This is a genomic window from Cellulosimicrobium sp. 4261 (assembly GCF_040546915.1).
Taxonomy (GTDB): Bacteria; Actinomycetota; Actinomycetes; order Actinomycetales; family Cellulomonadaceae; genus Cellulosimicrobium; species Cellulosimicrobium cinnabarinum.
Genome location: NZ_JBEPOQ010000001.1, coordinates 1 through 56219, shown reverse-complemented (window position 1 = coordinate 56219; position 56219 = coordinate 1). Strand labels below are relative to the sequence as shown.

The 56219-nt window shown below is 75.6% G+C and carries 47 protein-coding genes and 1 tRNA gene; 24 read left to right on the top strand and 24 right to left on the bottom strand.

Annotated features, from left to right (window positions below):
- Nucleotides 1-61: 61 nt before the first annotated feature.
- The 4 genes from ABIE39_RS00240 (at nt 62) to ABIE39_RS00225 (ending at nt 5025) form a co-directional block, all read left to right on the top strand.
- Entirely contained in the window at nt 62-589 is a 528-nt protein-coding gene (locus tag ABIE39_RS00240; RefSeq protein ID WP_354049901.1) for a hypothetical protein, read from the top strand.
- A gap of 119 nt (nt 590-708) precedes the next feature.
- Nucleotides 709-2397 carry a DUF7059 domain-containing protein gene (locus tag ABIE39_RS00235; RefSeq protein WP_354049899.1) on the top strand — a complete coding sequence of 563 codons (1689 nt, stop codon included), beginning with the start codon at nt 709-711 and terminating at the stop codon, nt 2395-2397.
- Nucleotides 2398-2439: 42 nt separating this feature from the next.
- Nucleotides 2440-3411, top strand: coding sequence for a LysR family transcriptional regulator (locus ABIE39_RS00230; protein WP_354049897.1), 972 nt, complete (start codon nt 2440-2442; stop codon nt 3409-3411).
- Between the two features lie 117 nt (nt 3412-3528).
- Nucleotides 3529-5025 carry a S1 family peptidase gene (locus ABIE39_RS00225; protein WP_354049895.1) on the top strand — a complete coding sequence of 499 codons (1497 nt, stop codon included), beginning with the start codon at nt 3529-3531 and terminating at the stop codon, nt 5023-5025.
- 84 nt (nt 5026-5109) lie between these two features.
- On the opposite strand, the gene ABIE39_RS00220 is transcribed toward ABIE39_RS00225, so the two are convergent.
- Nucleotides 5110-5808 carry a vitamin K epoxide reductase family protein gene (locus ABIE39_RS00220; protein ID WP_255436951.1) on the bottom strand — a complete coding sequence of 233 codons (699 nt, stop codon included), beginning with the start codon at nt 5806-5808 and terminating at the stop codon, nt 5110-5112.
- Nucleotides 5809-6146: 338 nt separating this feature from the next.
- Here ABIE39_RS00220 and ABIE39_RS00215 point away from each other — a divergent pair, with 338 nt between their 5' ends.
- From ABIE39_RS00215 to ABIE39_RS00205, 3 genes are read left to right on the top strand one after another with little or no spacing between them, the layout of a single operon-like run.
- Nucleotides 6147-7823, top strand: coding sequence for a DUF3375 domain-containing protein (locus ABIE39_RS00215; protein ID WP_354049893.1), 1677 nt, complete (start codon nt 6147-6149; stop codon nt 7821-7823).
- On the top strand, nt 7820-8572 hold the full coding sequence (locus tag ABIE39_RS00210; protein ID WP_209828346.1) for a DUF4194 domain-containing protein: 753 nt from the start codon (nt 7820-7822) through the stop codon (nt 8570-8572). The genes ABIE39_RS00215 and ABIE39_RS00210 overlap by 4 nt, the downstream gene beginning before the upstream one ends.
- Nucleotides 8572-12195 carry an ATP-binding protein gene (locus ABIE39_RS00205; protein ID WP_354049891.1) on the top strand — a complete coding sequence of 1208 codons (3624 nt, stop codon included), beginning with the start codon at nt 8572-8574 and terminating at the stop codon, nt 12193-12195. Before ABIE39_RS00210 ends, ABIE39_RS00205 begins: the two co-directional genes overlap by 1 nt.
- A gap of 4 nt (nt 12196-12199) precedes the next feature.
- Here the strand turns inward: ABIE39_RS00205 and ABIE39_RS00200 are convergent, their stop codons facing one another.
- Nucleotides 12200-12928, bottom strand: a complete 729-nt coding sequence (locus ABIE39_RS00200) for a TetR/AcrR family transcriptional regulator (RefSeq protein WP_209828348.1) — start codon at nt 12926-12928, stop codon at nt 12200-12202.
- A 162-nt stretch (nt 12929-13090) separates the two neighbouring features.
- Here ABIE39_RS00200 and ABIE39_RS00195 point away from each other — a divergent pair, with 162 nt between their 5' ends.
- Both ABIE39_RS00195 and topA read left to right on the top strand, forming a co-directional pair.
- A complete protein-coding gene (locus tag ABIE39_RS00195; protein ID WP_255436952.1) occupies nt 13091-14185 on the top strand; it encodes a phosphatase PAP2 family protein in 1095 nt (364 codons plus the stop codon).
- Nucleotides 14186-14340: 155 nt separating this feature from the next.
- The gene (gene topA / locus ABIE39_RS00190; RefSeq protein ID WP_074810313.1) at nt 14341-17118 is read left to right on the top strand and encodes a type I DNA topoisomerase; all 2778 of its coding nucleotides are present in this window, start codon (nt 14341-14343) and stop codon (nt 17116-17118) included.
- Between the two features lie 135 nt (nt 17119-17253).
- Here the strand turns inward: topA and ABIE39_RS00185 are convergent, their stop codons facing one another.
- From ABIE39_RS00185 to ABIE39_RS00175, 3 genes are all read right to left on the bottom strand, one after another.
- Entirely contained in the window at nt 17254-18399 is a 1146-nt protein-coding gene (locus ABIE39_RS00185; protein ID WP_354049888.1) for a glycerol dehydrogenase, read from the bottom strand.
- A gap of 145 nt (nt 18400-18544) precedes the next feature.
- Nucleotides 18545-19282, bottom strand: coding sequence for a hypothetical protein (locus ABIE39_RS00180; protein WP_354049886.1), 738 nt, complete (start codon nt 19280-19282; stop codon nt 18545-18547).
- The gene (locus tag ABIE39_RS00175) at nt 19279-19695 is read right to left on the bottom strand and encodes a helix-turn-helix transcriptional regulator (RefSeq protein ID WP_175007617.1); all 417 of its coding nucleotides are present in this window, start codon (nt 19693-19695) and stop codon (nt 19279-19281) included. The genes ABIE39_RS00180 and ABIE39_RS00175 overlap by 4 nt, the downstream gene beginning before the upstream one ends.
- A gap of 94 nt (nt 19696-19789) precedes the next feature.
- Between ABIE39_RS00175 and ABIE39_RS00170 the strand changes: the two genes are divergently transcribed.
- A complete protein-coding gene (locus tag ABIE39_RS00170; protein ID WP_175007618.1) occupies nt 19790-20296 on the top strand; it encodes a MarR family transcriptional regulator in 507 nt (168 codons plus the stop codon).
- A 1-nt stretch (nt 20297) separates the two neighbouring features.
- Complete coding sequence (locus tag ABIE39_RS00165) at nt 20298-21581, top strand: MFS transporter (protein WP_175007619.1); 1284 nt, start codon at nt 20298-20300, stop codon at nt 21579-21581.
- Between the two features lie 66 nt (nt 21582-21647).
- Here the strand turns inward: ABIE39_RS00165 and ABIE39_RS00160 are convergent, their stop codons facing one another.
- Together ABIE39_RS00160 and ABIE39_RS00155 are read right to left on the bottom strand one after the other, a co-directional pair.
- The gene (locus tag ABIE39_RS00160) at nt 21648-24308 is read right to left on the bottom strand and encodes an ABC transporter permease (RefSeq protein WP_354049883.1); all 2661 of its coding nucleotides are present in this window, start codon (nt 24306-24308) and stop codon (nt 21648-21650) included.
- The gene (locus ABIE39_RS00155) at nt 24305-25090 is read right to left on the bottom strand and encodes an ABC transporter ATP-binding protein (protein WP_354049881.1); all 786 of its coding nucleotides are present in this window, start codon (nt 25088-25090) and stop codon (nt 24305-24307) included. The genes ABIE39_RS00160 and ABIE39_RS00155 overlap by 4 nt, the downstream gene beginning before the upstream one ends.
- A 160-nt stretch (nt 25091-25250) precedes the next feature.
- Between ABIE39_RS00155 and ABIE39_RS00150 the strand changes: the two genes are divergently transcribed.
- Nucleotides 25251-26345 (top strand): Gfo/Idh/MocA family protein, encoded by a 1095-nt coding sequence (locus ABIE39_RS00150; protein ID WP_354049879.1) that lies wholly within the window; start codon nt 25251-25253, stop codon nt 26343-26345.
- Between the two features lie 21 nt (nt 26346-26366).
- Here the strand turns inward: ABIE39_RS00150 and ABIE39_RS00145 are convergent, their stop codons facing one another.
- Entirely contained in the window at nt 26367-26576 is a 210-nt protein-coding gene (locus ABIE39_RS00145; RefSeq protein WP_021482922.1) for a hypothetical protein, read from the bottom strand.
- Nucleotides 26577-26696: 120 nt separating this feature from the next.
- Here ABIE39_RS00145 and ABIE39_RS00140 point away from each other — a divergent pair, with 120 nt between their 5' ends.
- Nucleotides 26697-27200: a MarR family transcriptional regulator gene (locus tag ABIE39_RS00140; RefSeq protein WP_175007623.1), complete on the top strand. Its 504-nt coding sequence runs from the start codon at nt 26697-26699 to the stop codon at nt 27198-27200.
- Nucleotides 27201-27280: 80 nt separating this feature from the next.
- On the opposite strand, the gene ABIE39_RS00135 is transcribed toward ABIE39_RS00140, so the two are convergent.
- Nucleotides 27281-28009 (bottom strand): HAD-IA family hydrolase, encoded by a 729-nt coding sequence (locus tag ABIE39_RS00135; RefSeq protein ID WP_175007624.1) that lies wholly within the window; start codon nt 28007-28009, stop codon nt 27281-27283.
- A 99-nt stretch (nt 28010-28108) separates the two neighbouring features.
- Here ABIE39_RS00135 and tmk point away from each other — a divergent pair, with 99 nt between their 5' ends.
- Together tmk and ABIE39_RS00125 are read left to right on the top strand one after the other, a co-directional pair.
- Nucleotides 28109-28873 carry a dTMP kinase gene (tmk, locus tag ABIE39_RS00130; protein ID WP_175007625.1) on the top strand — a complete coding sequence of 255 codons (765 nt, stop codon included), beginning with the start codon at nt 28109-28111 and terminating at the stop codon, nt 28871-28873.
- On the top strand, nt 28870-30006 hold the full coding sequence (locus ABIE39_RS00125; protein WP_074810288.1) for a DNA polymerase III subunit delta': 1137 nt from the start codon (nt 28870-28872) through the stop codon (nt 30004-30006). The genes tmk and ABIE39_RS00125 overlap by 4 nt, the downstream gene beginning before the upstream one ends.
- Nucleotides 30007-30012: 6 nt before the next feature.
- Here ABIE39_RS00125 and ABIE39_RS00120 read toward each other — a convergent pair whose 3' ends face one another.
- The 3 genes from ABIE39_RS00120 to ABIE39_RS00110 all read right to left on the bottom strand — a co-directional run bounded on the left by ABIE39_RS00120 (nt 30013) and on the right by ABIE39_RS00110 (nt 32887).
- Nucleotides 30013-31002 (bottom strand): TIGR03557 family F420-dependent LLM class oxidoreductase, encoded by a 990-nt coding sequence (locus tag ABIE39_RS00120; protein WP_209828354.1) that lies wholly within the window; start codon nt 31000-31002, stop codon nt 30013-30015.
- A gap of 70 nt (nt 31003-31072) precedes the next feature.
- Nucleotides 31073-31453: an SHOCT domain-containing protein gene (locus tag ABIE39_RS00115; protein WP_108051002.1), complete on the bottom strand. Its 381-nt coding sequence runs from the start codon at nt 31451-31453 to the stop codon at nt 31073-31075.
- A gap of 108 nt (nt 31454-31561) precedes the next feature.
- The gene (locus ABIE39_RS00110) at nt 31562-32887 is read right to left on the bottom strand and encodes a low temperature requirement protein A (RefSeq protein WP_209828356.1); all 1326 of its coding nucleotides are present in this window, start codon (nt 32885-32887) and stop codon (nt 31562-31564) included.
- A gap of 126 nt (nt 32888-33013) precedes the next feature.
- Between ABIE39_RS00110 and ABIE39_RS00105 the strand changes: the two genes are divergently transcribed.
- From ABIE39_RS00105 to ABIE39_RS00095, 3 genes are all read left to right on the top strand, one after another.
- Entirely contained in the window at nt 33014-33622 is a 609-nt protein-coding gene (locus ABIE39_RS00105; protein ID WP_354049875.1) for a hypothetical protein, read from the top strand.
- 88 nt (nt 33623-33710) lie between these two features.
- The gene (locus ABIE39_RS00100; protein ID WP_354049873.1) at nt 33711-35264 is read left to right on the top strand and encodes an alpha/beta hydrolase; all 1554 of its coding nucleotides are present in this window, start codon (nt 33711-33713) and stop codon (nt 35262-35264) included.
- Nucleotides 35265-35376: 112 nt separating this feature from the next.
- A tRNA-Thr gene (locus ABIE39_RS00095) sits at nt 35377-35452 on the top strand.
- Nucleotides 35453-35549: 97 nt separating this feature from the next.
- On the opposite strand, the gene ABIE39_RS00090 is transcribed toward ABIE39_RS00095, so the two are convergent.
- The 4 genes from ABIE39_RS00090 to ABIE39_RS00075 all read right to left on the bottom strand — a co-directional run bounded on the left by ABIE39_RS00090 (nt 35550) and on the right by ABIE39_RS00075 (nt 40613).
- Nucleotides 35550-36314 carry a hypothetical protein gene (locus tag ABIE39_RS00090; protein ID WP_209828361.1) on the bottom strand — a complete coding sequence of 255 codons (765 nt, stop codon included), beginning with the start codon at nt 36312-36314 and terminating at the stop codon, nt 35550-35552.
- Between the two features lie 92 nt (nt 36315-36406).
- Nucleotides 36407-37006: an alpha/beta hydrolase family protein gene (locus ABIE39_RS00085; RefSeq protein WP_209828363.1), complete on the bottom strand. Its 600-nt coding sequence runs from the start codon at nt 37004-37006 to the stop codon at nt 36407-36409.
- Nucleotides 37007-37157: 151 nt separating this feature from the next.
- On the bottom strand, nt 37158-39461 hold the full coding sequence (locus ABIE39_RS00080; RefSeq protein ID WP_502914818.1) for a heavy metal translocating P-type ATPase: 2304 nt from the start codon (nt 39459-39461) through the stop codon (nt 37158-37160).
- A 114-nt stretch (nt 39462-39575) separates the two neighbouring features.
- A complete protein-coding gene (locus tag ABIE39_RS00075) occupies nt 39576-40613 on the bottom strand; it encodes a LacI family DNA-binding transcriptional regulator (protein WP_354049870.1) in 1038 nt (345 codons plus the stop codon).
- A 105-nt stretch (nt 40614-40718) separates the two neighbouring features.
- On the opposite strand from ABIE39_RS00075, the gene ABIE39_RS00070 reads away from it, so the two are divergent.
- Entirely contained in the window at nt 40719-41210 is a 492-nt protein-coding gene (locus ABIE39_RS00070) for a hypothetical protein (RefSeq protein ID WP_354049868.1), read from the top strand.
- A gap of 55 nt (nt 41211-41265) precedes the next feature.
- Here ABIE39_RS00070 and ABIE39_RS00065 read toward each other — a convergent pair whose 3' ends face one another.
- Together ABIE39_RS00065 and ABIE39_RS00060 are read right to left on the bottom strand one after the other, a co-directional pair.
- Complete coding sequence (locus ABIE39_RS00065) at nt 41266-41964, bottom strand: hypothetical protein (protein WP_354049866.1); 699 nt, start codon at nt 41962-41964, stop codon at nt 41266-41268.
- A gap of 172 nt (nt 41965-42136) precedes the next feature.
- Nucleotides 42137-42469: a cupin domain-containing protein gene (locus ABIE39_RS00060; protein WP_209828365.1), complete on the bottom strand. Its 333-nt coding sequence runs from the start codon at nt 42467-42469 to the stop codon at nt 42137-42139.
- A gap of 164 nt (nt 42470-42633) precedes the next feature.
- Between ABIE39_RS00060 and ABIE39_RS00055 the strand changes: the two genes are divergently transcribed.
- Nucleotides 42634-44700, top strand: coding sequence for an ABC1 kinase family protein (locus tag ABIE39_RS00055; RefSeq protein WP_354049864.1), 2067 nt, complete (start codon nt 42634-42636; stop codon nt 44698-44700).
- A 2-nt stretch (nt 44701-44702) separates the two neighbouring features.
- On the opposite strand, the gene ABIE39_RS00050 is transcribed toward ABIE39_RS00055, so the two are convergent.
- Together ABIE39_RS00050 and ABIE39_RS00045 are read right to left on the bottom strand one after the other, a co-directional pair.
- Complete coding sequence (locus ABIE39_RS00050; protein WP_354049862.1) at nt 44703-45656, bottom strand: universal stress protein; 954 nt, start codon at nt 45654-45656, stop codon at nt 44703-44705.
- Between the two features lie 193 nt (nt 45657-45849).
- The gene (locus ABIE39_RS00045; RefSeq protein WP_255436953.1) at nt 45850-46497 is read right to left on the bottom strand and encodes a hypothetical protein; all 648 of its coding nucleotides are present in this window, start codon (nt 46495-46497) and stop codon (nt 45850-45852) included.
- A gap of 281 nt (nt 46498-46778) precedes the next feature.
- On the opposite strand from ABIE39_RS00045, the gene ABIE39_RS00040 reads away from it, so the two are divergent.
- Together ABIE39_RS00040 and ABIE39_RS00035 are read left to right on the top strand one after the other, a co-directional pair.
- Nucleotides 46779-49346: an AAA family ATPase gene (locus ABIE39_RS00040; protein WP_175007637.1), complete on the top strand. Its 2568-nt coding sequence runs from the start codon at nt 46779-46781 to the stop codon at nt 49344-49346.
- A gap of 244 nt (nt 49347-49590) precedes the next feature.
- Nucleotides 49591-50394 carry a putative protein N(5)-glutamine methyltransferase gene (locus ABIE39_RS00035; RefSeq protein WP_354049860.1) on the top strand — a complete coding sequence of 268 codons (804 nt, stop codon included), beginning with the start codon at nt 49591-49593 and terminating at the stop codon, nt 50392-50394.
- 100 nt (nt 50395-50494) lie between these two features.
- On the opposite strand, the gene ABIE39_RS00030 is transcribed toward ABIE39_RS00035, so the two are convergent.
- Nucleotides 50495-51211: a uridine kinase family protein gene (locus ABIE39_RS00030; RefSeq protein ID WP_354049858.1), complete on the bottom strand. Its 717-nt coding sequence runs from the start codon at nt 51209-51211 to the stop codon at nt 50495-50497.
- Between the two features lie 72 nt (nt 51212-51283).
- Here ABIE39_RS00030 and ABIE39_RS00025 point away from each other — a divergent pair, with 72 nt between their 5' ends.
- A complete protein-coding gene (locus tag ABIE39_RS00025) occupies nt 51284-51979 on the top strand; it encodes an NUDIX hydrolase (RefSeq protein WP_255436955.1) in 696 nt (231 codons plus the stop codon).
- 85 nt (nt 51980-52064) lie between these two features.
- On the opposite strand, the gene ABIE39_RS00020 is transcribed toward ABIE39_RS00025, so the two are convergent.
- From ABIE39_RS00020 to ABIE39_RS00010, 3 genes are read right to left on the bottom strand one after another with little or no spacing between them, the layout of a single operon-like run.
- Nucleotides 52065-52730, bottom strand: coding sequence for an LUD domain-containing protein (locus ABIE39_RS00020; protein WP_175007638.1), 666 nt, complete (start codon nt 52728-52730; stop codon nt 52065-52067).
- Nucleotides 52727-54337 (bottom strand): LutB/LldF family L-lactate oxidation iron-sulfur protein, encoded by a 1611-nt coding sequence (locus ABIE39_RS00015; protein WP_502914817.1) that lies wholly within the window; start codon nt 54335-54337, stop codon nt 52727-52729. Before ABIE39_RS00015 ends, ABIE39_RS00020 begins: the two co-directional genes overlap by 4 nt.
- Nucleotides 54334-55128 carry a (Fe-S)-binding protein gene (locus tag ABIE39_RS00010; RefSeq protein ID WP_354049856.1) on the bottom strand — a complete coding sequence of 265 codons (795 nt, stop codon included), beginning with the start codon at nt 55126-55128 and terminating at the stop codon, nt 54334-54336. The genes ABIE39_RS00015 and ABIE39_RS00010 overlap by 4 nt, the downstream gene beginning before the upstream one ends.
- Before the next feature lie 173 nt (nt 55129-55301).
- Between ABIE39_RS00010 and ABIE39_RS00005 the strand changes: the two genes are divergently transcribed.
- Complete coding sequence (locus tag ABIE39_RS00005) at nt 55302-56006, top strand: FadR/GntR family transcriptional regulator (protein WP_354049854.1); 705 nt, start codon at nt 55302-55304, stop codon at nt 56004-56006.
- The last annotated feature ends 213 nt before the right edge of the window (nt 56007-56219 follow it).

The window sequence follows — 56219 nt, the reverse complement described above, 5'->3', positions numbered from 1 at the left end:
CGGTCCCCACTTCGAGGTTTTGAGGGCGCGCGACGCGCGTCCGTGGGAAACCATGGTCGTCATGCGCACCCGACTGACGATCACCAAGACCACCACCGCCCTCGCGACGAGCGCTCTCCTCGTGCTCGGCCTGGCCGCCTGCGGTGGCTCCAGCGACGACGCGAGCACCGACTCCGACACCACGGCGGCGGAGGAGACCACCCCGGCCGAGGAGGAGACCACCCCGGCCGAGGAGCCCACCGAGGAGGAGTCCGGCGACACCGAGGCGTCGGGCGACTTCTGCACCGCCTACGACGCCCTGCTCGACGCCCAGACGACCCTGAGCTCGATCGACACGAGCGACCCGGCCGCCGCCGTGACGCAGTTCGAGACGTTCACGGCGTCGCTCGAGGCCGCCGAGGCCCCGGCCGAGATCAGCACCGACTGGGACAACGTCACCGGCGTCTTCCGCCAGCTCACCGACACGCTCGAGACCGCGGTCGACGACCCGGCGAACGCCGACATCTCCTCGATCACGTCGCTCATGACGGACGAGACCTTCCAGACCTCGGCGCAGAACGTCGCGGTCTACGGCACGCAGAACTGCTGACCACGCCGTCCCCCCGCGACCCGACGGACCCCCGGCACGCCTCGGCGCGCCGGGGGTCCGTCGCGTCCGGGGCGGCGCGGGCCCTCGGCCGCCGCGCGCGGATCGGTGAGGATGGAGCCATGCCTCCCGCCTCCAGCACCCCGAGCCCGTCGTCGCGCACCGCCGCGGACGGGCCCGGCCCCGTCCCGCCCGGCGCGGGCCTCGCCCCCGCCGACCTCGCGGCCGCGGCAGCGACGCTGCGCGAGGACCTCGCGGCGGCGGACTTCACGGTCGACGGCGTCGAGCGCGCGCTCGGTCCCGTCGCGTCCGCCGCGCTGCACCGCGAGCAGGCCGTCCCGGCGCGGCGCGCGCTGCGCGACCGCGGTCGCGAGGGGGCCGACCCCACGGCCGCTCTCGCCGCCCTCTTCCTCCTCGGCGACGACGTGCCCCGGCGCGCCCTCGACGCGGCGCTCGGGCGCACGGGGGTCGACGGCGCCCGCCGGCTGGGCCTCGTCGAGGCGGCGGGCGCGGGCGACGACGACGCGGTGCGCGCGCTCGTCGACCTGCGGCCGTACGCGGCGACCGACGCCGCGGGCCCCGTCACGTGGTGGCTGTCGTCGGACCTGGGCGAGCTCGCGACGGGTCGCCGGCTCGCCCCGGACCACGTGCTCGGTGCGGGCGGCGCGTCCCTGACGCTCGCCCAGGTGACCGTCCGGACGCCGGTCGGGCGCGTGCTCGACCTCGGGACGGGCTGCGGCATCCAGGCCCTGCACGCCGCGCGGCACGCGCGCGCGGTCGTCGGCACGGACATCTCGCGCCGGGCGCTCGGCTTCGCCGCGTTCAACGCGGCGCTCGACGCGGCGTTCGACGAGGCGTCGGGCCCCGCCGCCGGAGCCGCACCCCACGGCCCGGCGACCGGGCGCGTCGAGCTGCGCGAGGGCTCGATGCTGGAGCCGGTCGCGGGCGAGCGCTTCGACCTCGTCGTGTCGAACCCGCCGTTCGTCATCACGCCGCGCGCCGCCGGGGCCGCGCTCCCGGACTACGAGTACCGCGACGGCGGCCGGTCGGGCGACGACCTCGTGCGCGACCTCGTGACGGGCGTCGGCGCCGTGCTCGAGTCCGGGGGCGTCGCGCAGCTCCTCGGCAACTGGGAGCACCGCCGCGGGATCCCGTGGGACGAGCGCGTGGGCGCGTGGCTCGACGAGGCCGGTCTCGACGGCTGGGTGGTCCAGCGCGAGGTGCTCGACCCCGCGGAGTACGCGGAGACCTGGATCCGCGACGGCGGCACGACCCCCGAGCGCGAGCCCGCGGCATGGGCGGCGGCGTACGGCGCGTGGCTCGACGACTTCGCCGCGCGCGACGTGGAGGCCGTCGGTTTCGGCATCGTCACGCTGCGCCGTCCGCTCGCGGGCGCGCGCCCGACGCTGCGGCGGCTCGAGGAGCACACCGGGTCGGTGCGCCAGCCGCTCGGCGCGCACCTCGCGGCGTCGCTCGCGGCGCACGACTGGCTCGCGGCGCGCGACGACGCGGCCCTCGCGGGCGAGCGGCTCGCCGTCGCGCCCGACGTCACGGAGGAGCGGTTCCACACGCCCGGCGCGCCGGACCCCACGGTCGTCCTGCTGCGCCAGGGCGACGGCCTGGGCCGCGCCGTGCGGGCGACGACGGGGCTCGCCGCCCTCGTCGGCGCGAGCGACGGCGAGCTGACGGTCGGGCAGCTCGTGGGAGCGATCGCCGCGCTGTTCGAGGTCGGTGCCGAGGACCTCGCGGGCGACCTCCTGCCCGACGTGCGCGGCCTCGTGCGCGACGGCTTCCTCGCACCCGTGGGCTGACGCGCGCGACACGCCCCGGCCGCACCGATACGTTGGGGCGGCATGGACCTCGAGGTGCGGCACCTGCGCATGATCGTGACGGTGGCCGAGACGGGCAGCGTGACCAAGGCGGCGGCGTCGCTCGGTCTCGCGCAGCCCGCCCTCACGGCCCAGCTCAACCGGATCGACCGCACGCTCGGCGGGTGCGTCTTCACGCGCGACCGCCAGGGCGCGCGCCCCACGGAGCTCGGCGAGCTCGTGCTGCGGCACGCGCGCGTCGTGCTGCCCGCCATGTCCGCCCTGGTCGACGACGCCCGGCGGCTCACGAGCGAGCACGGCACGGTCGGCCGCGTGCACGTGGGGACGGTGAGCTCCGCGATCGGCGGCCTGTTCGCGAGCCGGCTGCACACCGCGCTGCCCGGAGCGCTGGGGGTCGACGACCTGCTCGTCACGACCGCGACGTCGTGGTCCGTCGAGGAGACCGCGGACCGGCTCGCGAGCGGGACGCTCGACGTCGCGCTCGTCGGCATGTGCGGCGACGCGACCCCGCCCGCGGCCGGGGGCCTGGTGTGGACGGCGGTGTCGACCGACCCGGTGTTCGTGCTCGTCGACGAGTACCACCCCGTGGCGGGGCGCGACGCCGTCGGGCTGGGCGAGCTCGCCGACGCGCTGTGGCTCACCGCCCCCGGGAGCGGGTGCTTCGAGCGCTGCTTCGTCGGGGCGTGCGCGCGGGCGGGCTTCACGCCGCGCGCGATGGGGGAGTCGGACCGCACGTCGTGCATCGACCAGGTGCGCGGCGGGCACGCGGTCGCGCTCGTCCAGCCAGTGCTCCTCGACGCCCCCGGCGTGCGGACCGTCGCGCTCGAGGGCGCCCCGCTGCGCTGGACGCACCACGTGGGGTGGCGGCGCGACGCCGTCGACCGCCTCCCGGTCGACGCGGTCCTGCGGGCCGCGACGGGTGCGCACCGCGACGCCGTCCAGCGCTCGCCCCGCTACCGGCGGTGGCGCGCCGAGCACCCGGTGGAGACCGCGTAGGGGCGAGCCCCCACATAGCGCCCGCGTATGACCTGATCGTGATCTGGGCGCGCCCTGGACGTGTCTTTAGCGTGGCCTCGACCGGGCCACCCGGGCCCGGCGAAGGGAATGGACGACATGACACGACCACTCCGCAGGAGGCTCGCCGCGGTCACCGCCGCGGCGACGCTCCTGGCGGGCGGGGCCGCGACGCACGCCGTCGCCGCCACGCCCGCACCCGACGACCAGCGCGCGACGGTGCGCGCGGTCCCCAAGACGGCCCCCGGCCTGGAGCGCGCGCTGGAGCGCGACCTGGGCCTCAGCGCGCGGGACGCACGGACGCGCCTCGCCTTCCAGTCCGACGCCGCGGGCACCGAGGCCGCGCTCGAGCGGCGCCTCGGCGCCGACTATGCGGGCGCCTGGGTCGACGCCGCCGCGAACGTCCTCTACGTCGGCGTCACCGACGCCGCCGACGCGCGCACGGTGCGCGCCGAGGGCGCCACCGCGGTCGACGTCGACCACACGCTCGCCGACCTCGAGACCTGGCGCGCGACGCTCGACGGCGCGCTCGCCGACGACCCGGCGGCGCTGCCGGGCTGGTATGTCGACGTGACGCGCAACCGCGTCGTCGTCTCGGTGCGCGAGGGCGGCCAGGCCGACGTCGCCGCGCAGGTCGCCGCCGCGGGCGTCCCCGCCGACGCGGTCGCGTACGAGGAGACGACGGAGTCCCCGCAGCCGCTGATCGACGTCGTGGGCGGGAACGCGTACACGATCGGCGGGGGCAGCCGGTGCTCCGTCGGGTTCGCGGTCCAGGGCGGGTTCGTCACCGCCGGGCACTGCGGCTCGACCGGCGCGCGCACGTCCGGGCCGGCGGGCACGTTCCGCGGGTCGAGCTTCCCGGGCAACGACTACGCGTGGGTCCAGGTCGACGCGGGGAACACGCCCGTGGGCGCGGTGAACAACTACGCCGGGGGCCGCGTCGCGGTCGCGGGCGCGACGCAGGCGCCGGTCGGGGCCTCCGTCTGCCGCTCGGGCTCGACCACCGGCTGGCACTGCGGCACCGTCCAGGCGTACAACGCGTCCGTCACCTACCCGCAGGGGACCGTCACCGGGCTCATCCGCACGACGGTGTGCGCCGAGCCGGGCGACTCCGGCGGCTCGCTCCTCGCGGGCAACCAGGCGCAGGGCGTCACGTCCGGCGGCTCCGGGAACTGCAGCTCCGGCGGGACGACGTACTTCCAGCCGGTGGGCGAGATCCTCTCGGCGTACGGCCTGACGCTCGTCACGAGCGACGGCGGGGGCGGCACGCCGCAGCCGCCGGCGGGCTGCAGCGGCTACGCCCGCACGTACACCGGGTCGCTCGCCGCGGGCACGACGGCCGTGCAGCCCAACGGGTCGTACTACACGGCCGGGGCCGCCGGGACGCACCGCGCGTGCGTGAGCGGTCCGAGCGGTGCCGACTTCGACCTCTACCTCCAGCGCTGGAACGGGTCGACGTGGGCGACGGTCGCGCAGTCGACCTCTCCGGGCGCGAACGAGTCCGTCTCCTACTCGGGGGCCGCGGGCTACTACCGGTTCGTCGTCCAGGCGTACTCCGGCTCGGGCGCCTACACGCTGGGGGCGACGACGCCCTGACCCGCCCGCCGCGCGCCGAGCACGAGGTTGCCGTCGTTCCCGTCCGCTTCCCGGGAGCAGCCTCGTGCTCGGCCGCGCGGGCCGTCAGGCCAGCAGCGCCGGGCCGTACTTGAGCAGCACGAGGGCGGCGAGGCCCACGAGCCACGCCGCGACGAGGTAGCCGTACGCGCCCGACCGCACGAACCCGAGCAGGCGCGCCTGGGCGCCGCGCGGCAGGTAGAGGTTGTCCTCCAGGACGTTCCAGTGCAGCAGCGACGCGAACACGAGCGTCGTGGAGACCGTGATGAGCAGGCACCACGGGCACAGCGCCCCGATGACGAACATCGACTGGTAGAAGAGCCAGTACGCGAACACGACCCCGAGCAGGTACACGCACTGCGCGGCGAAGAGGAACCACCGGGGGAAGCGGGTCCCGCCGAGCGCCGCGACCGCCGTCGTGATGACGATCGGCTCCGCGACGAGCCCGAGGAACGCGTTGGGGAAGCCGAACACCTGCGCCTGCCACGACTGCGCGACCGTCCCGCACGACAGCACGGTGTTGACGTCGCACGACAGCACCGCGCCGGGGTCCCCGGCGAGGAGGACGGCGTCGTACGACAGCACGAACGCCGCGGTGAGGCTCAGCAGCCCGAACAGGAGCATCTCGCCGAACAGCACGGAGCGGGAGTGGGTCCAGCCGGTGGGCCGGGCGAAGGGGTCGAAGCCCGCGTCCGGCGTGGTGCCCGACGCCGTCGGGCCGGCCGAGCGGGCGTCGTCCGCGAGCGCGGTGGTCGTTCCGGTCACGGGCGGTCCTCGGGTCCGCGGGGCCCCGCCGGATCGGTCCGGCGGGCGGGCAGAAGGTGGCGCCGGCCGGCAGGGTGGGCGCGCTGCCGGCCCGGCGCCGCCCCCAGCGTACGAACGCGCGCGGCGGCCCCGACAGGGACCATGGTCCCGGATCCGGGGCGCTTCTCGGGTGGTCCCGGGCCGCCCGGTCGGACGCCCGCCGAGCCCGTCGGGAGGGCGGCCCGCGGTGGGTCGTGGGGGCGGTGGGGGCGGTCCGCCCTAAGATCTGGGGGCGCCCCCGCGTGTGGCGCGCCCCGGCCGCCGCCGGGCACCGACCCACCCCGCCCGAGAGGACCTGCGTGCAGCACGACGACGTCGACTCCCTGCGACGGTCGAGCGCGGCGTGGCGGCTCCTGCGCGCGGACACGGCGCCGCTCGTGCTCTCGTTCCTCGGCACGCTGTTCGTCGAGGACAACGTGCGCGCCATCCCGGAGAGCGAGCTCGTCGCGCGCCTCGACGACCACCTGTGGGCCGTCGACGGCCGGGCCGCGCGCGCCTCCGGCACGGAGCCGCGGTACCCGCGCGCCCCGCAGGCGTACGTCGACCACTGGACGCACCCGGACCAGGGCTGGTTGCGCGCCTGGTACCCGCCCGGCTCGGCCGAGCCGCACTACGACGCGACGCCCGCCGTCGAGCAGGCCGTTCGCTGGGTCGCGTCGCTGCGCGGGCGCGGGTTCGTCGGCACCGAGTCGCGGCTCAACACCGTCTTCGAGCTGCTGCGCCAGCTCGCCGTCGGCACGCAGACCGACCCGGCGGAGCGCCTGCGCGAGCTCGAGGAGCGCCGTGCCGCCATCGACGACGAGATCGCCCAGGTCCGCGCGGGGCGCGTCGCTGTCCTCGACGCGGCGGCGCAGCGCGACCGCTACCAGCAGCTCACCCAGACGGCGGCCGACCTGCTCTCCGACTTCCGCGAGGTCGAGGCGAACTTCCGCTCCCTCGACCGGGAGCTGCGCGAGCGCATCACCGGCTGGGACGGCGCGAAGGGCGAGCTGCTCGAGGAGGTCGTGCGGTCGCGCACGGCCATCGCGGAGTCGGACCAGGGGCGGTCGTTCCACGCGTTCTACGACTTCCTCCTCGACCGGCGCCGCCAGGAGGAGTTCGCCGCGCTCGTCGACCGCGTCCAGTCCCTCGACGCGATCGCGCCCGACGTCGTCCGGCCGGCCCCCGGGACGCCGGGCCCGGTCGTGGACGCCGCCGCGCAGGCCGCGTCCCGGGAGCAGGAGCACCGGCGCCTGCGCCGCGTCCACTACGACTGGCTCGACGCCGGGGAGCGGACCCAGGCGACCGTGCGGACCCTCTCCGAGCAGCTCCGTCGCTTCCTCGACGACCAGGTGTGGCTCGAGAACCGACGGGTCATGGACATCCTGCGCGGCGTCGAGGCGAAGGCGCTCGCCGCGCGCGACGTCGCCCGCGCGGCAGGCCGCGCCGGTGCCCCGCCGGGGATGCCGGTGGACGCCGTCGCGCCCGAGGTCGTGCTGCCGACGGAGCGGCCGCTCTTCACGCCGCGGCCCACGGCCCGCCTCGACTCCGACCACGTCGAGGTCGGCGACGACGACTTCGAGGTCGACGCGCTGTACGACCAGGTGCACGTCGACCCGGAGCGCCTCGCGCGCACGGTCCGCGCGACGCTCTCGCGGCCCGGGGGCCCGGGGGAGGTCGCGCTCGCGGACCTGCTCGCCGAGGCCCCGCTCGAGCACGGGCTGGCCGAGCTCGTGACGTACCTGTCGCTCGAGGACCCGCGGTTCGTCGTCGTGCACGACGACGAGCGCACCGACGAGGTGCGCTGGGAGGGCGAGGCCCCGGCGGGGCCCGTCGCCGAGGACGGCGCGCCGGACCCGGTGGTGCGCGTCGCGCGCCTGCCCCGCGTCACGTACGCGCGGCGGACGAGCGGCTCGCCGCCCGGCGGGCCCCCCGCCCGGCACCCCGACGCACGACCCGACGCCGTCCCCGACCCGAGCCCGGAGGAGACCCCGTGAGCACGACCCGCACCGCGCGCGACCCGGAGCTGTCCGTCGTCGTGACGTCGCTGCTCAAGGGCGTCGTCTACCGCGAGTCCGGCGAGGCGCTGTGGCGCGACCTGCTCGCGCGCGAGGCGCAGGTGCGCGACGCCGTCGCGATGCTGGGGCTGCAGGTCGTCGTCGACGAGGGCGACGGCTACGCCTACCTGCGCTCGCAGCCGGAGCACGAGCGCGACGAGCGGGTGCCGCGCCTGATCCCGCGCCGCGAGCTGCCGTTCGACGTCAGCCTGCTGCTCGCCCTCCTGCGCAAGCGGCTCGCGCAGGCGGACTCGGAGGGCGGCGAGACACGCCTCGTGCTCACGCGCTCGGAGATCGTCGACCTGCTGCGGGTCTTCCTCACCCAGGACGCGGGCGCCGCGGCGAACGAGGCGCGGCTCGTGGACCGGGTCGACGCGCTCGTCCGGCGGGTCGTGGAGCTCGGCTTCCTGCGCCCGGCGGGTCGCCCGGACCCGGACGGGCCCGACGGTGCTGCGTCGCCCGACGGCGGCGACACGGCCGACGGGGAGGCCCGGCGGTACGAGGTGCGCCGCATCCTCAAGGCGTTCGTCGACGCGCAGTGGCTCGCGGACTTCGACGCGCGCCTCGCGCAGTACCTGGAGCTCGCCGCGGACGGCGGCGGCCCGGGGTCGGGGGCGCGCGCCGGGGCCGGCGCGGGGACAGGCCTGGCGACGGGCACGGCGGGCACGACGACGAGGACGGTGGCGTGATGGAGGGCCTGTTCAGCGCGGTCGAGCTGCACGACCCGGCGGCCGACCTCGACGCACGCGCCGGGTTCCGGCTCGAGCGCCTCGAGGTGCTCAACTGGGGCACCTTCGACCAGCGGGTGTGGGCGTTCGACCTCGACGGGCGCAACGCCCTCCTCACGGGCGACATCGGCTCGGGCAAGTCGACCATCGTCGACGCGGTCACGACGCTGCTCGTGCCGTCGCACCGGATCTCGTACAACAAGGCGGCCGGGGCGGGCGCGCGCGAGCGGTCGCTGCGGTCGTACGTCGCGGGGCACTACAAGTCGGAGCGCGACGAGGCGACGGGCACGACGCGCCACGTGGGCCTGCGCGAGCGCGGCACGTACTCGGTGGTGCTGGGGAGGTTCTCCAACCGCGGGTTCGACCAGGAGGTCACGCTCGCGCAGGTGTTCTGGCTCGCCCCGGGCCAGGCGGGCCAGCCGGACCGCTTCTTCGTCACGGCGGACCGTCCGCTGACGATCACCGAGGACTTCGCGGGCTTCGGCGGCGACGTCGCGGCGCTGCGCCGTCGCCTGCGCGAGTCCGGCGCGCAGGTGCGCGACCACTTCCCCGACTACGGGCGCGACTTCCGCCGCCTGCTCGGCATCCCGTCGGAGCAGGCCATGGACCTGTTCCACCAGACGGTGTCGATGAAGTCGGTGGGTGACCTCGGCGAGTTCGTGCGCGAGCACATGCTCGAGCCGTTCGACGCCGACCGCTGGACGGACCGGCTCGTCGCGCACTTCGACGACCTGACGAGCGCCCACGACGCCGTCGTGCGGGCCACCGCCCAGATCGAGCGGCTCGCGCCCCTGCTGGCGGACTGCGACGCGCACGACGCGCTGGGGGAGCGGGCCGACGCGCTCGTCGCGCGCCGCGACGCCCTGCGCGCGTTCACCGCGTCGCGCCGCGTGGCGGACCTCGACGGTCTCATCGGCGCCCTCGACGAGCGCGTGGCCGACGGCGAGGCCCGGCGCCGCCGGCTCGTGGACGAGCTCGGGCTGCTCGGGGCCGAGCGGCAGCGGCTCGAGCTGGAGCGCGCGGGCCACGGCGGCGACCGGCTCGCCGCGATCGAGGGCGAGGTCGCGCGCCGCGAGGTCGAGCGCGCCGCGCGGGAGCGCCGCGTCGCCCAGCTCGCCGGGTACGCGGCGGCGGCCGGTCTGACGCTCGGCGCGGCGCAGGGCGCCGAGGCGAGCGGGACGCGCGCCGTCGGGGACGCGGCACGCGTGGCCGCCGCGCTCGTCGACGCCGAGGCGTTCGCCGCGCTCCGTCGCGAGGCCGACGACGCCGCCGTGCGCGTGCGCGACGAGCTCGCCCGGGCGGAGGAGCACGCGAGCGAGGTCGCGGCGCAGGTCCGCGCCGTCGAGCAGGAGACGGCCGACGTCAAGGCCGAGCTCGCGAGCCTCGCCGACCGCCGGTCCAACCTGCCGCGCACCCACCTGGAGGTCCGGGACCGGCTGTGCGCCGGCGTCGGGCTCGCGCCGGGCGACGTCCCGTTCGTGGGCGAGCTGCTCGCCGTCCGCCCCGAGCACGCCGACTGGGAGGGTGCGGCCGAGCGCGTGCTGCGCGGCTTCGCGCTCTCGCTCCTCGTGCCGGCGGCGCACTACGACGCGGTGTCCGCGTGGGTCGACCGCGAGCACCTCGGCCTGCGGCTCGTCTACCACCGGGTGCCCGAGCGCGTCCCCGCCGCCCGGCCGGCGCCGCGCGAGGACGGCGTCCCGCTCCTCGCCGACCTGCTCGACGTGCGCCGCCTCGACGACGCGCCGACCCTCACGGCCTGGGTCGAGGCCGAGCTCGAGCGCCGCGCCGACCACGCGTGCGCCCCGGACCTCGACGCGTTCCGCCGCCTCCCGCGCGCGATCACGCGCGCCGGGCAGGTCAAGCACTCGCCGGACCACCACGAGAAGAACGACACGCGCGCGGTCGACGACCGTCGGGGCTACGTGCTGGGCTGGTCGACGCAGGCGAAGATCGACGCGCTGCTGGAGCAGGCCGCCGAGGTCACGGCGCGTCGCGACGCGCTCGCACGGCGTCGGGACGAGGCGGCCGCCGCGCGCGAGGTCCTCCAGGCCCGCTCCGCCGCGCTCGGGCGGCTCGACGTCTACCGCGACTGGGACGAGCTCGACCGCGGCGCCGAGACGGCGCGCATCGCCGAGCTCGCCGAGGAGAAGCGGCGGCTCGAGCAGGCGAGCGACGCGCTCGGCCGCCTCGCGGCGCTCCTCGACGACAACGCGCGCCGTCAGGCGGAGCTCGAGGCGGAGCGCGACCGCGTCGTCGCGACGCTCGGCGCCGACCGGCACGCGCTCGACGAGGCGCGGACGGCGCGCGAACGGGCGCGTGCCGTGCTCGACGGCGCGGGCGAGACGCTCGACGCGGAGACGACGGCGGCCCTCGCCGCGGAGTTCGACCGGGAGCTCGCGGGGTTCGGTGGCGCGGGACCGGACGGCGGGGCCGACGGCCCGACGCGCGCGGCCGACCTCGACGCCGTCGAGAACGCGGTGCGCTCGCGGCTCACCGCCGAGGCCGAGCAGGCGCAGCGCGAGCGCGCGGACCTCGGGACCCGGATCGCGGGCCAGATGGCCTCGTTCCGGTCCGCGTACCCCGTCGAGACCGCGGAGCTCGACGCGGACGTGCGGTCGGCCGACGGCTACCGCGAGATCCACGACCGGCTCGTGCGCGACGACCTCCCGCGGTTCGAGGCCGACTTCAAGGCGTACCTCAACACCAACGCGATCCGCGACATCGCGGGCTTCGCGGCCGAGCTCGCCAAGCAGGCCGACGTCATCCGCGACCGGATCGACACGATCAACGACTCGCTCCGCGCGATCGACTACAACCCGGGCCGGTACATCCGCCTGGAGATGTCGCGCACGCCCAACCTCGAGGTGCGCGAGTTCCAGCAGGACCTGCGCGCGTGCACCGACGGCGACGGGATCCTCGCCGAGGACGACCGTGCCCTCGCCGAGGGCGACGGGTCGCTCGCCGACGGCGCGCTGTCGTACTCGGAGGACCGGTTCCTGCGGGTCAAGGCGCTCGTCGAGCGGTTCCGCGGCCGCGAGGGCATGACGGACCTCGACGAGGCGTGGCGCCGCCGCGTGACCGACGTCCGCAACTGGTTCGTGCTCTCCGCGTCCGAGCGGTCCCGCGCCGACGACTCCGAGCACGAGCACTACTCCGACTCCGGCGGCAAGTCCGGCGGCCAGAAGGAGAAGCTCGCGTACACCGTGCTCGCGGCGTCGCTCGCCTACCAGTTCAAGCTCGACTGGGGCGCGGTGCGGTCGACGGCGTTCCGGTTCGTCGTCATCGACGAGGCGTTCGGCCGGGGGTCGGACGAGTCGACGCGCTTCGCGCTCGAGCTGTTCCGCCGCCTCGGGCTGCAGCTCCTCATCGTCACGCCGCTGCAGAAGATCCACGTCATCGAGCCGTACATCTCGGCCGTCGGGTTCGTGGACAACCCGACCGGCCGGTCGTCGCGCCTGCGGACGCTGTCCATCGCCGCGTACCGCGAGGGCCGCCGGGAGGGCGACGCCGCGCCGTCGGAGGGCGGCGCCGAGCGCGCGGTCGAGGCGGTGCCCGAGACCCTGCCGGAGAGCGTGGCGACGTAGCGCGTCAGGCGAGCGGGCGGGGCCGCCGGGCGCCCGCCAGGGTCGCGGCGAGGACGGCCTCGATCGCGAACGCGGTCGCCTCCGCGAGGTCGACGGCGTCGGGGTCCAGCAGCCACTGGGTCTGGAGGCCGTCCATCGCGGCGATGATCGTCGACGCGGCGAGGTCGAGCGCGCGGTCGTCGGGCACGGCGGCCGTCTCGTCGCCCGCGGCCCGCCGCTCCTCGACGACCTCGCGGAGCGCGCCGGCGACGTCGGCGCGCAGCCCGGCGAAGCGCGCGGTGACCCACGCGCGCGCCGGGTGGTCGTCCGTGACGGCCTCCCCGGTGAGGACCGTGTAGGTCTGCACGATCCCCGGGCGCTCGGTGTTGGCCGCCGCGGTCGCGACGAGGTGCCGGAACAGGTCGAGCCCGGCCGGCATGTGCTGCCCCTCGAGGTGCGCGACGCCGTCGCGGTCGCGGGCCGCGAGGACCTCGGTGAGGAGGCGCTCCTTCGAGCCGAAGTGGTGCAGCACCCCGGCGTGCGTGATCCCCACCTGCTCGGCGACCTCCGCGAGCGAGCCCTGGTGGTAGCCCCGCGACCCGAAGACGCGCGTCGCCGCGCGGAGGATCTCCTCCCTGCGCTCCGCCGTCCCGGGGCGCGGGCGCCGGGGCCGCGGACCGGGGGAGGACGCGGGGCCGCTCGCGTCGCCGTCGGCGTCGTCGGTGGCGCTCGGCGCGGGGGAGGCGTCGGTCATGGCGTCACCCTACTGGCGGCCCGCGGCGCGTCGTCCGGGACCGTCGACCGGGACCGTCGACCGGGGCGTCCGGACCACGAGGCCGGACCGGTCCGAGGCAGCGCCCGGAGCTCTTCCCGCCGTCTTCCCCGAATGCGCACACGCGTCCTCTACGGTGGTGGGATGCCTTCCGACCACGCCCCGACCCGGCCGCTGCCGACCAGCGGCGGGGCGGGTACGCGGCCGCTCCCGGCGACGCAGCCGATGCCGCCCACGCCCGGACCGGCGGCCGCGCCGCCGCCTGCGGCAGCGCCCCCCGGGACCCCGTACCCGCCCGTCCCGCAGACCGCCGCGGGCGGTCCCTCCGCCCCGGCGCCGCGCAGGATGCCGCACGCGCACGCCGTCCCGGGGCCCGGCGGGCCGAGCACGGGCTCGCGCGTGGTCGCGGGCGTCGTCGCGCTGCTCGCGGTCGCGGGGGCGTGGCTCGTGTGGCGGTTCTTCGTCGACACGTTCGCCGGGCAGATGCTCGAGCGGGCGGCTTTCGACGGCGCCGTGACCGGTCAGGGCGAGCTCTGGGCGGTCGCCGAGCCGGTGCTCGACACGGTCTCGGTCGCGTTCGTCGTGGGCGGCCTGGGCGCCGCGATGGGCATCGCGCTGCTGCGCCGCCGCTGGGGCCTCGCGGTGCAGGTCGCGTTCCTCGTCGTCGGCGCGAACGTCACGACGCAGCTCGTGAAGCACTCGCTCCTCGGCCGCGAGGAGCTCATCGGCGGCTGGCACTGGGAGAACTCGCTGCCCAGCGGCCACACCACCGTCGCGGGGTCGGTCGCGGCCGCCCTGCTGCTCGTCGTGCCGCGCGGGGCGCGGCCGCTCGTCGCCGTCCTCGGTGGTGCGTACACCGCCGCCACGGGGATCTCGACCCTGGTCGGCCAGTGGCACCGCCCGAGCGACGTCGTCGCCGCCGTCCTCGTGGTCCTCGCGTGGGCCGCGCTCGTGTGCGTCTTCACGCCGCGCTCGGCGCTCGACCCGGGCGCCGGGCCCACGCCCGGCTCGACCGTCACGGCGGTGCTCCTCCTGCTCGGCGCGGCCGCCGCGGGCGTCGGAGCGCTGCTCGCGCTGCGTGCGACGCCCGCGACCTGGGGCACGACGGCGGCGCAGGAGGTGACGGCCTACGCGGGCGGCGTCGCGGGGGTGCTGGCGGTGACGGCCGCGGCGTTCGCGGTGCTGCTCCTGGTCCGTCAGTCCACAGCCCGCCCCGACCCGCGTCCCGTTCGGGGGTAGGGTGCGTGCGGCTGGCGCGACGGGAGTAACGTCGTAGGCTGCCACGGCGGGCGACCGGAGGGTCGTCCCGGGTCGCCGGGCCCCGGCGGGGCCCGCCGCCGTCGGGCAGGGAGCGCCCGCCACGGACACGTACGCACGGACGAAAGCAGGATCGGATGCCACGCAAGCTCGTGATCGTCGAGTCGCCCGCCAAGGCTCGCAAGATCCAGGGCTACCTCGGCGACGACTACGAGGTCGAGGCGAGCGTCGGGCACATCCGCGACCTGCCGCAGCCGTCCGAGCTGCCCGCGGACATGAAGAAGGGCCCGTACGGGAAGTTCGCGGTCGACGTCGACCACGGCTTCGACCCGTACTACGAGGTCTACGCGGACAAGAAGAAGAAGGTCGCCGAGCTCAAGCGCGCGCTCAAGGACGCCGACGAGCTCTACCTCGCGACCGATGAGGACCGCGAGGGCGAGGCCATCGCGTGGCACCTCCTGGAGGCGCTCAAGCCCAAGGTGCCGGTCAAGCGCATGGTCTTCCACGAGATCACGCGCGAGGCCATCCAGCGGGCGCTCCAGAACACGCGCGACCTCGACGAGCACCTCGTCGACGCGCAGGAGACCCGTCGCATCCTCGACCGCCTCTACGGCTACGAGGTCTCGCCGGTGCTGTGGCGCAAGATCGCCCAGGGGCTCTCGGCGGGCCGCGTGCAGTCGGTCGCGACGCGCCTCGTCGTCGAGCGCGAGCGCGAGCGCATGGCGTTCGTCCCCGCCGAGTACTGGGACGTCACGGGGACCTTCGAGCACGCCGACGCCTCGGCACCGGACGCGGGCAAGGCGTTCGGCGCCCGGCTCGTGCAGCTCGGCGACAAGCGCGTCGCCTCGGGTCGTGACTTCGACGACCGCGGGCAGCTCAAGCCCGCGGCGGCGCGCGACGGCGTCGCGCACCTCGACGAGACGACGGCGCGCGCCGTCGTGACGGGCCTCGCGGACGCGGCGTTCGCCGTGCGGTCGCTCGAGACCAAGCCGTACACGCGCCGTCCCGCCGCGCCGTTCACGACGTCGACCCTCCAGCAGGAGGCCAGCCGCAAGCTGCGCATGTCGTCGCGCCAGGCCATGCGCACCGCGCAGTCGCTGTACGAGAACGGCTACATCACCTACATGCGTACGGACTCGCCGTCGCTGTCGGCGGAGGCCACCACGGCCGCCCGCCGCCAGGCGGCCGAGCTCTACGGCCCCGAGTTCGTCCCGGAGAAGCCGCGCGTCTACGCCGCGAAGAACCAGGGCGCGCAGGAGGCGCACGAGGCGATCCGCCCCGCGGGCGACTCGTTCCGCACGCCCGCGCAGGTCAAGCGCGAGCTGAGCGACGACCAGTTCAAGCTCTACGAGCTCGTGTGGAAGCGCACCGTCGCGTCGCAGATGGCGGACGCGAAGGGGTCGACGGCGTCCGTCCGCCTCGGCGCGACCCTCTCGTCCGCCGCGGGCGACGTCGCGGGCCGCGACGCGGTGTTCGCCGCGTCGGGCACCGTCATCACGTTCCGCGGGTTCCTGGCCGCGTACGAGGAGAGCTCGGACGTCGACCGGTACGCGGAGGACGCGCCCGTCGTCGGCGCCAAGGGCGACGACGACGCGCGCCTGCCGCAGATGAGCGAGGGCGACGCCCTGCGAGCCGACGACCTCACCGCCGACGGGCACTCCACGTCCGCGCCGCCGCGGTACACCGAGGCCAGCCTGGTCAAGGCGCTCGAGGAGCTCGGGATCGGGCGGCCGTCGACGTACGCCTCGACGATCTCGACGATCCAGGACCGCGGGTACGTGCTGTCGCGCGGGCAGGCGCTCGTGCCGAGCTGGCTCGCGTTCGCCGTCGTGCGGCTGCTCGAGGAGCACTTCGACCGGCTCGTCGACTACGACTTCACCGCGCGCATGGAGGCCGACCTCGACGAGATCGCCGCCGGGCGCCGCGACCGCGTCGCGTGGCTCACCGAGTTCTACTTCGGCGACGCCGCGAAGGGCGAGGACGCCGAGGGCCTGCGCGACCTCGTGGCGAACCTCGGCGACATCGACGCGCGCGGCATCAACTCGGTGCCGATCGGCGAGGGCATCCAGCTCCGCGTCGGGCGGTACGGACCGTACGTGGAGGACCTCTCCGTCCCCGTCAAGGAGGGCGAGAACCCGCCGCGCGCGTCCGTGCCCGACGACGTCGCCCCCGACGAGCTGACCGTCGCCAAGGCGCGCGAGCTGCTCGCCGCGGGCGCCGACGACGGCAAGGTTCTCGGCACCGACCCGGTGTCCGGCCACGAGATCATCGCCAAGGCGGGCCGCTACGGCCCGTACGTGACCGAGGTGCTCGACCTCCCGCCGATCGACACGAGCCTCTCGGCCGCCGCGCAGAAGAAGGCGAAGGCCGCGCAGCCCAAGCCGCGCACGGCGTCGCTCCTCAAGACGCAGTCGCTGGACACGATCACGATCGACGACGCGTTGCGCCTGCTGTCGCTGCCGCGCGTCGTCGGGACGGACCCGGAGTCGGGCGAGGAGATCACGGCGCAGAACGGCCGCTACGGCCCGTACCTCAAGAAGGGCACCGACTCGCGGTCGCTGCCCGACGAGGAGTCGATGTTCACCGTCACCCTCGACGAGGCGCTCGAGCTGTACAAGCAGCCCAAGCGAGGGCGCGGCCAGCGTGCCGCGACACCGCCGCTGCGCGAGCTCGGCGACGACCCGAACAGCGGCAAGCCGATCGTCGTCAAGGACGGCCGGTTCGGCGCGTACGTCACCGACGGCGAGACCAACCGCACGCTGCCCCGCGACGTCACGCCCGAGTCGATCACGCCCGAGCAGGCGATCGAGCTCCTCGCGGAGAAGCGCGCGCAGGGCCCGGCGAAGAAGCGCACGACGGCTCGCAAGCCGGCCGCGAAGAAGGCCCCCGCCAAGAAGACGGCCGCGAAGAAGTAGCGGCCGTTCGCGGCCGTCACCCGTCACCGTCACCCGTCGCCCATCGGTCGACCAGGCGATCGTGGCGCGTCCGGGTTGCCGGACGCGCCACGATCGCCTGGTCGCGGGGCCAGTACCGCCTGGTCGGGGGAACCGTCAGTGGGCGGTGTGCTTGACCGGCTCGGGGAGGCCGGCCTCCGCGCGGACGCGGCGGGAGAAGCCCTCGATGGAACGCAGGGCGTCGACGAGCTCGGGCACGCGCACGGGGAACGGCATGGCGTGGATCGTCTCGCCCTCGGCAGTCGCGGCCTCCGCGACGCGCGTGAGGTCGTGCACGTCGTCGGCGGTCAGGCCGATCTCGGTGAGCGTGTTCGGCAGGCCGACGCGCGTCGTGAAGCGCACGAACTCCTCGATCTCCTCGGTCGGCGCGCCCTCCAGGACGAGCTGCGTCACGGAGCCGATGTTCACCTTCTGGCCGTGCGTGAGCCCGTGCGTCTGGGGCGCGGCGGTGAGGCCGTTGTGGATCGCGTGCGCCGCGGCGAGGCCGCCGGACTCGAAGCCCAGCCCGGACAGGAGCGTGTTCGCCTCGACGACCTTCTCGACCGCGGGCGTCACGAGGTGGTTCTGCACCGCGTCGATCGCGGGCAGCGCGTTCTCCCAGAGGATGTCCCACGAGAGCTGCGCGAGCGCCGTGCCCGTGACGAGGGGAAGCCCACCGGCCATGGTCGACGCGTTCGCCTCGGCGACGGCGCGCGCCTCGATCCACGTCGCGAGCGCGTCACCGACGCCGGCGACGAGGAACCTCACGGGCGCGTTCGCGACGAGGCCCGTGTCGACGAGCACGAGGTCCGGGTTGTGCGGGAAGAACCGGTACTCCTCGAAGGCGCCGTCCTCGGTGTAGATGACGGACAGCGCGGAGCACGGGGCGTCGGTGGACGCGACGGTCGGCACGGAGACCCAGCGGATGCCGCGCAGGTGGCCCGCGGCCTTGACCGCGTCGATGGTCGAGCCGCCGCCGATGCCGACGATCACGTCGGCGCCGAGCTCGTCGATCTCGCGCGCGAGCCGGTCGACCTCCGCGGCGGTGGCGTACGTGCCGAAGCCGGTGCGGTGGCGGGGGAGGTCCTGCTCCTGGAAGGACACGGCGACCGTGTCCTGGACGATGCCCCACACGACGTCGTCGGCGACGAGCAGCGGCTTCGTGCCGATCGGTCGGACGAACTCGCCGAGCCGCGTGAGCGCACCGCGGGCCTGGACGTAGCGCAGCGGGCTGATGAGCGTGCGGACGGGAACCTCGGACATCGTGGCCTCCTGTGGAGTCGGTGGGTCGCCGTCGGGCGCGCCGCAGCCGTGCGAGGCCGGTGCCCGCCGGCCTTCCCCACCGTGTCACGCGTCCCCGGGGACCACCACCGGGACGCCGGGGCGCGTGACCTTGGTCCCGCTCGGGTCAGCGGGCCAGCAGGGTGACCGCGCCGAGCACGACCGTCACGGCGGGCAGGAGCAGCACACCCCAGCGCCCGGTGCGGTCGGTGCGGACGCGCGGTGCGTCGTCGAGCGGGTCGACGACGGGATCGCCCGAGCCCTGCTCGCGCAGACCCCAGACGGTCCCTGCGACGAGGGCGAGCGCGGCCGTGACGAGGACGGGGCCCGCGGGCAGGGCGGCGACCGGGGCGCGCAGCGTGACTGCGACGGCCGCGAGGGCAGCCGTCACGACCACGTTCCCGAGGACGGTCAGCACGGGGTGGGCGAGCGCGGCACGCAGCAGCCGGTCGCCGGCGCGCCACAGCCCGACGAACCCCGCGAGCGCGGCGACGAGGACGAGGAGCATCCCGGCCGGGACCACGAGGGCGGCGCCGTCGAGCGCGGGCCGCAGCGTCCACAGCACGCCGAGCATCCCGACCGTCTGCACGGCGGAGGCGGCGACCGTCCGGCCGATCGAGGAGCTCGACTGGGCCGGGTCCTCCGGCAGGTCGAGCGAGCGCGCGTACGCCACGGGATCGCCGAACGCCTCCTGGGCGGTCTCGCCGGAGTCGACGACGTGCGCGTCCACCTCGGCGAGCACCGCGCCGATGCGCGCGCCGGCGACGCCCTGGAGCCGCAGCTCCAGCAGGAGCGCCTCGGCCCAGCGCGGGTCGACGTGCGGCGCGTGGCGGCGCTCGATCGTGTAGCGGGTCGTGTCGCTCATCGGGGGGTCCTTGTCGGGGTGGGGTCGGGAGGGGGTGCGTCGGTCAGGATCGCGCCCTCTGGCGAGGGCGCGCCGGACGCGCCCGCGACGAGGGTGGTCGCCGCCGTCGTCACGGCGTCCCAGCGGGAGGTCGCCGCGGCGAGCGCGACGCGACCCTGGTCCGTGACGGCGTAGTACCGACGGCTCGGCCCGCGCTCGCCCTGGTGCCAGGAGGTCGTGACGAGGCCGTCGTCCTCCAGCCGCTGCAGGAGCGGGTAGAGCGTGCCGCCCTTCACGGTGCCGAGGCCCGCGTCGGCGAGCGACCGCGTGATCGCGTAGCCGTAGGTGGGGCCGTGGGCTGCGACGACCGCGAGCACGCACAGCGGCAGCACGCCGCGCAGGAGCTCGCGGTCGAGCCGCTCGTCGAACGTCATGGGCTAGACAGTACGGCTATCTAGTTAGGGCGGCAACCTAGTGATCGGCGGACCGGCGTCCTGCGATTCGCATGAGTGCTGTTATAACAGTGCTATGACTTCTCTGGACCCGACCACGGTCCCTGGCCGCTGGGACTCCCTGCACGCCGTGCTCCGACGCCTCGACGACGAGATCGAGACCGTCTATGCGGACCGCGGGATCGTGGGCGTGCGCCCGCGCTTCGTCTACCCGCTCATCCGGCTCGCGCACACCGGCCCCCTGACCATCCGGGAGCTCGCGGCCTCGCTCGGGCGGACGCACTCGGCGATGAGCCAGACGGTCACCGCGATGCGGCGCGAGGGCCTCGTCGAGACCGAGCCCGGCGCGGACGCGCGCACGCGGCGCGTCGCGCTCACCGACCGGGCGCGCGAGCTCGTCCCGCTCCTCGAGGCGGAGTGGCGGGCGACCGAGGAGTCCGTCGCCGAGATCGACGACGAGCTGCCGCACGCCCTGAGCGCGGTCGTCGTCGAGCTGGAGCGCGTGCTCGCCCGCAGGTCGCTGCGCGAGCGGCTCGTCGAGCGCCTCGACGCGGCCGGCCACCCCGCACCGCGGGAGGGCTGAGGTGCGCGACCACGTCCTCGACCTGCGGCCGCTGCGCGCGAGCCGCGCGTACCGCGACCTGTGGGCCGGGTCGGCCGTGGGTGGCCTCGGCTTCCAGATCGCCAACGTCGCGGTGCTGCTCCAGGTCTGGGAGCTCACCCACAGCCCGCTGTGGACGGGCACGATCGGGCTCGCGACCGCGGTCCCGCTCCTGACGCTCGGGCTGGTGGGCGGGCACCTCGCCGACGTCCACGACCGTCGCACCCTCATGCGTCTCGCCGCCGTCGGGCAGGTGCTCGCCGCGGCCGGCCTCGCCGCGCAGGCGCTCGCGGGGAACCGGTCGGTGTGGCTCCTGCTCGGGCTCGTCGCGGCGGGCGCGGCGTGCAACGCGCTCGGCTCGCCCGCGCGTCGGACCGTGCCGCCCCGGCTGCTGCCGCCCGACCAGGTGGCGGCGGGGCTCGCGCTGCAGAACCTCGCGTTCCAGGTGGCCATGCTCGTCGGGCCCGCGCTCGCAGGCCTCGTCCTGGCGCGCTGGGACCTGCCCGCGGCGTACGGCCTGCAGGCGGTTGCCGCCGTCGTCGCGCTGCTCGGGCTCGTGCGCCTCCCGCCCCTGCCCCCGCTCCCCGGCGGCCCCTCGGCCACGACGGGCCCGGCCGCGGCGACGCCCGAGCCCGCGCCCCGCCGTCGGGCGGCCGCGGGCGGGTGGTCGATCGTGTGGCGCAGGCCGACGCTGCGCGGCGCGTTCGCGACGGACGTCGCGGCGACCGTGCTCGCCATGCCCGTCTCGCTCTTCCCGCTCGTCAACGAGATCCGGTTCGACGGCGACCCCCGCACCCTCGGCCTGTTCCTCTCGGCGGTCGCGGTGGGAGGGATCGGCGCCGGCCTCCTGTCGGGGGCCGTGACACGGGCGCCGCGCTCGGGCGCGCTGCAGCTCGCCGCGGCGGCGACGTGGGGCGTCGCGCTCGCCGGGTTCGGGCTCGCGGGGCCGCTGTGGCTCGCGCTCGCGTGCCTGGCGGTCGCCGGCGCGGCGGACACCGTCTCGGTCGTGACGCGCGGTGCGCTGGTGCAGCTCGAGACGCCCGACGAGTTCCGCGGACGGGTGTCCTCGGTCGAGCACGTGGTGGGCGTCGCCGGCCCGGAGGTCGGGAACTTCCGCGGGGGAGTGCTCGCGTCGCTGACGTCCGCGCCCGTCGCGCTGGTGGCGGGCGGGCTGGTGGCGAGCGCCGTCGTCGGGCTCGTCGCGTGGCGCAACGCCCCGCTGCGCCGCTACCGCACCCCGACCCCGGACCCCCTCCCCGTCCCGTGAGTGCGTGAGACGGTCGCGCCCGGGCCTCCGGGACGCGACGAGCTCACGCACTCGGCGGGACGAGGGTCAGTCGACGGTCACCGCGTCGAGGACCGGGAGGCGAGCGGCGCGGATCGCGGGCCAGACGCTCGCGACGAGACCGATGACGACGGCGACGCCGAGGATCGCGAGCACCTGGCCCCACGGCACGGCGAGCGTGCTCAGCCCTTCGTCGGCGAGCACGCCCGGGAGGGCGGCGCCGATACCGATGCCCGTCGCGACGCCGAGCACCGTGCCGTACACCGCCGTGAGGACCGACTCGATCGCGATGACCCCGGCGAGCTGGAGCCGTCCCAGCCCGACGGCGCGCAGCAGCCCGATCTCGCGCGTCCGCTCGATGATCGACAGCGCGAGCGTGTTGACGATCCCGAGCAGTGCGATGACGATCGACAGCGCGAGCAGGGCGTAGAGGATGACGAGCACCTGGTTCACCTGGTCGGCGAACGCGGACGCGGTCTGCTCCCGGTCGAGCACCGTGACGACGAGGAACGGCTCGACCGCCGACGTCAGCGCGGTGCGCAGCTCCTCGACCTCCGCGGGGCCCGCGCCGTCGGCCGCCGACACGTAGACGATCCGCACGCTCGTCTGGGCGGCCGGCACGACGGCGTCGAACACGTCGTCGCGCACGAGGACCCCGGTCCCCACGAGCTGGCTGTCGATCACCGCGCCCACGCGCGCCTCCACGGCGGCATCGCCCTCGCCGAGCCGCAGCGTGTCGCCCACCTCCCAGCCGCGCTCGCGCGCGGTGCGCCGGTGCACGACGACGTCCCCGTCCTCGAGCGTGGACGTCGGGTCCCCGGCGAGCGTCACGGGCTCGAGCGCGGTGTCGAAGAACCCGGCGGGCACGCCCGCGACGTCGGTCCCGCGCGCGCCGTCGTCCGTGCCGTCGGCCGTGCTGTCGTCGGAGCCGGAGCTGACCGTGGCGACCGACGCCGACCCGAGCCGGACCGTGTCCACGACGGCGGCGCTCGGCGTCGCGGTGACGGCCTCGACCGCGCCCTCGGGCACGACGAGGGTCGCGGAGTCGACCACGAGGTCGGCCCGCACCTCGTTCTCGACGATGCTCCGCACCGACGCCTGGGTCGAGGCGGCGATGACGCCCGTGACCGACACGAGGGCCATGCCGATGAGCAGGGCCCCGGCGGTGCTCGCGGTGCGGCGGGGGTTGCGCGTGACGTTGCCGCGCGCGAGGCGGCCGAGCGGGCGCAGCGTGACGACGAGCGGCCACGCGAGCACCGCGAGCACGCCCCGCGCGACGGCCGGCGACCCGACGAGCACGCCGACGAGCACGAGCCCGGCCCCGACGCCGAGGAGCACGCGCGGGCTCAGGCCGTCGACCCAGGCCCAGCCGGTCGGTGCGTCCACGACCGAGGACCCCAGGTACGCCGCGAGCCACAGGACCCCGGCGCCCGCCGCGACGACGACCACGCCGCCCACGGCCCGCAGGCCGGTGCCGCGGTCGGGCGCGACGTCGTCGCGCATCGCCTGCACGGGCGGGATCGCGGCGGCCCGCCGCGCGGGCAGCACCGCCGCGAGGACGCTGACGACCGCCCCGAGCGCGACGGCGGCCACGACCTGCGGCGCGCCGAGCGGGACGCGGCCCGAGAACTCCATGCCCGCGAGCGCGAGCCCCCACCGGATGACGCGCACCAGCCCGGCCCCGGCGAGCACGCCGAACCCACCACCGACGAGCCCGACGACGAGCGCCTGGACGAGGACCGACGCGAACACCTGGCCGGGCGACGCGCCGAGCGCGCGCAGGAGGGCGAGCTCGCGCAGGCGCTCGCGCACCGACATGGCGAACGTGTTCGCGATGATGAACGCGCCGACGAACAGCGCGATGGCGGCGAACACGAGCAGGAACGTCTCGACGAACCCGAGCACCTCCTCGACCGCCTCGCTCGCCTCGGCGCGCGCCTGGTCGCCCGTGACGGCCTCCGCGCCGGACGGCAGGACCGACGCGACGCGGTCCGCGAGCACGTCCTCGTCCACCGGTCCGGACGAGTCGGCCCAGACGGCGATCTGGGGCACCAGCCCGTCGGGCGCGTAGACCTCGCGCGCGGTGTCGCCGTCGATCCCGACGAGGACCGCCCCCGCGGCGGCGGCCTCGATGCCGAACACGCCGGACACGGTCACGGGGCGCGGCTCCCCGCCGAGCACGACCGTCGTCTCGTCGCCCGTGGCGAGGTCCGCGGTCTGCGCCGCGCTCTGCTCCAGCGCGATCTCGCCCGCGCCGGGCCACGCGCCGTCGAGCAGCGTGAGGCTCGGGTCCTCCGGGTCGACGGAGAACGCCGTGCTCGGCGGCCCGGTGGTCACGACGGCCGTGCCGTCGGCCGCGACGAGCACGACGGGCCCGGACACGTCCGCCACGGCCCGCTCGACGCCGTCGACGCCTTCGATCTCCGCCGTGAGGTCCGTCGGGACGAGGGTGCGGTCGCCCACGAACCCGCCCCCGCCGGCCGCGCCGCCGCCGGCCGGTCCGGACGCGTCGCCCTCGACCTCCTGCGCGCCGCGCACGTAGACGTCGGCCGTGAGCGTCGTCGCGATGATGTCGTCGAACGTCGAGGAGAGCATGCCGCGGAACGCGAACGTGCCGACGACGAACGCGACGCCGAGCGTCACGGCGAGCACCGACAGGACGAAGCGCACGACGTGCGCGCGCACGCCCCGCAGCGCGACGCGGATCATGCGGCGTCGTCCGCGGCGAGCGCGAGCGCGTCGAGGATGTCCTGCTGCGTGGGGTCGTGCAGCTCGCCCGCGAGGCGACCGTCCGCGAGGAAGACGACGCGGTGCGCGTACGACGCCGCGCGCGGGTCGTGCGTGACCATGACGACCGTCTGGTCGAGCTCGTCGACGGAGCGGCGCAGGAACGCGAGCACCTCCCCTGCGGAGCGTGAGTCGAGGTTGCCGGTCGGCTCGTCGGCGAACACGATCGAGGGCCGTGACACGAGCGCCCGCGCGCACGCGACGCGCTGCTGCTGCCCGCCCGACAGCTCGGAGGGGCGGTGGTGCAGGCGGTCGGTGAGCCCGACGGCGGTCGTCACCTCGTCGAACCAGTCGCGGTCCACGCGCGTGCGCGCGATGTCGAGGGGGAGCGTGATGTTCTCCGCGGCAGTGAGCGTCGGGACGAGGTTGTACGCCTGGAAGACGAACCCGACGCGCGTGCGGCGCAGCGCCGTGAGCCGCCGCTGCGACATCCGGCTGATCTCCTGCCCGTCGATCACGACGCTGCCGGACGTCGGGGAGTCGAGCCCGGCGAGGCAGTGCATGAGCGTCGACTTGCCGGAGCCGGACGGCCCCATGATCGCGGTGAGGCGGCCGCGCGCGAAGTCGACGTCGACGCCGTCGAGCGCCCGCACGGCCGTCGGGCCGGAGCCGTAGACCTTGACGAGGTCGCGCGCGCTCGCCCGCGCCTCGGGCGCGCGCGCGTCGGCGTCGGCGGTCTCGGTCCGGGGCGCGGGGGGTGTCATGCCCCCATCGTGACGTGCTGCACCGCCGCGCGCACCACCCGCACGGGGGAGGTGTGGTGGACGGTGCGGAGGGAGGCGCTGGTGCGGGCGGTGCCGAGCCCGTCGTGCGGGCTGTGGACGAGCCTGGGTGGGGCGCCCGCGGGGCGATAGCGTGGGCCTCATGAGCACCGTCGCCCCGCCGCCCGCCTCGCACCCCGACGAGTCCCCGGCCGCCTCCGGCGTCCACCCGTTCCCCGACCTGTCCGCGGAGGTGACGGGAACGGTCCCCGACCCGCGCAGCGCGCCCCCGATCCGCTGGGGCATCCTCGGCGCGGGCGGCATCGCGTCGTCGTTCGCGGAGGCGGTGCGCCTGCACACGCAGGGTCGCGTCGCCTCGGTGGGCTCGCGCGACCGCGTGCGGGCAGAGCGCTTCGCGACCGCGCACGGCGTCCCCACGACGCACCACGGCTACGACGAGCTCGTCGAGGACCCGCAGGTGGACGTCGTGTACGTCGCGACGCCGCACTCGCACCACCACGAGCACGCCCTGCTCGCGATCCGCGCGGGCAAGCACGTCCTCGTCGAGAAGGCGTTCACACGCAACGAGGCCGAGGCGGTCGAGGTGCTCGACGCCGCGCGCGAGGCGGGCGTGTTCGTCATGGAGGCCATGTGGACGCGGTTCCTGCCGCACGTCGCCGCGCTGCGTGGCGTGATCGCGCGCGGCGAGATCGGCGACGTCGTGAACCTCAGCGCCGACCACGGCCAGTGGTTCCCGTTCGACCCCGAGCACCGGCTCTACGCGCCGGAGCTGGCGGGCGGCGCGCTGCTCGACCTGGGCGTCTACCCGGTGTCGTTCGCGCACGACCTGCTGGGCGCGCCGTCGACCGTGACGGCCGTCGGCGCGCTCACGGAGACGGGCGTCGACGGGCAGGCGAGCATCGTGCTCGGCTACGGCGACACGCAGGCGACGCTCTCGACCACGCTGTGGTCGCGCACCGCGAACACGGCGGTGATCTCGGGCACGGCGGGCCGCATCGAGGTCGAGGGCACGTTCTACGCGCCGACGTCGTTCCGCGTCGTCCGGCACGACGGCGCGTCCTGGTACTACGACGGCTTCTCCGGCGAGGGCAAGCAGTACCAGGCCGCGGAGGTCGCGCGCCGCGTCGCCGCCGGCGAGACGCAGAGCCCGCGCATGTCGTGGGACTCGACGCTCGAGGTCATGCGCACGCTCGACGAGGTGCGCCGCCAGGTCGGGGTCGTCTACCCCGGGGAGTGACGCCCGCGGGCGGGCGTCGCGTCAGTCGGTGTGCTCGACGACGTAGCTGCGGCCGTCGGGGCCGGTGACCCGCTCGAAGCGGGTGCGCAGCTCCTGGTCGCGCTCGCGCTCGGCGTCGGACACGCCGCGGCCGTCGGCCTCCTGTCGCCCGAGCTGTGCCGGGCCGAAGATCGGCAGGAAGCCTTCGGTGATGCGCATGCCGAGCGTGCGCTTGTCGTTCTTGCGCGCCACGGTGTCCTCCGCTGGTGTCGCGTCGCCGGCCGGGGCCGGTGGCTGGTGCTCGTCGGCTGATGGTTGGTGCACCAATGATTGGCGTACCAAGAATAGCGCGATCCTCGGTAGCATGGCGCCATGGCGAGCGAGGAGCACGGCGGGGCGTCCGCACCGGGCGCGGCGACGCTGTTCGCGGACCCGCTCGCGCTCGAGGCGCAGGTGTGCTTCGCGCTCTCGGCGGGGGCCCGCGGCATGGTCGCCCTGTACCGGCCGCTGCTCGAGCCCCTGGGCATCACCCACCCGCAGTACCTCGTGCTGCTCGCGCTGTGGCAGGACGACGCGGCGGGCACGACGTCGACCGTCGGCGACCTCGCGGCCCGGCTGCACCTCGACGCGGGGACGCTCTCGCCGCTCCTCAAGCGGCTGGAGAGCCTGGGGTACGTGCGCCGTTCCCGGTCGCCCGACGACGGTCGCCAGGTCCGCGTGACGCTCACGCCCGAGGGGCGCGCGCGGCGTCGCGACGCGGAGCGCATCCCGCCCGCCATCGTCGCCGCCACGGGCCTCACCCTCGACGAGCTGGCGGAGATCCACGTCGCCGCGTCGAAGGTCGTCGCGGCCGCCCGACGTGCCGGGGTCTACTGACCGACGGCGGCCCGCCGAGCATGCGGTTCTGGCCCGTCCGGGGACGAGGACGGGAGACGACCGCATGGTCGGCGGGGTGGTCAGGCGTCCGTGATCCGGATGCCGTCCGGGCCTGCGGCGAAGCGCACCCGCGCCAGGCCCGCCGCCAGCGCGTCGGGTGCAGGGGTCGCGGACGCGAGCTCGTCGGCCGTGTGCGTGCCCGTCACGACGAGCACGGCGCACCCTGCGGCGCGGGCCGACGCGACCCCGGCCGGGGCGTCCTCGACGACGAGGCACCGCGCCGGGTCCACGCCCAGGCGCTCCGCGCCGAGGAGGAAGGGGTCCGGGTCGGGCTTGCCGCGGGCGACGTCGTCCGCGGTGACGACCACCGACGGCGCGACGAGGCCCGACGCGGCCATGCGCGCCGCCGCGAGGGGGCGCGTGCACGACGTGACGATCGCCTGCCGCTCCGGGGGCAGGACGGCGAGCGCGTCGCGCGTCCCCGGGAGGATCGTCACGCCCTCGTTGTCCTCGAGCTCCAGCTCGTGGATGCGCTCGTACGCAGGCTCCACCTGGTCGGCCGGCAGGAGCGTCGCGATGAGCGTGCGCGCCGGGGTGCCGTGCTGGATCTGGAAGTCCTCGGCGTCGGGCAGGCCGTGCTCCGCGGCCCAGCGACGCCAGTTCCGGTCCACCGCCGGGACCGAGTCGATGAGCGTGCCGTCCATGTCGAACAGCACGGCGTCGAACGTCCGGCCGGCGAACGCGACGCCGGGGGTGGCCAGCGGAGCGGGCGTGGGGTCCGTCGCGGGGGCGGTCACGGGATCGGGCATGGCCCGAGGCTATCCCGCGCGTCCGGCGCCCGCGGCTGTCCGCACGTCCGGCGGCCGGGGGACCGGCCCGTGTCCGACGTCGCGACTAGGGTGGTCGCCGTGAGCGCACCCGGGTACTTCATCTCCTTCGAGGGCGGCGACGGCGTCGGCAAGTCGACGCAGGCGCGCCTGCTCGGGCAGTGGCTCGGCGAGCTCACGGGGCGCGAGGTCGTGCTGACGCGCGAGCCGGGCGGCACGGAGCTCGGCAAGGAGCTGCGCGCCGCGGTGCTCCACGGGCAGGACATGGACCCCCGCACGGAGGCGCTCATCTACGCCGCGGACCGCGCACACCACGTCGCGAGCCTCGTGCGCCCCGCGCTCGAGCGTGGGGCGATCGTCGTCACGGACCGCTACCTCGACTCGTCGGTCGCGTACCAGGCGGGCGGTCGCGAGCTCGGCGCCGACGAGGTCGAGCTCATCTCGCGCTGGGCCGTGCAGGACCTCCTCCCGGACGTGACGATCCTGCTCGACCTCGACCCGGCGGTCGCCGCCGGGCGCATCCGCCGCCAGCACGACCGCCTCGAGCGCGCGGGCGCGGAGTTCCACCGCCGCACGCGCGAGGCGTTCCTCACGCGCGCGGCGTCGGACCCGGACCGCTGGGTGGTCCTCGACGCCGCGGGGTCGGTCGACGACCTCCAGGCGCAGATCCGGGTCGACGTCGCCGCGCGGCTCGAGCTCACGCCCGTCGTCGAGGAGGCCGAGGACACGGTCGCGGCGCTGCCCGACGACGGCTTCGACGACACGGACAGCGCGATCGGCTACGCGCCGGGCACGGACCTGCTGCCGGGCGCCCCGGCGCGGCCGGCCGGGGACGCGCACGCATGAGCGTCTGGGACGACGTCGTCGGGCAGGAGCAGGCCGTCGCGACTCTCCGTGCCGCGGCCACCGACCCCGCCGCGATGACCCACGCGTGGCTGCTCACCGGCCCGCCGGGGTCCGGCCGCTCGAACGCCGCGCGCGCGTTCGCGGCCGCGCTCCAGTGCGAGCAGGGCGGCTGCGGGCGCTGCCAGGCCTGCCGCACGACGCTCGCCGGGACGCACCCGGACGTCACGCTCGTCGCGACCGAGCTCGTGACCATCAAGATCGACGACGTGCGCGACCTGGTGACGGTCGCGAGCCGCAGCCCGTCGCAGGGCCGGCGCCGGGTCATCGTCGTCGAGGACGCCGACCGCATGGCGGAGCGCACCACGAACGTCCTCCTCAAGGCGATAGAGGAGCCCGCCCCGCACACCGTGTGGATCCTCTGCGCACCCAGCCCGCAGGACGTGCTCGTGACGATCCGGTCGCGCTGCCGCGGGGTCGTGCTGCGGGTGCCGCCGGTCGAGGCCGTCGCAGGGCTGCTCGTGCAGCGCGACGGAGTCGACGAGCACGTCGCCCTCGTCGCGGCGCGCGCGGCCCAGAGCCACATCGGCCTCGCCCGGCGTCTCGCGCGGGACGCGGGCGCGCGCGAGCGCCGCACGTCGGTGCTCTCGCTCGCGCGGCGGGTCCGCGGGGTGGGCGACGCCGTGCTCGCGGCGGGAGAGCTCGTGGACCTCGCGCAGGCCGAGGCGAAGGCCGCGACGGAGGAGCGCGACGCCGCGGAGAAGGCCGAGCTCCTGCGTGCCCTCGGCGTCGCGGACGGCGAGACGCTCCCCCCGCGGCTGCGCTCCCAGCTCCGCGACCTCGAGGCCGACCAGAAGCGGCGGGCGACGCGCCACCAGCGCGACGTGCTCGACCGCGCGATGGTCGACCTGCTCTCCCTGTACCGCGACGTGCTCGTGGTGCAGCTCGGGGCGCAGGTCGAGCTCGTCAACAGCGAGCTCGCCGAGACGGTGCGTGCGCTCGCGGAGGACTCGACGCCCGAGCAGACGGTGCGGCGCATGGACGCGATCGGCGTCGCCCGCGAGCGCCTCGAGGGCAACGTCGCGCCGCTGCTCGCCGTGGAGGCGATGGTCGTCGCCCTGCGGCCTCAGGGCTGACGGTCGCTAGCTCGACGGCGCCGCCGCGCGGAGCTTCTCCAGGAGCGGTCCCGCGGCGGTCTCGAGGAACTCGCGCTGCCCGACCTCGCCCACCTGGACGAGCGCGAGGTCGGTGAACCCGGCCTCCCACCACGCGGACGCCGCCTCGACGACCCCGTCCAGGTCGGGGCCGCACGGGATGGACCCGGCCACGTCCTCGGGCCGCACGAACGCCGTCGCCGCCTCGAACGCCTCGGTCGTGGGCAGGTCCGCGTTGACGCGCCAGCCGCCGCCGAACCACCGGAACTGCTCGTGGGCGCGCGCCACGGCCGTCTCCTCGTCCGGGTCCCAGCAGATCGGCATCTGCCCGACGACGCGCGACGGCGCGAGCTCGTCGCGCTCGCGGACGGAGGACCACCGCTGCACGACGTCGGCCTCGGGCTCGGTCGTGACGAGGTGGTCGGCCAGCGGGGCGAACCGCTCGATCGACTGCGGGCCGGAGACGGCCACCCCGATCTCGACGGTCTCGTCGGGCAGGTCCCAGAGCTTGGCCGAGTCGACGCGGTAGTGGACGCCCTCGAACGTGAGGCGCTCGCCGTCGAGCAGCGAGCGGATGATCTCGACCGCCTCCTCGAGCATGTCGTGCCGCTCGCCGACCGCGGGCCAGCGCTCGCCCGCCACGTGCTCGTTGAGGTTCTCCCCGGCGCCGAGCCCGAGGGTGAAGCGGTCGTCGGACAGGAGCGCCACGGTCGCGGCCTTCTGCGCCACGACCGCGGGGTGGTAGCGCAGGAGAGGGCACGTCACGTACGTCATGAGGCCGACGCGCTCGGTCGCCTGGGCGACCGCCCCGAGCACGGACCACGCGTACGGGGCGTGGCCCTGGGCGTCGAGCCACGGGAAGTAGTGGTCGGACATCACCTCGAAGTCGAAGCCGACGCGCTCCGCGTCGACCGCGTGCTCCACGAGCGCGCGAGGGCCGGACTGCTCGGTCATGAGGGTGTAGCCGAAGCGGGTCATGTCTCGATCGTGGGACGGGCCGGGCCCACCCGCACGCGGGTGCGCCCGGCCCGATGGGGCGGGCCGACGCTCAGGCGAGCGCCTTGGCCTTGAGCTGCGCGAACTCCTCGGGGGTGATGGCACCCGAGTCGAGGAGCGCCTTGGCGTGCGAGATCTGCTCGGCCGGCGACGTCGTCGCGACCTGGCGGATGTAGGCGTCCGTGTCGTGCTTCGCCTGGACGACGGCCGCGGCCTGCCGCTCCGCCATGCCGCGCCCGCGCGCGATGAGGTAGACGAGCGACGTCAGCACGGGCAGGAAGATGAGGAAGATGATCCAGACCGCCTTCCACCACCCCGACAGCTCCCGGTCACGGAACAGGTCCGCGATGATCTGGAAGAGCACGATGAGGTACGCGATGAAGAAGAAGCTCCACACGAGGAGCCAGAAGAAGTCCCAGAAGTCCACGGTCACGCCCTTTCTCGACGGGTACCGCGACGCGACGGCCTGCTGCCCCGCGCCATCAGGGCGAACGTAGCGACGTCGCGACGATCGCGCCCGGCGAGACGCGCGCCCCCCGCCTCACGGCGTCCCGGCCGGCGCCGCGGGCGACGGCCCCGACGGCGCGTCCGGCCCGTCCGACGGCGCACCCGACGGCTCGTCCGACGGGGCCTCCGACCGCTCGCCCGGGGCCCGCCGCGCGCGCACCACGTCGCCCACGATGACCGCGAGCAGGACGCCGTCCGTCGCCCAGTTGAGGGCGAGCGGCGAGAGCCACGCATGGACGGCGAAGAGCACGCCGACCGCGACCGCGCCCAGCACGTGGGGGAGCGACCAGCGCCCGCCCGTCGCGCGCCGGAACAGCGCGTTCCCCACGAGGTACGTCGCCGCCGCCCCGCACACGAGCCCCGCGGTCCAGGCGTCGGCGTGGCCGCCGTCGTGCCCGAGCGGGTGCAGCAGCACGAGCTCGTCGGCGACGGCGGTGAGCACGATCCCGGCGACGATGACGAACGGGACGTACGTGTACGCCGTCTGGGCGACCATGCCGCGCTCGGCGCGCGACGTGAAGTACTCGGTGGCGCGCCGCTCGGAGCGGTCGAAGAACAGCAGCCACATCAGCACGGTGCTCGCGAACGCGGAGCAGAACGCGGACACCGTCGTGAGGTCGAGGGGGAGCTCGGCGAACGCGGCGCCCGTGACGATGATCGACTCGCCCAGGCAGATGATGACGAACAGGCTGACGCGCTCGGCCATGTGCTCGCCGCGGACCACCCACGTGCTCGCACGCGACGCCCCGATCCCGGGGAGCCAGAACATGGCGCGCGGCCCGGCGACGTCGATCGCGGCCGCGGCCACCCACAGCAGCAGCCGGTGCTCCTCGACGAGGCCGCCCGCGACCCACAGCGCGCCTGACGCCGCGAGCCACGTCGTGATGCGGACGAAGTTCACCGCGTTCTCGGGCCACACGCGGCCCATCGCGACCATCGTGAAGACGCTGCGCCCCACCTGCATCGCGACGAGCATGACGGCGAACAGCAGGCCCTTGTCGCCGAACGCCTCCGGGATCGCGCTCGCGAGGACGAGGCCCAGCAGCATGAGCACCACGAGCAGCGCGCGCACGGGCAGGCGCTCGGGGTCGAGCCAGTTCGTCACCCACATCGTGTCGACCCACACCCACCAGACGGCGACGCCGAGCAGGAGCGTGTGGCCGAGCGCCTCGACGCCGGGGTGGGCGATGAGCCCGTGGGAGAGCTGGGTGACCGCGAAGACGAAGACGAGGTCGAAGAACAGCTCGACGTAGCCGACCCGGCTCGAGTCGCCGCCGTCGCCGTGCCGCAGGAGGTCGGTGCGCAGGCCCCAGGGCGGCGGGGGCCGATCGGTGCCGCGGTTCGGGTGCGGTGCGTCCATGCGGGGATGCTCCCACCCCGGGTCACCGTCGGGTCACGATCCCGCGGCGCGTCGGCGGTTCGGCGCGCGCGAGGTCCCGGCGCGGACCACGATGGTCGCGCACCCGTCGCCGACCGAGGAGTCCCCATGGTCCCCGCCCGTCGTCCCGCCGCCCGGACCGCGCGCCTCACCGCGGCGCTCGCGCTCACGGCCACGGTCGCCCTGCTCGGGGCGTGCGCGTCCGACACCGACGCGGGCGGCGACTCCACGAGCGCCACCGGGGAGACCTCTGAGCCCGACGACGGCCCGTCGACGGACCCGTCGACGGAGCCGACCGACGACGCCACCGACGAGCAGCAGGGCCTGCCCGACGCCGCGACGATGGACGTCGTCGCGGGCGCGCACGGCAAGGGCCTGCCGCCCGGCGCGGACGCGCCGACCGAGGGCGGCACGGGTGCCGCGTGGAGCGCCGAGCCGGGCCTGCTGCTCGTCGTGACGTTCGGGTCCAGTTCGTGCCCGCTGCTCGCCGAGGACGACGCCGCGGTCGAGGGGAGCGACGTCGTCGTGTCGTTCGTCGACATCCCCGCCGACACCGCGTGCACCATGGACTACGTCCCCGCGACGTCCGTCGTCGCGGTGCCCGACGACGTGGACACGAGCGCCGACGTGAGCGTCGTGCTCGGGGACCGCGGGACCGTCGTCGTGCCGCCGCCGGCCGAGGGATCGGCCGGCGAGTTCGCCTGGACCGCGGGCTGACGACCCCCGCGGTGAAGAGCGCGTGAAAGGACGGGCCGCCGCCGGTGGGCCGTCTCCCGCGCGGCGGGCGAGCGGCTACCGTGTCCGGGTGACGACGTCCCCCTCCTCCCGCCCCGCTCGCCGCGCCCTGGCCTGCGCCGCGACCCTCGTGCTGGCTCTCGTCGCGGGCGCGTGCTCGGCGCCCCCGAAGCAGCAGACACCGGTCGAGGACGTCGCGACGTCGTCGTCGACGGGCACGGGAGAGACGGGACCGGAGGGCTTCGAGGAGTACTACGGGCAGACCCTCGCGTGGGAGGAGTGCGGGGCCGGCTGGGAGTGCGCGACGGCGCGCGCCCCCCTCTCGTGGCAGGACCCGGCGGCGGGCGAGATCGAGCTCGCGGTCAAGCGCCAGCCCGCGACCGGTGAGCGCATCGGCTCGCTCCTCACCAACCCCGGCGGTCCCGGTGCGTCAGGGGTCGACTTCGTCGCGTCGCTCGCCCCGACCGTCGGCGAGGGCGTCACCGCGGCCTACGACCTCGTGGGCTTCGACCCCCGCGGGGTCGGGCAGTCGTCGCCCGTCGTGTGCCTCGACGACGCCGCCAAGGACGAGTCCCTGTCGCGCGACTTCGACACGGACGAGGCGGGGCTCGAGGCGCTCGCGGAGGACCGGCGCGCGTGGGCCGACGCGTGCGCCGAGAACACGGGCGAGCTGCTCGGCCAGGTCGACACCCAGAACGCCGCGCGCGACATGGACATGCTGCGCGCCGTCCTCGGCGACGAGAAGCTCGCGTACCTCGGCTACTCGTACGGCACGCAGCTCGGGGCCACGTACGCCGGGCTGTTCCCGGACAAGGTCGGCCGCATGGTGCTGGACGGGGCGATCGACACCTCGCTCGACCCGGACGAGATCTCCGAGCAGCAGGCCGTCGGCTTCGAGAACGCCCTGCGCGCGTACGTCGAGGACTGCCAGGCCGGCGCCAAGTGCCCCCTGACGGGCGACACGGACGCGGGGATGCGTCAGATCCGCTCGCTCCTCGACGCCGCGAAGGCGAACCCGCTCCCGACGGACTCGGGCCGACGCGTGACGCAGACGCTCGGCTTCTACGGCGTCGCCGTCACGCTGTACAACGACCAGAGCTGGCCCGTGCTCACGCAGGCGCTCACCGAGGCGATCGAGGAGGGCACCGGCAACGGCCTGCTCTATCTCGCCGACTTCTACAACGACCGGAACGCCGACGGCACGTACGCGTCGAACTCGTCCGAGGCGTTCCGGGCGGTCAACTGCCTCGACGGCCGTCAGGACGACGACCCGGCCGCGATGCAGGCCCAGCTCGAGCGGCTCGAGGAGGAGGCCCCCACGATGGGCTACTTCTTCGCGTTCGGCGGGCTCACGTGCGAGGGCTGGGCGTACCCCGTCGTCGACCAGGAGTTCGACCTCGCCGCGAAGGGCGCCGCGCCGATCCTCGTCATCGGGACGACCAACGACCCGGCCACCCCGTACGTGTGGGCCGAGGGCCTCGCCGACACTCTCGACTCCGCCGTCCTGGTCACCTGGGAGGGTGAGGGGCACACCGCCTACGGCCGCGCGAACGACTGCCTGAGCGACGCCGTCGACGCGTACCTCGTGGACGGGACCGTCCCCGAGGACGGGCTCCGCTGCTGACACGGAGGGGGCCCGACGGCGGCCCGCGGGGCCGCTTTGGAATCTAGCCCGGTCGTTGGGTACAGTAGGCGCTCGTTGCCACCGGTTCGCCGAGCGGACCGGGACGTAGCACGCCGCCTTAGCTCAGTCGGCAGAGCGATTCACTCGTAATGAATAGGTCAAGGGTTCGATTCCCTTAGGCGGCTCCACCACGGCAGAAGGCCGGGTCCTCGGACCCGGCCTTCTGTGCTCCCGGAGCGCGGTGTCGCCGTGGACCCCCGGCCCGCCGCAGAGCCTCGTCGAGCCTCAGCCGACGCGGCGCAGGAGCAGGATCACGCCGCCGGCCGCGGCGGCGACGAGCCCGCCGACACCCACCGCGGCGAAGGTCGGGAAGGCCTCGCCCGCGGGCGGGGGCGGCGCCGTCCGGTCGACGGAGGCGAGCGGGACCCGCACCGGCTCGGGGCCAGCGGTCGTGGGCGCGGCGGTCGGCGTCGGCTCGACGGGAGCGGCCGTCGTCGGGTCCTCCGTCGGCTCCTCGGTCGGCTCCTCGGTGACGTCGGGCTCCGGCGCGTCCGGCGTCTCGACGGGTGCCTCCACGGCCGCCGCGGCGGGCGGCTCCTCGGCCGGGGGTGAGGCGACCGGTGCGTCGGTGGCCGGTGCCGGTGCCGGCGTCGTGGGGGAGGGTTCGGCCTGCGCCGTCGTGCAGACGGGGTCGTCCCCGTTCCAGCGCGCGTGCTGCGCCCGCAGCCCGGACACCTGGGCCCACGTGACGCAGTAGCCGTCGGGGAACGTGCGCGTCGGCACCGAGAAGGCCAGGAACCCGTCCGCGGAGTCGCGCGGGCCGTAGGAGTCGGAGTAGTACCGCTCGCGGCTCCCGTCCGGCGCGCTCACGGCGTAGGAGACGGCGCCCCACTCGGACCAGAGCCGCTCCGGGTCGAACGAGACGCCGTCGACGCTCACCTCGAGCCCGCTCTCGCCGTCCCGGCCGACGGCGGTCGCGGGTGCGGCGGCGACGGCCACCACGAGCACCGCCAGGGGCGCGAGGGCGAGCAGACGGCCAGCGGCGCGCATCAACACCTCCGGGTCGTTCGGGTGTGGTCCGCGGCACATCGTACGCAGTCGTGCGGGCCGGTCCGAACGCCGGGGCGCCCCCTGGGGGCGGCTCAGGCCCCGAGCGTCGCGAGCCACCGGACGACGGCCTCGCACACGGCGGCGTCCTGGCCCTTGAGGTCGTGGGCTCCGGGGAGCTCGACGCGCGTGACAAGACCGGGGATCGCGGCGGTGTGCTCGGCGAGCTCGTCCGGCGTCGCGAACGGGTCGGTGCGCCCGGAGACGAGGAGGACCGGCACGTGGAGGTCGGGGAAGTGCTCCGTCCGCAGCCGCTCGGGCTTGCCCGGCGGGTGCAGCGGGTAGCTGACGAGGGCCAGCCCGGCGGCCGGGAGTCCTTCGGCGACGGCCATCGAGCACATGCGCCCGCCGTACGAGCGGCCGCCGAGCACGAGGCGGTCCGTCGTGGTGCCGAGCTCGGCGGCGAACGCCTCCGCCTCGGCGCGGACGTGCGCGACCGCGACGGGCGGACGGTCGGGCATCCGCTTGCCGGCGATCCGGTAGGGGAAGTCGACGCGGCGCACGGGGACGGGCGGGTCGAGGGCGACCAGCGCCTCGTCGATCGCGACGAGCGCGCGGTGGTCGCGGCTCGCGCCGGCGCCCGGCGTGAGCAGGACGCCGGCGACGGGCCGGTCGTCGGGGGTCGGCGTGGTCACCGTCCCAGTCTCGCAGCGCGCACGACGTTCCTCGCGGTCGAGCACGACCCTCCGCGCGGCCGACCACGAGGTTGCCGTCGTCCTCCGCGGGAGAACGACGGCGACCTCGTGGTCAGCGCGGGCCTCGCGGCCGGGGTCACCGCGGCCCGGGTCACCGCGCCGCGAGCCGCGCCGGGTCGAGGTCGGTGCGACGCAGCAGCTGCGCGTTGAGCGCGACGATCACTGTCGACGCGGACATGAGGATCGCGCCGACCGCCATCGGCATGACGAACCCGACGGGCGCGAGCACGCCCGCGGCGAGCGGTACGGCCGCGATGTTGTAGCCCGCGGCCCACCACAGGTTCTGCTGCATCTTGCGGTACGACGCGTGCGAGAGCTCGATGATCGACAGCACCGCGCGCGGGTCGGAGCTCGCGAGGATCACGCCGGCCGAGGCGATCGCGACGTCGGTGCCGGCGCCGATCGCGATGCCGACGTCCGCCTGGGCGAGCGCCGGGGCGTCGTTGACGCCGTCGCCGACCATCGCGACGACGCGCCCGCCCTGCTGCAGCTCCGCGACCTTCGCGTCCTTGTCCTCGGGGCGCACGCCCGCGAACACCTGGTCGATGCCGAGCTCGCGTCCGACCGCGCGGGCGACGGGCTCGGCGTCGCCGGTGATCATGACGACCCGGATGCCGCGCCGGTGCAGCGCGTCGACGGCCTCGCGCGACTCGGGGCGGATCGCGTCCGCCAGGGCGAACGCACCCACGACCTCGCCGGACCACGAGTCGGACGCGGTGCCGGTGCCGTCGTCGCCCGCGACGACCACGTGCAGGACGGTCGAACCGTCCTCGGCCCACGCGGCGGCGTCGGGCAGGGGGGCGAGGCCGCGCTTGCGCAGGAGGGCGGGACCGCCGACCGCGACGCGGCGGGCGCCGTCCGGGGTCGGGACGGTCGCCTCGACGCCGACGGCCGTGAGCGACCGGAAGTCCGTGGCGCGGGGGACGTCGTCGCCCCGCTCCTCGGCCGCCCGCACGATCGCCCGGGCGAGCGGGTGCTGGCTGTCCGCCTCGGCCGCCGCGGCGAGCGCGAGGAGCGCGGCCTCGGACGTGCCGCCCGCGGTCGCGAGGTGCACGACGACGGGCTCGCCCGCGGTCAGCGTCCCCGTCTTGTCGAACAGGACGGTGTCCACGGTACGCATGCGCTCGAGCGCCAGGCGGTCCTTGACGAGGACGCCCGCCTTCGCGGCACGCTCCGTCGACAGCGAGACGACGAGCGGGATCGCGAGGCCCAGCGCGTGGGGGCACGCGATGACGAGGACGGTGATCGCCCGGATCAGCGCCTGCTCGGGCGTGCCGAGGACGAGCCACAGGCCGATCGTCAGGGCCGCCGCGCCGAGCGCGTACCAGAACAGCCACCCGGCGGCGCGGTCCGCGAGGCGCTGCGTCTTCGTCGAGGACGCCTGCGCGTCCGCGACGAGCCGCTGGATCCCGGCGAGCGCGGTGTCCTCGCCGACGGCCGTGATCCGCACGCGCAGCGCGTCGTCCGTCGCGACGGTCCCGGCGACCACGCCGTCCCCGACCGTCCGGCGCACGGGGCGCGACTCGCCGGTGATCATCGACTCGTCGACGTCCGCGGAGCCCGACGCGACCTCGCCGTCCGCAGGCACGCGCCCGCCCGGCCGGACGACGACCAGGTCGCCCACGCGCAGGTCCGTCGGCGCGACGGTCGTCACGCTCCCGTCCTCGGCGACACGCTCCGCCTCGTCCGGGAGGAGCGCGGCGAGCGAGTCGAGCGCGGACGCGGTCTGCGCGAGCGAGCGCATCTCGAGCCAGTGGCCGAGCAGCATGATGACGACGAGGAGCGCGAGCTCCCACCAGACGTCGAGCTCGTGGGCGAGCACGCCCAGGCTCGCTCCCAGCGAGGACACGAACGCGGCCGTGATGGCGAGCGAGATGAGCGTCATCATCCCGGGCTTGCGGCTCCGCAGCTCGCCCACCGCACCGGTGAGGAACGGGCGCCCGCCCCAGGCGTAGATCACCGTGCCGAGGACGGGGGACACCCAGGGGACCCAGGCTGCGTCGGGCAGGTCGTAGCCCAGGAGCATCGCGAACATGGCGTTCAGCGCGACCGTGGGGACCGCGAGCACGAGCATGATCCAGAACAGGCGGCGGAACTGCCCGACGTGGTCGCCGTGCCCACCGTGCCCGGTCATGTCGTGCCCGCTGTGCCCGCTGTGGCCGCTGTGCGCGGTCATGTCGTGCCCGCCGTGACCGGTCATGTCGTGTCCGCCGTGACCGGCCGCGGCGCGGTCGTCGTGGACGGACGCCTCGTGCCCGGGGTGGTCGTGCGTCGCGTGATCGTGCGTCGCGTGGTCGACGGCGGCGCTCGGTGCCGCTCCGTGGTGCCCGTGCTCCCCCGGCTCGCCGTCCGCGCCGGTCCGGCGCCCGGGGCCGTGCTCCGTGCGGTGGTCCACCGTGTCTCCTCTCGGCCGCTGATACCCCTAGGGGGTATCGCCTCCTCCCGATCATGCCGCGCAGGCACGGATCCGTCAACCGTTCAGGTGCGGGCCGTCAGCGAGAGCGTGGCGTCAGAGCGCCGGGGTGGACTCCCGCAGCACGACCGCGCACCGGACGGCCACGCGCCGGGGCTCGGCGTCGTCGTCCGGGGCGAGAGCCAGGCGCAGCGCCTGCTCGCCGACCTCGGTCAGCGGGATGCGGACCGTCGTCAGGCCGGGGGTGACGTCGCGCAGCGTCACGATGTCGTCGAAGCCGGCCACCGCGACGTCCTCCGGGACGCGCAGCCCGGCCTCGCGCGCCGCCGCCATCGCCCCGACGGCCATGACGTCGTTCACCGCGAAGACGGCGCGGGGCGCGCCGTCGGGCCCTGCGGCACCCACCCGGGCGAGCAGGTCGCGCATCCCGCCGTGGCCGCCGTCGCGCGTGAACGCGCACTCGACGACGGCCTCCGCCGGCACGGGGGACCCCAGCGCGGCGAGCGCGGCGGTGAAGCCCTGCGCGCGGTCCACGGCGGTGCGGTGGCTCGACGGCCCGGCCAGCACGCCGAACGCGCGGTAGCCCAGCCCGTGCAGGGCGCGCGCGAGGTCCGCCGCGCCGTCGGCGTTCGCGATCTCCACCGCGGGCAGGTCGCCGAGCGGCTGCCCGACGAGCGACACGCCGCCCCCCGACGCGCGGTACCGCTCCAGCGCGTGCCGCAGCGCGCCGTCGGCGTCGTCGGCGAGCCGGCCGCCGCCCAGCACCACCGCCCGCGCGCGCTGGCGGTCCATGAGCTCGACGAACGCGCGCTCGCGCTCGGGGGAGTGCCGGGTGCTCGTCAGCGTGACGATGAGCCCGTCGCGGTCGGCGGCCTCCGCGACCCCGGCCGCGAGCGACGAGAAGTACGGGTCCGCGATGTCGTGCACGACGAGCCCGACGCTCGTCGTGCGGCCGCGGGCCATGGCCTGCGCGCTCGGGTCGGGGGAGTACCCGAGCCGGCGCGCGGACGCGAGGACCCGTTCCCGCAGGTCCGGGCGCACGGTGCGGTTCGCGCTCCCGTTGATCGCGCGGGACGCGGTCGCGAGGGAGACGCCGGCGTCACGAGCGACCTCGCTCAGGGTGGGTCCGGGCACGGGACCAGGCTAGCGGGGCGCCCTGTCGCCGGGTGGGCCGCCCCGGGAGCGGTTACGTTCGGGAGAGCCCGGTCGACCGGGCCTCACCACGCCGCAGGAGGTCCCATGTCCCAGGACGCAGCCGCGCCGCGCGGCACGACGGCGGTGCTCGCCCGGGCGCTCGCGCTCGGTGTCGCCGCGGGCTCCCGCAGCAGCCTCGGGGTCGCGGCGCCGGTGCTGGCCGGCCGCGCGCGCCCCGGCGGGTCGGGCCGGTCGGGTCACGGGCCCGGGCCGCTCGCGCGCGGCGCGGCGCTCCTGGGCGTCGTCGGCGAGCTGGTCGGCGACAAGCTGCCCCAGACGCCGAGCCGGCTCGCGCCGCCCGGCCCGGTCCTGCGCGTCGCGAGCGGCGCCGTGGGCGGCGTGCTCGTCGCCCGGCACCGGACCGGTCCCGTCGGGCTGGTCCTCGCCGCCGCGGCGGGGGCCGCGGGCGGGGCTGTCGGGACGTGGGGCGGGGCGGCGTGGCGACGCCTCGCCGTCGGCGAGCGGCCCGACTGGCCGGGCGCCGTCGCGGAGGACGTCACGGCGCTCGTGCTCGCGGCCTGGGCCGTCCGGGCCTGAGCTCCGCGTCTCCAGGGCCGGGGCCCAGGACGGTCCCCGGCCGGGGAGCCGTCCGTCAGCAGCCCGCCTGCTCGTACCGGCACAGCAGCTCCCACGCGGCACGGGCCTGCTCCGAGACCGTCTCGCGGGCCGCGCCGACGGTGCTCTCCCCGCCGTCGAGCGCGACGAGCGCGACCGCGGCACCACGCCGCGTGGTCGCCAGGTAGGTCCCGAGCGCCGTGTCCAGGTCGCCGCTCTCGCCGGACCCGTAGTAGTCCGTGGCGAGCCCGGTGCCCTGGGCGCCGACGTCGACCGCCTCGACCGCGTACGTCGTGCCCTCCGCGCCGCCCTGCGCCGCGCACGCGGCGAGCAGGTCCGCGAGCCGCGCGGCCTCGGCGGTGGCGGCGTCGGCGTCGGCGAACACCGCGACCTGGTGGACCCCCACGACGCCCTCGGCCGCGCCGTCCCCCTCGGTCGCGGTGCGCATCGCCGTGGCGTCCGCGGGGCCGCCGTCGGCGCACGCCTCCGGGAGGTGCCAGTCCGCGACCCCCTCCGCCTCGGCACGCCCGCCTTCCGCACCCCACGCGCCCTCGGGCAGCAGGACGTCGGCGGGCGCGTCCGTCGGGAGCGCCGGGGCGGGAGCGCCGGGCGCCGGGGTCGAGGGTTCCGGGGCCGACGGCTCCGGGGTGCCCGGGGTGTCGCCTGGGGCTGCGGTGCAGGCCGCGAGGACCAGGGCGCTCGCGGCAAGGACGGTCGTCGTCGTCGAGGCTCTCATCCGCACCACCCTGGCAGCGGTGCGCTCGGCTCGCAGGAGCACCTCACGCCCGCCGCAGCCGCGGCTGCGGCCAGCACACCCCACCCGCCGAGCACGGGGTCCGCGACCGTTCTCGTCGCGATCCGGTCGCGGATCGCGTGCTCGCGGGGGCTCGGGCGGAAGGACCGGGGGCTCAGGTGGCCGGGATGCTCGTCACGGTCGTCAGGAGGAACGCCGCGTCCTCGACCGCGCTGACCGCGTGCCGTTCGTGCGTGAGCACGCGCAGCTCGCCCTCGCCGAGCTCGACGTCGCCCTCGCCGAGCGCGGTGACCCGGACCCGCCCGCGCAGCACCTGGATCGACGCCGCGGGCGGGGAGTTGTGCTCCCCGAGCTCGACGCCCGCGCGCAGCGCGAGGATCGTCTGGCGCAGCGGGCCGTCGTGCAGCACGACCTCCGCGCTGCGGCCGTTCGGCGCGGTGCGGGCGTTCGTGAGGTGGGCGTCCGTGAGGAGGTCGACGTTCGTCATCGGGGCTCCGGCCTGTCGGGGAGCTCCATCATGCCGCGCCGCCGACGTCGCTGCCGCCCGTGCCGCGGCCGGGTCGAGCTGGTTGCCGCGACCGGCTCGGGCGGGCGGGGCGCGCCGGTGGCGCGTGCTGGTGGTCTGCCGTGCGGTCCGGAAGAGTGGCCGCCATGCAGGTGGTCTCCGGTCTCCTCGTCGGTCTGTTCGGCCTCGTCTTCACCGTCGGGATGCTGCTGCTCCTCGCCGCGACGGCGCGGCGCGTCATGGGCGCGCCCGTCGGCTGGATCCGCTCGGCGGTCGTGGCCCTCGCGATGCTGTCGGTCGCGTCGTGGGTGCTCACGGGCGGCCTGCTCGACGCCGGCTGGTCGCGCCCGGACGGGACGCTCACGGTCGAGCCGGGCGTCGCGCTCGTCGCCGTCGTGCTCGCGTTCGCGTGGGCGTTCGTGCTCGGGCTGTGCGTGCTGCTCGTGCTCGAGCTCCTCGTCCCGACGGGCTCGGTCCCGGGGCCGTGGCGCGCGCTCCGAGGGCTGCGCCAGGGCCGTCGCGAGACGCGGCGCTACGCCCAGATCCTGGGGATCGGCGTCCGGCACGGCCTCGGTGGGGCGCTCACGCGCGGAGCGCGGCAGCCGGACGGCTCGCGCCTGTCGCGCACCGACCAGCGGCGACAGGCGGCCGCGCTGCGCGACGCCCTGAGCGACGCCGGCGTGACGTTCGTGAAGTTCGGCCAGGTGCTGTCCACGCGCCGGGACCTGCTGCCCGCCGCGTTCGCGGACGCGCTCGCCACGCTCCAGAGCGAGGTCCCGCCCGCGCCGTGGTCGCAGGTGGAGGCGGCCGTCGCGGGCGCGCTCGGGCGTCCGATCGACCAGGCGTTCGCCGACTTCTCGCCGGAGCCGCTCGCCTCGGCATCCGTGGGCCAGGTCCACGCGGCCCGCCTGCTCGACGGGCGCGACGTCGTGGTCAAGGTGCAGCGCCCGGGTGCCCGCGCCCAGGTCGAGACGGACCTCGCGATCCTCGGGCGGCTCGCGCGCCGCATCGAGCGCGACACGGCGTGGGGCCGCTCGCTCGGCGTCGTCGACCTCGCCGACGGCTTCGCCGCGTCGCTGCGCGAGGAGCTCGACTACACGGTCGAGCTGGAGAACACGCTCGCGCTGCGCGCGGCGCTCGCGCGGGGCGCGGCGGAGGACCGGCGCCCCGACGACGACGCCACCGACCTGGCCGCAGGCCCGCGTGTCCGGGTCCCCGACGTCTACCCCGAGCTCTCCGGGACGACGCTGCTCGTCATGGAACGGCTCGACGGCGTTCCCCTCGGCCGCGCCGCGGACGTGCTCTCCGGCCTCGACGACGACGTGCGCGCCGACCTCGCCTCTCGCCTCCTCGCGGCGACGCTCGAGCAGGTGCTGGTCGCGGGCACCTTCCACGCCGACCTCCACCCCGGGAACGTGCTCGTCACCGCCGACGGCCGTCTCGGCCTGCTCGACATGGGCTCCGTCGGCCGGCTCGGCGAGCCCGACCGGCTCGCGCTCGCGGCGGTGCTGCTCGCGGTCGACGCCGACGACGCCGTCGCCGCGACCGACGCCCTCCTCGAGCTGCTCGACGCCCCGGCCGACCTCGACGTGCGCCGCCTGGAGCGCGCCGTCGGGCAGGTGATCGTGCGGTTCCGCGGCGCCGGCGCGAGCGGCGCGATGTTCACCGCGCTCTTCCGGCTCGTCACCGACGCGGGCCTCGCCGTCCCGTCGCAGGTCGCCGCCGCGTTCCGGACGTTCACGTCGCTGGAGGGCACGCTGCGCCTGCTCGACCCCGGGTTCGACCTCGTCGCCGCGGCCCGCGCGACCGCGCAGCCGCTCGTGCGGCGCGTCGTGACACCGCAGGGCCTGCGCGAGCGCGCGACGAGCCTGTTCCTCGGCCTCGCGCCGGAGCTCGAACGGCTCCCGCGCCGGCTCGCGAAGATCACGAGCGACGTCGAGGCCGGGCGGCTCACCGTCACCGTCCGCTCGTTCGCGCACCCCGAGGACCGCGCGTTCCTCACCGGCCTCGTGCAGCAGGTCGTCTCCACGGTCATCGCCGCCGCGGCCGTCGTCGCGGCGGTCGTGCTGGTCTCCGCCGACTCCGGCCCCGAGCTCGTCGAGGGCCTGAGCCTGTTCGCCGTCCTCGGCGCTGCGCTCGGGTTCGTCGGGACCGTGCTCGCCGTGCGCGTCCTCGTGTTCGCGTTCCGGGGGTCGGCCGCGCGCCGCGAGTGACCTCAGGCGTCGTGCGCGCCCGACGGGTGCGTCGCGTCCGCGGGCCGCACGACCGTGACCGGGCAGTGCGCGTACTCGACCGCGTGCCGGCTCACCGAGCCCAGGAGCAGCCGGTCGAACCCGCCGACGCCGCGGTTGCCGAGCACGAGCCGCTCGGCGCGCGACGACGCCTCGATGACCCCCTTCGCGGCGTGCACGTGCTGCACGCTGCGCACGAGGCGGTCGTCGGGCAGGTCGACCCCCGCCGCCTCGAGCGCGGCGTCGAGCTTCTGGGCGGCGAACTTCTCGTAGTCGTCGATGGGCGGTGTCCACCCCCACGAGTCGGGCAGGGGCGCGAGCGAGACGATCTGCCAGCAGAACAGGGCCTCGAGCGTCGCGCCCGTACGGCGCGCGACGTCGGCGCCGTGCCGCAGCGCCTGGACCGACGTCGCCGACCCGTCGACACCGACGACGACGGGCCGCGCGTGGTCGTGGCGCACGTCGGGCGTCCCGCGCACCACGGTCACGGGGACGGTCGCGTGCTGCACGCCGGCGGTCGGCACCGACCCGAGGACCATGCGCCCGAGGCGGCCCCGGCCGCAGCGCCCGAGGACGAGCAGGTCGGCGTCGTCGCCGTCGGCGGCGTCGGGCCGCACGTCGTCCTGGGCGGGCTGCGCGACGCGCGGCTGGGCGAGGGCGAGCAGGACGGCCGCGGGGCTGCCGCGCTCGGCGACGGCCCTCGCGGTCACCACGTCCGGGCCGATCCCCGTGCGGGCGTGCGCGGCGTCGAGCCACTCCTGGGCCAGCGCGCGCTTCTCGTCGGCCACCGTGCCGGGGCCGTCGCCCGGTCCCTGCCGCGACTCGAACGCGAGCACCGCCGTCAGGGGCACCGCCCGGTCCGTCGCCTCGCGCAGCGCCCAGTCGAGCGCGCCGCCCGACTCCTCCGACCCGTCGACACCGACGATCACGCCGCGCATCTCGCCACCTCCGCCCGGTCTGCCGACCGCGTGCGCCGTCGGCGTGCTGTCCCGACGCCGTCGGGGGCGCCGGTGCTCTCTCGACCCTAGGCCGCGCGGGCGCGCCGCGCCCGGGACGGGCGTCCCGAGGTGGTGGACGAGAGTCCCGCGTCGCGTCGACACGGGCGGCACGCGGCGCGCCGCGGGGAGGCGGTCAGAACCGCGGGTCGGGCTCGTCCTGGAGGATGTTGCGCAGGGGGCGGGTGACGACGTCGACCCGCGCGAGCAGGTCCGCCGGGCCCGAGACGACGAGCGCCCGGTCCCCGACCGGCACGTACACCGCGGCGTGCTCCCGCACGGTGACGTACAGGCAGGGGCGCGTCTCGCCGTCGACCCGGAACGTGGTGCGCACGACGGGCGCGACGTCCACCTCCTCGACGATCGCGCGCATCGCGGCGCGGTACTCCTGGTAGGAGTCGAGGAAGTCGTCGTCGCCGGGGGTGTCCGAGTGCAGCGGCGCGGCGAGCGCACCGCTGAGCGCGGTGCGGGCGATGTCCTCGGCCTGCTCGTCGTGCGCGGCCCGCACCCGCAGCGTCTCGACGTCGAGCGTCTCGCCCGTGAACGACACGTAGGAGCGCAGGAAGCGCTCCTCGGCCGGGTCGTGCGCGCCGTGGCCGGCGCCCGTCAGCGTCTCCTCGTCGAGGTCGAGGCCCCAGGTGAGCGGGTCGTCGACCTCCGCGACGGCGCCGTGGAACCGGGCGACCACCTGCTCCCACGACGCGGGCGAGCCCGCGGGGCGTGCCTCTCGCTCGTCCGCGTCCGGTGCGGGGGTGTCCTCCGGCGGCTGTTCCGGTTGGTGCATCGCTCTTCGCCACCCTTCTGGACGTCGTGCGGGGCGCACTCCCGAGCCTGCCCGTGGCGCGGGCCGCGGTCAACGCCTCGGGCGCGTGTCGGACCGGGTGATCTCCTGCGTCGTGCTCCCGGGACCGCCCGGCAGGTCACGGCCCGACCTCTCTTTCACGCCCCTGGCGAACAACGGCATACGGAGGGGGTGCGGCTCGTTCGAACCGCATAGAGTCAATGCGGTCAGGCTTGTACCCGTCGTCCGGCGGGCAGGTGTACGCCGCTCACGAGGAGCAGCACATGTTCGAGAGATTCACAGACCGAGCCCGTCGGGTCGTCGTCCTCGCCCAGGAAGAGGCGCGGATGCTCAACCACAACTACATCGGCACCGAGCACATCCTCCTCGGCCTCATCCACGAGGGCGAGGGTGTCGCGGCCAAGGCGCTGGAGTCCCTCGGGATCTCCCTCGACGGCGTCCGCACCCAGGTGACCGAGATCATCGGCGAGGGTCAGCAGGCCCCGAGCGGGCACATCCCGTTCACGCCGCGCGCCAAGAAGGTGCTCGAGCTGTCGCTGCGCGAGGCGCTCCAGCTCGGTCACAACTACATCGGCACCGAGCACATCCTGCTCGGCCTCATCCGCGAGGGCGAGGGCGTCGCCGCCCAGGTCCTGACGAAGATGGGCGCCGACCTCAACAAGGTGCGCCAGCAGGTCATCCAGCTCCTGTCCGGCTACCAGGGCAAGGAGCCGGTCGCCGCCGGCGGCCCCACCGAGGGCCAGCCGTCGGGCTCGGCCGTGCTCGACCAGTTCGGGCGCAACCTCACCCAGGCCGCGCGCGAGGGCAAGCTCGACCCGGTCATCGGGCGCAGCCTCGAGATCGAGCGCGTCATGCAGGTCCTGAGCCGCCGCACCAAGAACAACCCCGTCCTCATCGGCGAGCCCGGCGTCGGCAAGACGGCCGTCGTCGAAGGTCTCGCCCAGGACATCGTCCGCGGCGACGTCCCCGAGACGCTGAAGGACAAGCAGCTCTACACGCTCGACCTCGGCGCGCTCGTCGCCGGGTCGCGCTACCGCGGTGACTTCGAGGAGCGCCTCAAGAAGGTGCTCAAGGAGATCCGCACGCGCGGCGACATCATCCTCTTCATCGACGAGATCCACACCCTCGTGGGAGCGGGTGCCGCCGAGGGCGCGATCGACGCCGCGAGCATCCTCAAGCCGATGCTCGCGCGCGGCGAGCTGCAGACCATCGGCGCGACGACGCTCGACGAGTACCGCAAGCACGTCGAGAAGGACCCGGCCCTGGAGCGTCGCTTCCAGCCCATCCAGGTCGCCGAGCCGTCGCTCACGCACGCCATCGAGATCCTCAAGGGCCTGCGCGATCGCTACGAGGCGCACCACCGCGTGTCCATCACGGACTCCGCGCTCGTCTCCGCGGCCACGCTCGCGGACCGGTACATCAACGACCGGTTCCTCCCGGACAAGGCGATCGACCTCATCGACGAGGCGGGCGCGCGCCTGCGCATCCGCCGCATGACGGCCCCGCCGGAGCTCAAGGAGCTCGACGAGGAGATCGCCGAGGCGCGCCGCGAGAAGGAGTCCGCGATCGACGCGCAGGACTTCGAGAAGGCCGCCGGCCTGCGCGACAAGGAGAAGCAGCTCACCGCGAAGCGCGCCGACAAGGAGAAGGCGTGGAAGTCCGGTGACCTGGACACCGTCGCGGAGGTCGACGAGGAGCTGATCGCCGAGGTCCTGGCCATGGCCACGGGCATCCCGGTCTTCAAGCTCACCGAGGAGGAGTCCAGCCGCCTGCTCCACATGGAGGACGAGCTGCACAAGCGCGTCGTCGGCCAGGAGGCCGCGATCAAGGCGCTGTCGCAGGCGATCCGCCGTACGCGTGCGGGCCTCAAGGACCCGAAGCGCCCCGGTGGGTCCTTCATCTTCGCCGGCCCCACGGGCGTCGGGAAGACGGAGCTGGCCAAGGCGCTCGCCGAGTTCCTCTTCGGGGACGAGGACGCGCTCATCCAGCTCGACATGTCGGAGTTCTCCGAGAAGCACACCGTCTCGCGGCTGTTCGGCTCGCCCCCCGGCTACGTCGGGTACGACGAGGGTGGTCAGCTCACGGAGAAGGTGCGGCGCAAGCCGTTCTCGGTCGTCCTGTTCGACGAGGTGGAGAAGGCCCACGCGGACATCTTCAACTCGCTCCTGCAGATCCTCGAGGACGGTCGTCTGACCGACTCGCAGGGCCGGGTCGTGGACTTCAAGAACACCGTCATCATCATGACGACCAACCTCGGCACGCGGGACATCGCCAAGGGCGTCCAGACCGGCTTCAACGCCGGCGGCGACCTGGTCACGTCCTACGAGCGCATGAAGGCGAAGGTCAACGACGAGCTCAAGCAGCACTTCCGGCCTGAGTTCCTCAACCGCGTCGACGACGTGGTGGTCTTCCCGCAGCTCTCGCAGAACGAGATCATCCAGATCGTCGACCTGATGATCGCCCGTCTCGACGCCCGCCTGCGGGACAAGGACATGGGCATCGAGCTCACGCAGCCCGCGAAGCACCTCCTCGCGGAGAAGGGCTACGACCCGGTCCTGGGTGCTCGTCCGCTGCGCCGCGCGATCCAGCGCGACATCGAGGACGTGCTCTCCGAGAAGATCCTGTTCGGCGAGCTCAAGGCCGGCGAGATCGTCCTGGTCGACGCCGAGGGCGAGGGCCTGCTCGGGGAGTTCACCTTCCGGGGCGTCTCGAAGGGCGAGCACGACCGCGGCCCGGTGAGCGTGGGCGCGGCCGCCGCGCTCGACGCCCCCACCGGCGTCTCGGTCCGCGACCTGCCCCCGACGGGCGAGCTGCAGGCCGGCGCGGAGTGACGCACTCCTGAACGCCTGACACACGGGCCCCGATCCTCCTCCGGGAGGGTCGGGGCCCGTCGTCGTCCCGGCACCCTGCGGCACCGTCGCCAGAGCGCGAGACGCGGTCCGTTCGGTACGGCAACACCGTCGAGCAGCGCCTGCTCGACCTCCCGCGGGGGTGAGGTGCTCGGCGATGATGGGTGGACCGTCGCGGCGGCAATCCCCGCGCGGACGCGGCTCGGCGCGGAGTACCGTCCGGGACGTGGACCAGAGCCCGCTCGACGACCTGACCGCCCGCCTGCGCGCCGCGGGGTGCGTCTTCGCGGAGGACGAGGCCGCGCTCCTCGCCGAGCGGGCCGACGACGCCGCGCACCTCGAGGCGCTCGTCGCGCGCCGGGTCGCGGGCGAGCCGCTCGAGCACGTCCTCGGGTACGTCGACTTCCACGGGCTGCGGGTCGCCGTCGACCCGGGGGTGTTCGTGCCGCGCCAGCGCACCACGCTGCTCGTCGACGAGGCGGTCGCGCTCGGGCGACGAGCGGGGCCGGCGGTCGTCGTCGTCGACCTGTGCTGCGGCGCCGGGGCGCTGGGGCTCGCGACCGCGGTGGGTCTCGGCGGCGACACGACCGTCTCGCTGCACGCGAGCGACGTGGACCCGGCCGCCGTCGCGTGCGCGGCGCGCAACGTCGCGGCCGTCGGCGGCACCGCGTCCGCGGGCGACCTGTTCGACCCGCTGCCGCCCGGTCTGCGCGGCCGGGTCGACCTGCTCCTCGCCAACGTGCCGTACGTCCCGACGACCGAGATTGCGCTCCTGCCGCGCGAGGCGCGCGACCACGAGGCGCACGTCGCGCTCGACGGCGGCGGCGACGGGCTGGACGTGCTGCGCCGCGTCGCGGCCGAGGCGTCCGCCTGGCTCGCCCCCGGCGGCCACCTGCTCACCGAGTCCGGCGAGCGTCAGGCGGCGGGCGCCGTCGCGGTGCTCGACCGTGCCGGCCTCGTCGCGCGCGTCGTCCGGGACGACGAGATCGGCGCGACGATCGTCGTCGGGACGCTCCCCGCCGAGACGTGAGAAGTGGCCCCCGGGACGCGCCTGCGAGGGGCCGCTTCTCACGTCTCGTCAGGCTTCCGCACGCGCCGGCGGCGCCGGTCGAGGAACGCCGGGGCGAGGCCTAGGCCGAGGCGGGCCGCAGCAGTGCGCGGATCTCCTTCTCGGCCTGCGTGGGCGTGAGCGCGCGGCAGCCGAGCGACTCCCAGTGCCGCACGAGCGTGGGCTCGGCGCGCAGCAGCGCCCACCCGCGCCGGAACAGCGTGAGCGGCGGTTTGCGCATCTCGGCGAGGTCGCGCAGGAGGCGGAACCAGAACGTCACGAGCCGGGGACGGTACAGGCAGATCGCGTCGGCCAGGACGTCCTGCGCGCGGCAGGCCGCGACGATCTCCGCCGCGAAGATGCCCTCGGCGAGCACGACGCGCGAGCCCGTCACGTCGACGTGGGTCGTGCCGGTGCGGAGCGACGTCGGGATGTCGTAGACCGGCACGTCGGTGTGGCCCGTGCGCGCGAGGTCGACGAGCGCCGCGACCGCGCCCTCGGCGTCCCACGAGCGGGGGTCGTCCCAGTCCACGATGCCGAAACGCTGCGGCAGGTCGGGGTGGTCGTGGTCGAGGTAGAAGTCGTCGAGCGCGACGACCGGGAGCCCGAGCCGGCGGGTGAGCGACGTCTTGCCCGAGCCCGACGCGCCGGTGAGCAGCACGATCCGCGTCGGCACCTCGCGCGACCCCGGCGGGAGGTCGAACAGCGCCGGGTCCCCGGCGGGTCCGGTCGGCACCGGGTCGGTCCGGGTGGCGGCGTCGGTGGGGCCGCCGTCGGCGTCGTGCTGAGGGTCGCTCACGGGACACCATTGTCGCAGCGTCCCGCGCGAGCCACGGGGCGCGCCGTCGGGAGCGGCGCGTAGCCTTCCCCGGTGACCGCTCCGGACCCCGCCGCCCTGCTCGCCCGCGACGCCCTCGACCGCCTCGACCGGTGGGAGCCCGTGGATCCCCGTCAGGAGGCGCTCGCGGCGGAGTACCGCGCGTTCGTCCGCGGCGACGCCGGGCCGCGCGCCGAGGCGGTGCGGCGTGACGGCGGTCCGCAGCACCTCACGGCGAGCTGTTTCGTGCTCAGCCCGGGGCTCGACCACGTGCTGCTGTGCTTCCACCGCAAGGGCAGGTTCTGGGTCCAGGTGGGCGGCCACACCGAGCCGGAGGACACGACGCTCGCCGGTGCCGCCTACCGCGAGGCGCGCGAGGAGAGCGGCATCGAGGACCTCGTCCCGTTCGACCCGGACCCCGAGCCGGGCGTCCCGTTCGACGCGGACCCCGAGGCGGGCGTGGGGTCCGTGGCCGGGCCCCGGGCCGGCGCCGCGCCGTCCGCCCCGGTCGACGTGCACCGGCACGACCTCGCCGCGGCGTTCGGCACGTGCCGGACGCACTGGGACGTCGGGTTCGTCGCGTTCGCCGACCCGGACGCGCGCACGGTCGTCAGCGACGAGAGCGAGGACGTCGCCTGGTTCCCGGTGGACGCGCTGCCGCCCGGCACGCCCGACGACTTCCCGGTGCGCCTGGCGACGGTCCTCGCGGAGGTGCGGCACCGCCGTCGGGCAGGCATCCCCACGAGGTAGAGCCCCGGTCGCGCGAGGTAGAGCCCTGGTCACGACCAGGGCGCTACCTCGGCGGACCGGGGCTCTACCTCGGCGGACCGGAGCTCTACCTCGGCGGGGCGAGGACGACGTGCAGGGTGCGGGGGCCGTGCACGCCCTCGACGCGGGAGAGCTCGATGTCGCTCGTCGCGCTCGGGCCGCTGATCCACGTCTGCGGACGCTCGGGGTGCGCGGCGAGCAGGCGCACGGCCTCGGGCACGGACTGCACCACCTGGTCCGTGCGCACGACGCACACGTGGAGGTCGGGGACGAGCGTGATCGCGCGGCGGCCCTGGTCGGGCTCGCCGTCGAGCACGATCGTGCCGGTGTCGCCGATCGCGACACGCGCCGCGGTGACGACGGCGTCCGTGCGGTCGAGCTCGTCAGGCGTGCGCGGGTCGTCGCGCGCGTCCCGCACGACGGCGGTCCCCGCGCCCAGGGCCGCGAGCCACGCCGCGTCGAGACCGGCCGGGACGACGACGGACGTCGCGTCGACGAGCAGGTCGGCGACGACCGTGGCCACGTCCGCCGACGTCTCCGCGCGGTGCACGTGCGCCCGGTAGTCGACGAGCCGGTCGACGAGCACGTCCACGACCTCGGGCGACCCGGGGGCGAGCTCGCCGTGCTCGCGGTAGGCGCGCGGGGCGGTGCCCGACGCCGCGAGGCCGGCCGTCGCCGTCGACCCGCCGAGCGCGGTGCGCACGCGGGCGAGGACGTCGTCGCGCGCGCTCACCGGTCCTCGCCTCCCTCGGTGCGGGGCTCGTCGGACGGGCGGTCGCGCCACCAGTCGCGGAAGGTCTGCTTCGCGGGCGCCGGGAGGTCGCGCGAGCGGGTCCACGCGGACGCGGGCGGCGGGAGGGTCGAGATCCGGCCCTTCGGCCCGGCGACCAGGCGTCCGACCCCCGCCGCCTTCTCCGCGAGCTCGAACCGCCGCGCGTCGGACATGACGAACGACGCCGCCTTCATCGCGGCGCCCCACCCGGTGGGGCGGCCGCGGTCGGCGTCGACCTCGCGTGCGCGCAGCTCCACGAGGATCGACGGGATGTCGATCTTCACGGGGCACACCTCGTAGCACGCGCCGCACAGCGTCGAGGCGTAGGGGAGGGACGCGTTCGGGTCGTGGTGGCCGGAGAGGCCACCGGAGGACTTCGTGAGCTGCGGCGTGAGGATCGCGCCGATCGGGCCGGGGTACACCGAGCCGTACGCGTGGCCGCCCACCCGCTCGTACACCGGGCACACGTTGAGGCACGCGGAGCAGCGGATGCAGTGCAGCGCGGCCCGCCCGACCTCGTCGGCGAGGACGTCGGTGCGCCCGTTGTCGAGCAGGACGAGGTGGAACTCCTGCGGGCCGTCGCCGGGCGTGACGCCCGTCCACAGGGACGTGTACGGGTTCATGCGCTCGCCCGTGGACGACCGCGGCAGGAGCTGGAGGAACACCTCCAGGTCCGTGTACGTGGGCACGACCTTCTCGATCCCCATGACGGTGATGAGCGTCTCGGGGAGCGTGAGGCACATGCGCCCGTTGCCCTCGGACTCGACGACGGTCAGCGTCCCCGTGTCCGCGACGCCGAAGTTCGCGCCGCTGATCGCGACCTTCGCCGAGAGGAACTTGCGGCGCAGGTGGGCGCGCGCGGCCATCGCGAGCTCGCGCGGGACGTCCGACAGGTCGGGCGGGGCGTCACCCATGCGGGCGAGGAAGATCTCGCGGATCTCCGCCCGGTTGCGGTGGATCGCGGGCACGAGGATGTGCGACGGCATGTCGTCGGCGAGCTGCACGATGAGCTCCGCGAGGTCCGTCTCGTACGCCGCGATCCCCTCGGCGGCGAGCGCCTCGTTGAGCCCCGTCTCCTGCGTCGCCATGGACTTCACCTTGACGACCTCGTCGACGCCCTTGGCCTTGACGAGGTCCGCGACGATCCGGTTCGCCTCGTCCGCGTCGCGCGCCCAGTGCACGACGCCGCCCCGCGCCACGACGTTGCGCTCCAGCTCCTCGAGGAGCTCGGGCAGGCGTGCCATGACGTCGGTCTTGATCGCGGAGCCGGCGTCGCGCAGCGCCTCCCAGTCCGGCACCTCGCCGACGACGGCGGCGCGCTTGGCGCGGATGGTCGACGTCGCGTGCGCGAGGTTGCGCCGCAGCTGCGTGTTCTGGAGCGCCTCGCGCGCCGCGTCGGGGAACCACCCGCCCCAGCGCAGCGGGGCGTCCGGGCGCGGGACGTCGCCGAACGCGTCCGACGCCGCCCCCGCACCCGCCGAGGTGCCGTGGCCGCCCGGGTGGGCGACGTCGTCGGGCAGGGTGCGCGCGCCCCGCCGGACGGGCAGGCCGAGGAACGTGCGGCTCACCGGGTACCCCCACGTGTCGACGGGCCGACCCCGGCGGGGGCGGGCGTGTCCTTCGTGGAGGCGAGGATCTCCGCGAGGTGCAGCGTGCGGACGCCCGCGCGGATGCGCGACAGGCCGCCGCCGATGTGCATGAGGCACGACGCGTCGCCGGCGGTGAGGACCTCGGCGCCCGTCGACTTCACGTGCGTCATCTTGTCGGCGAGCATCGCCGTCGACGTCTCGGCGTTCTTCAGCGCGAAGGTGCCGCCGAACCCGCAGCACGCCTCCGCCGCGGGCAGCTCGACGAGGTCGATGCCCTCGACCGCGCGCAGGAGGCGCAGCGGCTTGTCGCCGACGTGGAGCATGCGCAGCGAGTGGCACGTCGGGTGGTAGGTGACCCGGTGGGGGAAGGAGGCGCCGACGTCGGTCACGCCGAGCACGTCGACGAGCAGCTCGGACAGCTCGTACGTCTTCGCGGCGACCGCGTCGGCGGTGCGCGCGAGGTCGTCGAGCCCGGCCCGTCGGCAGACCATCGCCTGCTGGTGCCGTACGGATCCCGTGCAGGACCCGGACGGGACGACGACGGCGTCCCACTCGCCGTCGAGCACGGGGGAGAACGCCTCGACGTGGTTGCGCACCACCGGGACCGCCTCGTCGAGGTACCCGGTGTTGACGTGCATCTGTCCGCAGCAGGTCTGCCGCTCGGGGAAGAACACCTCGTGGCCGAGGCGCTCGAGGAGGAGGGCGGTGGCGCGCGGTGCCTGGGGGAACATCACGTCGCCGATGCAGGTCGCGGTGAGGGCTATGCGCATCAGGGCTCCGGGGAGGCGAGTCGGGTCCAGTCTCGCCGGGCCGCGTCGTCGCCGCTCGCCGAGACCGCCGCGGTGAGGCGCCGCGGCTGTGGTCTGACCACAGGCCGTCCACTGTAGACCACGACGGCCGCGTGGTCTGACCACAGCGAGCCGGGGTCGCCTACCCTGAGCGGGTGCGCACCCACGAACGCGTCCTCGCCCGCATCGAGGCGGACCTCGCAGCGGGCCGCTGGGCGCTCGGCGAGCGCCTCCCGGCCGAGCGCGCGCTCGCCGAGGAGCTCGGTGTCTCGCGCCCCTCGGTGCGCGAGGCGCTCCGCGTGCTCGAGGCCATGGGCATCGTGCGCACCGCCGTGGGCTCCGGGCCCGACGCCGGCGCGACCGTCGTCGACCGGCCCGCCGCGGGCCTGGGAGCGGCCGTGCGCCTGCACGTCGCGTCCGGGACGCTCGCGGTGCGCGACGTCGTCGAGACGCGCGTCCTGCTCGAGACGTGGGCCGTCCGCGCGGCGGGGGACCGGGGCGCCGGGGACGGCGAGGAGGTCGTGGCGACGCTCGCGGAGGCCGACGCCCTGCTCGACCGCATGGACGACCCGGCGCTGCCCGCTGCCGACTTCCGCGAGCTCGACGCGACGTTCCACGTGCTGCTCGTCCGGCTCGCGGGCAACGCGCTCGTCGAGGCCGTCATGACCGGGCTGCGCGGCGCGATCGAGTCGTACGTCGCCGCGGGCAGCGCGGCGCTGCCGTCGTGGGAGCGGACCGCCGCACGCCTGCGCGCCGAGCACCGCGCCGTGCTCTCCGCCGTCGCGGAGGGCGACGGCGAGCGCGCGGCCCGCGAGGTGCGTGCCCACATCGAGGGGTTCTACGCCGAGACGGGCCTCTGAGGGCCGGTCGCGGTACGGCCGCCGGACGAAGGTGCCGCGGGGGTGCCCGACGGTGGCGCCACCGCGAGATCGGCCTGAGCGTCCGAGATCGACCCGCGGTGGGTCGATGTCGTGACGGCTAGGGCGTGTCTCCCAACTCTGAGTGGAGGCGGGCGGCCAGACTCACGGGCGTGAGTCGGTTCCAGGTCTTGTCGGACGAACAGTGGGAGCGGA

What these genes read in the sequence shown, in the direction of transcription:
- ABIE39_RS00240 (WP_354049901.1), top strand. Translation starts at nt 62, where the DNA reads ATGCGCACCCGACTGACGATCACCAAGACCACCACCGCCCTCGCGACG.
- ABIE39_RS00235 (WP_354049899.1), top strand. Translation starts at nt 709, where the DNA reads ATGCCTCCCGCCTCCAGCACCCCGAGCCCGTCGTCGCGCACCGCCGCG.
- ABIE39_RS00230 (WP_354049897.1), top strand. Translation starts at nt 2,440, where the DNA reads ATGGACCTCGAGGTGCGGCACCTGCGCATGATCGTGACGGTGGCCGAG.
- ABIE39_RS00225 (WP_354049895.1), top strand. Translation starts at nt 3,529, where the DNA reads ATGACACGACCACTCCGCAGGAGGCTCGCCGCGGTCACCGCCGCGGCG.
- ABIE39_RS00205 (WP_354049891.1), top strand. Translation starts at nt 8,572, where the DNA reads ATGGAGGGCCTGTTCAGCGCGGTCGAGCTGCACGACCCGGCGGCCGAC.
- ABIE39_RS00200 (WP_209828348.1), bottom strand. Translation starts at nt 12,928, where the DNA reads ATGACCGACGCCTCCCCCGCGCCGAGCGCCACCGACGACGCCGACGGC.
- ABIE39_RS00195 (WP_255436952.1), top strand. Translation starts at nt 13,091, where the DNA reads ATGCCTTCCGACCACGCCCCGACCCGGCCGCTGCCGACCAGCGGCGGG.
- topA (WP_074810313.1), top strand. Translation starts at nt 14,341, where the DNA reads ATGCCACGCAAGCTCGTGATCGTCGAGTCGCCCGCCAAGGCTCGCAAG.
- ABIE39_RS00185 (WP_354049888.1), bottom strand. Translation starts at nt 18,399, where the DNA reads ATGTCCGAGGTTCCCGTCCGCACGCTCATCAGCCCGCTGCGCTACGTC.
- ABIE39_RS00180 (WP_354049886.1), bottom strand. Translation starts at nt 19,282, where the DNA reads ATGAGCGACACGACCCGCTACACGATCGAGCGCCGCCACGCGCCGCAC.
- ABIE39_RS00175 (WP_175007617.1), bottom strand. Translation starts at nt 19,695, where the DNA reads ATGACGTTCGACGAGCGGCTCGACCGCGAGCTCCTGCGCGGCGTGCTG.
- ABIE39_RS00170 (WP_175007618.1), top strand. Translation starts at nt 19,790, where the DNA reads ATGACTTCTCTGGACCCGACCACGGTCCCTGGCCGCTGGGACTCCCTG.
- ABIE39_RS00160 (WP_354049883.1), bottom strand. Translation starts at nt 24,308, where the DNA reads ATGATCCGCGTCGCGCTGCGGGGCGTGCGCGCGCACGTCGTGCGCTTC.
- ABIE39_RS00155 (WP_354049881.1), bottom strand. Translation starts at nt 25,090, where the DNA reads ATGACACCCCCCGCGCCCCGGACCGAGACCGCCGACGCCGACGCGCGC.
- ABIE39_RS00150 (WP_354049879.1), top strand. Translation starts at nt 25,251, where the DNA reads ATGAGCACCGTCGCCCCGCCGCCCGCCTCGCACCCCGACGAGTCCCCG.
- ABIE39_RS00140 (WP_175007623.1), top strand. Translation starts at nt 26,697, where the DNA reads ATGGCGAGCGAGGAGCACGGCGGGGCGTCCGCACCGGGCGCGGCGACG.
- ABIE39_RS00135 (WP_175007624.1), bottom strand. Translation starts at nt 28,009, where the DNA reads ATGCCCGATCCCGTGACCGCCCCCGCGACGGACCCCACGCCCGCTCCG.
- ABIE39_RS00125 (WP_074810288.1), top strand. Translation starts at nt 28,870, where the DNA reads ATGAGCGTCTGGGACGACGTCGTCGGGCAGGAGCAGGCCGTCGCGACT.
- ABIE39_RS00120 (WP_209828354.1), bottom strand. Translation starts at nt 31,002, where the DNA reads ATGACCCGCTTCGGCTACACCCTCATGACCGAGCAGTCCGGCCCTCGC.
- ABIE39_RS00110 (WP_209828356.1), bottom strand. Translation starts at nt 32,887, where the DNA reads ATGGACGCACCGCACCCGAACCGCGGCACCGATCGGCCCCCGCCGCCC.
- ABIE39_RS00105 (WP_354049875.1), top strand. Translation starts at nt 33,014, where the DNA reads ATGGTCCCCGCCCGTCGTCCCGCCGCCCGGACCGCGCGCCTCACCGCG.
- ABIE39_RS00090 (WP_209828361.1), bottom strand. Translation starts at nt 36,314, where the DNA reads ATGCGCGCCGCTGGCCGTCTGCTCGCCCTCGCGCCCCTGGCGGTGCTC.
- ABIE39_RS00070 (WP_354049868.1), top strand. Translation starts at nt 40,719, where the DNA reads ATGTCCCAGGACGCAGCCGCGCCGCGCGGCACGACGGCGGTGCTCGCC.
- ABIE39_RS00065 (WP_354049866.1), bottom strand. Translation starts at nt 41,964, where the DNA reads ATGAGAGCCTCGACGACGACGACCGTCCTTGCCGCGAGCGCCCTGGTC.
- ABIE39_RS00060 (WP_209828365.1), bottom strand. Translation starts at nt 42,469, where the DNA reads ATGACGAACGTCGACCTCCTCACGGACGCCCACCTCACGAACGCCCGC.
- ABIE39_RS00055 (WP_354049864.1), top strand. Translation starts at nt 42,634, where the DNA reads ATGCAGGTGGTCTCCGGTCTCCTCGTCGGTCTGTTCGGCCTCGTCTTC.
- ABIE39_RS00050 (WP_354049862.1), bottom strand. Translation starts at nt 45,656, where the DNA reads ATGCGCGGCGTGATCGTCGGTGTCGACGGGTCGGAGGAGTCGGGCGGC.
- ABIE39_RS00045 (WP_255436953.1), bottom strand. Translation starts at nt 46,497, where the DNA reads ATGCACCAACCGGAACAGCCGCCGGAGGACACCCCCGCACCGGACGCG.
- ABIE39_RS00040 (WP_175007637.1), top strand. Translation starts at nt 46,779, where the DNA reads ATGTTCGAGAGATTCACAGACCGAGCCCGTCGGGTCGTCGTCCTCGCC.
- ABIE39_RS00010 (WP_354049856.1), bottom strand. Translation starts at nt 55,128, where the DNA reads ATGCGCATAGCCCTCACCGCGACCTGCATCGGCGACGTGATGTTCCCC.